The 57,671-nt window shown below is 41.5% G+C and carries 51 protein-coding genes and 1 tRNA gene (1 of these 52 running past the window's edge); 17 read left to right on the top strand and 35 right to left on the bottom strand.

Annotated features, from left to right (window positions below; all coding sequences use genetic code 11):
* Nucleotides 1–72: 72 nt before the first annotated feature.
* Together HMAT_RS07530 and HMAT_RS07525 are read right to left on the bottom strand one after the other, a co-directional pair.
* Nucleotides 73–145: transfer RNA gene (locus HMAT_RS07530), tRNA-Lys, on the bottom strand.
* A gap of 132 nt (nucleotides 146–277) precedes the next feature.
* Nucleotides 278–2,197: an ABC-F family ATP-binding cassette domain-containing protein gene (locus HMAT_RS07525; protein WP_104382131.1), complete on the bottom strand. Its 1,920-nt coding sequence runs from the start codon at nucleotides 2,195–2,197 to the stop codon at nucleotides 278–280.
* Between the two features lie 60 nt (nucleotides 2,198–2,257).
* Here HMAT_RS07525 and HMAT_RS07520 point away from each other — a divergent pair, with 60 nt between their 5' ends.
* Both HMAT_RS07520 and HMAT_RS07515 read left to right on the top strand, forming a co-directional pair.
* A complete protein-coding gene (locus tag HMAT_RS07520; protein WP_104382130.1) occupies nucleotides 2,258–3,292 on the top strand; it encodes a quinone-dependent dihydroorotate dehydrogenase in 1,035 nt (344 codons plus the stop codon).
* Between the two features lie 9 nt (nucleotides 3,293–3,301).
* The gene (locus HMAT_RS07515; RefSeq protein ID WP_199768568.1) at nucleotides 3,302–4,081 is read left to right on the top strand and encodes a TIGR02757 family protein; all 780 of its coding nucleotides are present in this window, start codon (nucleotides 3,302–3,304) and stop codon (nucleotides 4,079–4,081) included.
* A 382-nt stretch (nucleotides 4,082–4,463) separates the two neighbouring features.
* On the opposite strand, the gene gap is transcribed toward HMAT_RS07515, so the two are convergent.
* The 6 genes from gap to HMAT_RS07485 form a co-directional block, all read right to left on the bottom strand.
* Entirely contained in the window at nucleotides 4,464–5,471 is a 1,008-nt protein-coding gene (gene gap, locus HMAT_RS07510) for a type I glyceraldehyde-3-phosphate dehydrogenase (RefSeq protein ID WP_104382128.1), read from the bottom strand.
* 6 nt (nucleotides 5,472–5,477) lie between these two features.
* The gene (locus HMAT_RS07505; RefSeq protein WP_104382127.1) at nucleotides 5,478–6,098 is read right to left on the bottom strand and encodes a redoxin domain-containing protein; all 621 of its coding nucleotides are present in this window, start codon (nucleotides 6,096–6,098) and stop codon (nucleotides 5,478–5,480) included.
* A 235-nt stretch (nucleotides 6,099–6,333) separates the two neighbouring features.
* Nucleotides 6,334–7,428 (bottom strand): AI-2E family transporter, encoded by a 1,095-nt coding sequence (locus tag HMAT_RS07500; protein ID WP_104382126.1) that lies wholly within the window; start codon nucleotides 7,426–7,428, stop codon nucleotides 6,334–6,336.
* A gap of 265 nt (nucleotides 7,429–7,693) precedes the next feature.
* On the bottom strand, nucleotides 7,694–7,894 hold the full coding sequence (locus tag HMAT_RS07495; RefSeq protein ID WP_104382125.1) for a hypothetical protein: 201 nt from the start codon (nucleotides 7,892–7,894) through the stop codon (nucleotides 7,694–7,696).
* Nucleotides 7,895–7,976: 82 nt separating this feature from the next.
* Nucleotides 7,977–11,015: an AAA family ATPase gene (locus tag HMAT_RS07490; RefSeq protein ID WP_104382124.1), complete on the bottom strand. Its 3,039-nt coding sequence runs from the start codon at nucleotides 11,013–11,015 to the stop codon at nucleotides 7,977–7,979.
* Nucleotides 11,016–11,020: 5 nt separating this feature from the next.
* Nucleotides 11,021–12,226 carry an exonuclease subunit SbcD gene (locus tag HMAT_RS07485; protein WP_104382123.1) on the bottom strand — a complete coding sequence of 402 codons (1,206 nt, stop codon included), beginning with the start codon at nucleotides 12,224–12,226 and terminating at the stop codon, nucleotides 11,021–11,023.
* Nucleotides 12,227–12,449: 223 nt separating this feature from the next.
* Here HMAT_RS07485 and HMAT_RS07480 point away from each other — a divergent pair, with 223 nt between their 5' ends.
* Nucleotides 12,450–13,148, top strand: coding sequence for a prolyl oligopeptidase family serine peptidase (locus HMAT_RS07480; protein ID WP_104382122.1), 699 nt, complete (start codon nucleotides 12,450–12,452; stop codon nucleotides 13,146–13,148).
* 90 nt (nucleotides 13,149–13,238) lie between these two features.
* On the opposite strand, the gene HMAT_RS07475 is transcribed toward HMAT_RS07480, so the two are convergent.
* Both HMAT_RS07475 and HMAT_RS07470 read right to left on the bottom strand, forming a co-directional pair.
* A complete protein-coding gene (locus HMAT_RS07475) occupies nucleotides 13,239–14,000 on the bottom strand; it encodes a murein L,D-transpeptidase catalytic domain family protein (protein ID WP_104382121.1) in 762 nt (253 codons plus the stop codon).
* Between the two features lie 81 nt (nucleotides 14,001–14,081).
* On the bottom strand, nucleotides 14,082–15,101 hold the full coding sequence (locus HMAT_RS07470) for a L,D-transpeptidase (RefSeq protein ID WP_104382120.1): 1,020 nt from the start codon (nucleotides 15,099–15,101) through the stop codon (nucleotides 14,082–14,084).
* Nucleotides 15,102–15,204: 103 nt separating this feature from the next.
* Here HMAT_RS07470 and HMAT_RS07465 point away from each other — a divergent pair, with 103 nt between their 5' ends.
* On the top strand, nucleotides 15,205–15,612 hold the full coding sequence (locus HMAT_RS07465; protein WP_104382119.1) for an NUDIX domain-containing protein: 408 nt from the start codon (nucleotides 15,205–15,207) through the stop codon (nucleotides 15,610–15,612).
* Nucleotides 15,613–15,690: 78 nt separating this feature from the next.
* A complete protein-coding gene (locus tag HMAT_RS07460) occupies nucleotides 15,691–17,073 on the top strand; it encodes an OmpA family protein (RefSeq protein ID WP_104382118.1) in 1,383 nt (460 codons plus the stop codon).
* A 156-nt stretch (nucleotides 17,074–17,229) separates the two neighbouring features.
* Here HMAT_RS07460 and HMAT_RS07455 read toward each other — a convergent pair whose 3' ends face one another.
* On the bottom strand, nucleotides 17,230–18,282 hold the full coding sequence (locus HMAT_RS07455; RefSeq protein WP_104382117.1) for an outer membrane beta-barrel protein: 1,053 nt from the start codon (nucleotides 18,280–18,282) through the stop codon (nucleotides 17,230–17,232).
* Nucleotides 18,283–18,540: 258 nt separating this feature from the next.
* On the opposite strand from HMAT_RS07455, the gene HMAT_RS07450 reads away from it, so the two are divergent.
* Nucleotides 18,541–19,845, top strand: coding sequence for an ammonium transporter (locus tag HMAT_RS07450; RefSeq protein WP_104382116.1), 1,305 nt, complete (start codon nucleotides 18,541–18,543; stop codon nucleotides 19,843–19,845).
* Nucleotides 19,846–19,962: 117 nt separating this feature from the next.
* The gene (locus tag HMAT_RS07445; protein ID WP_104382115.1) at nucleotides 19,963–20,268 is read left to right on the top strand and encodes a hypothetical protein; all 306 of its coding nucleotides are present in this window, start codon (nucleotides 19,963–19,965) and stop codon (nucleotides 20,266–20,268) included.
* Here the strand turns inward: HMAT_RS07445 and HMAT_RS07440 are convergent.
* Nucleotides 20,265–20,801, bottom strand: a complete 537-nt coding sequence (locus HMAT_RS07440) for a lipocalin family protein (protein WP_233789137.1) — start codon at nucleotides 20,799–20,801, stop codon at nucleotides 20,265–20,267. The genes HMAT_RS07445 and HMAT_RS07440 overlap by 4 nt on opposite strands.
* A gap of 100 nt (nucleotides 20,802–20,901) precedes the next feature.
* On the opposite strand from HMAT_RS07440, the gene HMAT_RS07435 reads away from it, so the two are divergent.
* The 3 genes from HMAT_RS07435 to HMAT_RS07425 all read left to right on the top strand — a co-directional run bounded on the left by HMAT_RS07435 (nucleotide 20,902) and on the right by HMAT_RS07425 (nucleotide 24,104).
* Nucleotides 20,902–21,363: a DUF4268 domain-containing protein gene (locus HMAT_RS07435; RefSeq protein ID WP_104382114.1), complete on the top strand. Its 462-nt coding sequence runs from the start codon at nucleotides 20,902–20,904 to the stop codon at nucleotides 21,361–21,363.
* A 22-nt stretch (nucleotides 21,364–21,385) separates the two neighbouring features.
* Nucleotides 21,386–22,180, top strand: a complete 795-nt coding sequence (locus HMAT_RS07430) for a S1/P1 nuclease (protein ID WP_199768567.1) — start codon at nucleotides 21,386–21,388, stop codon at nucleotides 22,178–22,180.
* A 133-nt stretch (nucleotides 22,181–22,313) separates the two neighbouring features.
* The gene (locus HMAT_RS07425; RefSeq protein WP_104382113.1) at nucleotides 22,314–24,104 is read left to right on the top strand and encodes an ABC transporter ATP-binding protein; all 1,791 of its coding nucleotides are present in this window, start codon (nucleotides 22,314–22,316) and stop codon (nucleotides 24,102–24,104) included.
* A 17-nt stretch (nucleotides 24,105–24,121) separates the two neighbouring features.
* Here HMAT_RS07425 and HMAT_RS07420 read toward each other — a convergent pair whose 3' ends face one another.
* Complete coding sequence (locus HMAT_RS07420; protein ID WP_104382112.1) at nucleotides 24,122–25,060, bottom strand: multidrug resistance efflux transporter family protein; 939 nt, start codon at nucleotides 25,058–25,060, stop codon at nucleotides 24,122–24,124.
* 161 nt (nucleotides 25,061–25,221) lie between these two features.
* On the opposite strand from HMAT_RS07420, the gene fabV reads away from it, so the two are divergent.
* The gene (gene fabV, locus HMAT_RS07415) at nucleotides 25,222–26,424 is read left to right on the top strand and encodes an enoyl-ACP reductase FabV (protein ID WP_104382111.1); all 1,203 of its coding nucleotides are present in this window, start codon (nucleotides 25,222–25,224) and stop codon (nucleotides 26,422–26,424) included.
* A 70-nt stretch (nucleotides 26,425–26,494) separates the two neighbouring features.
* Here fabV and HMAT_RS07410 read toward each other — a convergent pair whose 3' ends face one another.
* Nucleotides 26,495–27,679 (bottom strand): MFS transporter, encoded by a 1,185-nt coding sequence (locus tag HMAT_RS07410; protein ID WP_104382110.1) that lies wholly within the window; start codon nucleotides 27,677–27,679, stop codon nucleotides 26,495–26,497.
* Nucleotides 27,680–27,732: 53 nt separating this feature from the next.
* Entirely contained in the window at nucleotides 27,733–27,984 is a 252-nt protein-coding gene (locus HMAT_RS07405; RefSeq protein ID WP_104382109.1) for a hypothetical protein, read from the bottom strand.
* A 199-nt stretch (nucleotides 27,985–28,183) separates the two neighbouring features.
* On the opposite strand from HMAT_RS07405, the gene HMAT_RS07400 reads away from it, so the two are divergent.
* Entirely contained in the window at nucleotides 28,184–28,594 is a 411-nt protein-coding gene (locus HMAT_RS07400) for an OsmC family protein (protein WP_104382108.1), read from the top strand.
* Nucleotides 28,595–28,803: 209 nt separating this feature from the next.
* Nucleotides 28,804–29,238, top strand: coding sequence for an FKBP-type peptidyl-prolyl cis-trans isomerase (locus HMAT_RS07395; protein ID WP_104382107.1), 435 nt, complete (start codon nucleotides 28,804–28,806; stop codon nucleotides 29,236–29,238).
* Between the two features lie 129 nt (nucleotides 29,239–29,367).
* Here the strand turns inward: HMAT_RS07395 and HMAT_RS07390 are convergent, their stop codons facing one another.
* From HMAT_RS07390 to HMAT_RS07375, 4 genes are all read right to left on the bottom strand, one after another.
* Nucleotides 29,368–30,540, bottom strand: coding sequence for a tetratricopeptide repeat protein (locus HMAT_RS07390; protein ID WP_104382106.1), 1,173 nt, complete (start codon nucleotides 30,538–30,540; stop codon nucleotides 29,368–29,370).
* 2 nt (nucleotides 30,541–30,542) lie between these two features.
* Nucleotides 30,543–31,643 carry a lipopolysaccharide assembly protein LapB gene (locus tag HMAT_RS07385; protein ID WP_104382105.1) on the bottom strand — a complete coding sequence of 367 codons (1,101 nt, stop codon included), beginning with the start codon at nucleotides 31,641–31,643 and terminating at the stop codon, nucleotides 30,543–30,545.
* Nucleotides 31,644–31,648: 5 nt separating this feature from the next.
* Nucleotides 31,649–34,219 (bottom strand): DNA gyrase subunit A, encoded by a 2,571-nt coding sequence (gene gyrA / locus HMAT_RS07380; protein WP_104382104.1) that lies wholly within the window; start codon nucleotides 34,217–34,219, stop codon nucleotides 31,649–31,651.
* A gap of 163 nt (nucleotides 34,220–34,382) precedes the next feature.
* Nucleotides 34,383–36,482: a cation-translocating P-type ATPase gene (locus HMAT_RS07375; protein WP_104382103.1), complete on the bottom strand. Its 2,100-nt coding sequence runs from the start codon at nucleotides 36,480–36,482 to the stop codon at nucleotides 34,383–34,385.
* 178 nt (nucleotides 36,483–36,660) lie between these two features.
* Between HMAT_RS07375 and HMAT_RS07370 the strand changes: the two genes are divergently transcribed.
* Nucleotides 36,661–37,509 carry a mechanosensitive ion channel family protein gene (locus HMAT_RS07370; RefSeq protein WP_104382102.1) on the top strand — a complete coding sequence of 283 codons (849 nt, stop codon included), beginning with the start codon at nucleotides 36,661–36,663 and terminating at the stop codon, nucleotides 37,507–37,509.
* On the opposite strand, the gene coaA is transcribed toward HMAT_RS07370, so the two are convergent.
* From coaA to lysS, 6 genes are all read right to left on the bottom strand, one after another.
* Nucleotides 37,506–38,465 (bottom strand): type I pantothenate kinase, encoded by a 960-nt coding sequence (coaA, locus tag HMAT_RS07365; RefSeq protein WP_104382101.1) that lies wholly within the window; start codon nucleotides 38,463–38,465, stop codon nucleotides 37,506–37,508. The two genes, HMAT_RS07370 and coaA, sit on opposite strands and share 4 nt — an antisense overlap.
* Before the next feature lie 192 nt (nucleotides 38,466–38,657).
* Nucleotides 38,658–39,062, bottom strand: coding sequence for an OsmC family protein (locus HMAT_RS07360; protein WP_233789136.1), 405 nt, complete (start codon nucleotides 39,060–39,062; stop codon nucleotides 38,658–38,660).
* A gap of 21 nt (nucleotides 39,063–39,083) precedes the next feature.
* Nucleotides 39,084–39,464 carry a methylglyoxal synthase gene (locus HMAT_RS07355; RefSeq protein ID WP_104382100.1) on the bottom strand — a complete coding sequence of 127 codons (381 nt, stop codon included), beginning with the start codon at nucleotides 39,462–39,464 and terminating at the stop codon, nucleotides 39,084–39,086.
* A 167-nt stretch (nucleotides 39,465–39,631) separates the two neighbouring features.
* Entirely contained in the window at nucleotides 39,632–40,864 is a 1,233-nt protein-coding gene (locus HMAT_RS07350) for a nucleoside recognition domain-containing protein (RefSeq protein WP_104382099.1), read from the bottom strand.
* 31 nt (nucleotides 40,865–40,895) lie between these two features.
* On the bottom strand, nucleotides 40,896–41,951 hold the full coding sequence (locus tag HMAT_RS07345) for a patatin-like phospholipase family protein (protein WP_104382098.1): 1,056 nt from the start codon (nucleotides 41,949–41,951) through the stop codon (nucleotides 40,896–40,898).
* Nucleotides 41,952–42,216: 265 nt separating this feature from the next.
* A complete protein-coding gene (gene lysS / locus HMAT_RS07340; RefSeq protein ID WP_104382097.1) occupies nucleotides 42,217–43,935 on the bottom strand; it encodes a lysine--tRNA ligase in 1,719 nt (572 codons plus the stop codon).
* Nucleotides 43,936–44,159: 224 nt separating this feature from the next.
* Between lysS and HMAT_RS07335 the strand changes: the two genes are divergently transcribed.
* Nucleotides 44,160–44,765 carry an RNA polymerase sigma factor gene (locus HMAT_RS07335; RefSeq protein ID WP_104382096.1) on the top strand — a complete coding sequence of 202 codons (606 nt, stop codon included), beginning with the start codon at nucleotides 44,160–44,162 and terminating at the stop codon, nucleotides 44,763–44,765.
* A 14-nt stretch (nucleotides 44,766–44,779) separates the two neighbouring features.
* On the top strand, nucleotides 44,780–46,165 hold the full coding sequence (locus HMAT_RS07330) for a hypothetical protein (RefSeq protein WP_104382095.1): 1,386 nt from the start codon (nucleotides 44,780–44,782) through the stop codon (nucleotides 46,163–46,165).
* A 142-nt stretch (nucleotides 46,166–46,307) separates the two neighbouring features.
* On the opposite strand, the gene HMAT_RS07325 is transcribed toward HMAT_RS07330, so the two are convergent.
* The 9 genes from HMAT_RS07325 to HMAT_RS07285 form a co-directional block, all read right to left on the bottom strand.
* On the bottom strand, nucleotides 46,308–46,919 hold the full coding sequence (locus HMAT_RS07325; protein ID WP_104382094.1) for an HAD family phosphatase: 612 nt from the start codon (nucleotides 46,917–46,919) through the stop codon (nucleotides 46,308–46,310).
* 141 nt (nucleotides 46,920–47,060) lie between these two features.
* A complete protein-coding gene (locus tag HMAT_RS07320; protein ID WP_104382093.1) occupies nucleotides 47,061–50,231 on the bottom strand; it encodes an efflux RND transporter permease subunit in 3,171 nt (1,056 codons plus the stop codon).
* Between the two features lie 38 nt (nucleotides 50,232–50,269).
* Nucleotides 50,270–51,427, bottom strand: a complete 1,158-nt coding sequence (locus HMAT_RS07315) for an efflux RND transporter periplasmic adaptor subunit (protein ID WP_104383339.1) — start codon at nucleotides 51,425–51,427, stop codon at nucleotides 50,270–50,272.
* Between the two features lie 28 nt (nucleotides 51,428–51,455).
* On the bottom strand, nucleotides 51,456–52,781 hold the full coding sequence (locus tag HMAT_RS07310) for a TolC family protein (protein ID WP_104382092.1): 1,326 nt from the start codon (nucleotides 52,779–52,781) through the stop codon (nucleotides 51,456–51,458).
* Between the two features lie 8 nt (nucleotides 52,782–52,789).
* Complete coding sequence (locus HMAT_RS07305; RefSeq protein ID WP_158655657.1) at nucleotides 52,790–53,377, bottom strand: TetR/AcrR family transcriptional regulator; 588 nt, start codon at nucleotides 53,375–53,377, stop codon at nucleotides 52,790–52,792.
* A gap of 227 nt (nucleotides 53,378–53,604) precedes the next feature.
* Nucleotides 53,605–54,024, bottom strand: a complete 420-nt coding sequence (locus HMAT_RS07300) for a cytochrome c (RefSeq protein ID WP_104382090.1) — start codon at nucleotides 54,022–54,024, stop codon at nucleotides 53,605–53,607.
* Nucleotide 54,025: 1 nt separating this feature from the next.
* Nucleotides 54,026–54,673, bottom strand: coding sequence for an SCO family protein (locus tag HMAT_RS07295; RefSeq protein WP_104382089.1), 648 nt, complete (start codon nucleotides 54,671–54,673; stop codon nucleotides 54,026–54,028).
* Nucleotides 54,674–54,749: 76 nt separating this feature from the next.
* Entirely contained in the window at nucleotides 54,750–55,166 is a 417-nt protein-coding gene (locus HMAT_RS07290; protein ID WP_104382088.1) for a transposase, read from the bottom strand.
* Between the two features lie 42 nt (nucleotides 55,167–55,208).
* A complete protein-coding gene (locus HMAT_RS07285; protein ID WP_104382087.1) occupies nucleotides 55,209–55,706 on the bottom strand; it encodes a PaaI family thioesterase in 498 nt (165 codons plus the stop codon).
* A gap of 92 nt (nucleotides 55,707–55,798) precedes the next feature.
* Between HMAT_RS07285 and HMAT_RS07280 the strand changes: the two genes are divergently transcribed.
* A complete protein-coding gene (locus HMAT_RS07280; protein WP_104382086.1) occupies nucleotides 55,799–57,034 on the top strand; it encodes an MFS transporter in 1,236 nt (411 codons plus the stop codon).
* A 251-nt stretch (nucleotides 57,035–57,285) separates the two neighbouring features.
* Here the strand turns inward: HMAT_RS07280 and purN are convergent, their stop codons facing one another.
* A protein-coding gene (gene purN / locus HMAT_RS07270; RefSeq protein WP_104382084.1) for a phosphoribosylglycinamide formyltransferase crosses the window boundary here: on the bottom strand, nucleotides 57,286–57,671 show its 3' portion. The gene runs 187 nt beyond the window's last position; only the last 386 of its 573 coding nucleotides appear in the window; the start codon falls outside the window, past its right edge; its stop codon occupies nucleotides 57,286–57,288.

Below are 57,671 nucleotides of genomic sequence, written 5' to 3'. Positions count from 1 at the left end.
CGGCCGACCCTTCGTCCGAATCCTAATTCCGTTAAACAAAAAAAGCTAATCTTGCGATTAGCTTTTCCTCTGTGATCCCGCTGGGATTCGAACCCAGGACCCATACATTAAAAGTGTATTGCTCTACCAGCTGAGCTACGGAATCGTACTTCTTTTTTTGAACTATCGTTCCTTGTTTGAAGTGATGCAAAAGTAGGGCTTTAATCCTATTTCTGCAAATTTTTTTGGCTTAAAATCGCACTCCTGTGCTTAAAAAGCTGATTTTAAGCCAAAAAAATTAATCATTTTCCAATTCCATAATTTCCTCGGCCAATTGTTCCCATTGTTCTTGATAATGGATTAACTCGGCCTTTGCCGAATTGTAAGCGCGCGTAGTTTCCTGTAACTTAGTCGCATCCGAATAAACAACTTCATCCGCCAGTTTCAGTTCAAGGTCCTTGACCAATCTTTCCTGTTCTCCGATCTTTTTCTCCAATGCAGAAAGCTCCTTGTTCTTTTTGCTCAGCAGTCGGGTACGGTCTTCAGATGGCGCTTGTTTCTCCTTTTTTACCTTTGGCTCTTCCTTGACTTTTTTCTCCGGTTTGAACTCTGTTTTTACAACACGCTTTGAAGCCCATTCCTCATACTCCTGATAAGTACCCGGATATTCTTTGATCTCTTTATCTTCGATATACCAAATTTTATTGGCCACATGATCCAAGAAATAGCGGTCGTGGGAAACCACAATAAAGGTGCCTTCGAATTGCTGCAGGGCCTGAATCAAAATATTGACCGATTGCATGTCCAAGTGGTTGGTGGGCTCATCGAGTGCCAAGAAGTTGGCATCAGCAGTTAATGCCTTAGCAAGAGCTACGCGGGATTTTTCTCCTCCGGATAATACCTTAATTTTTTTGAAGGCATCGTCGCCTGTAAATAGGAAACAGCCCAATATCGAACGCAATTCAGTCTCCGTGTGCTTTGGAGCAAAAGCCTGCAGTTCGGCCAAGATCGAGTTTTCGAGGTGAAGTGCTTCCAGCTGATGTTGTGCAAAGAACGTCTGCGACACATTGTGCCCATGCTCTGATTTTCCCTCAAATTGATTATCTGCGCCAGCTACAATACGGAGAAGGGTAGACTTACCTTTTCCGTTCGCACCGATCAACGCGATCTTATCTCCTTTTTCAATGATGGCAGAGGTGTTTTTTAATATTTCTAGGTTCGGATAAGATTTAGAAATATTGTCTAAAGTCACCACATGACGTCCGGAAGGTTTTGAAAACTTGAAGCTAAAGTTGACCGTTGGATTATCATCATCCACATCTTCAATTCGCTCCATTCTATCCAGGGCCTTAATCCGCGACTGCGCCATTTTAGCTTTGGAAGCTTTGGCACGGAAACGTTCGATAAGTCGCTCTTCCTGTTTGATCTTCGCTTGCTGATTTTTGAACTGGTTGGCCTGTAATTCGTTTCTTAATTCCTTTTCTTCCAGGTAAAAACTGTAGTTGCCCGCATAAAGTGTTAATTTCCCTTTTCGTGATTCAACTGTCTTTTTGATGATGCGGTCGAGAAAGTATCTATCGTGTGATACGATGACAATAGCGCCGTCAAATGCCTGTAGATAGTTCTCTAGCCATTTGATAGAAGGTAAGTCCATGTGGTTGGTCGGCTCATCCAATAATAGGATATCAGGAGTCTGCAATAAGATTTTGGCAAGCATCACACGCATACGCCAACCTCCTGAGAATGTCGCTAGCGGTCTTTTTTGTTCTTCTTCTGAAAAACCTAGACCGGCCAGGATTTCGTGGGCTTTGAATTCCAGATTGTAACCGTCCAGCGCTTCAAATTCCAACTGTCTGTCACTGAGTTTATTTAGAATATCGTCCGAATAATCTGTTTCTAATTTAGCAAGTAAGTCCTCTATCTCGGCATGTAATTGATTTTGGCGTTCAAACGCTTCCATGGCTACATATAATATGCTCTTATCGGAATGATAGGATAGCAAGTCTTGGTTGAGGTAACCGATCTTAAGATCCTTTGCCATGGAAATCGTTCCCGAAGTTGGGGCGTACTGTCCGACGATCAACCGCAACAAGGTAGATTTTCCGGCTCCATTGGCGCCAATTAGACCTACTTTATCACCCGGTTTGATGTGCCAGTTTGCCTCATCATACAATGCACGGGATCCTATTTCAAATGTTAAGTTATTTATTGATATCATTTCAAATGCAAAAGTACAAAAGTAATGAATATTTCTTCTTGTTTGAGTAACTTTGCGATTATGTATAAATTAGTCAAACCTATATTCTTTACCATGAATCCGGAGATGGCTCACCACAAAGTGACCAGCGGATTGAATGTCTTCTCAAAAATCTGGGGCGCCAAGCAACTATTGAATGCTATTTTTACCGTAGAAGATCCTCGCCTGGAACGTGAGGTATTTGGATTGAAATTTAAAAATCCGGTAGGACTGGCTGCAGGCTTCGATAAAAATGCCGAGTATATATCCGATATGACTAATTTAGGGTTCGGTTTTATCGAAATTGGAACCGTTACACCAAGACCACAGCCCGGAAATGATAAACCCCGGATGTTCCGTCTTGTACCAGATGAAGCGTTGATTAACCGTATGGGATTCAATAACCAGGGCGCGGATGTGGCTGCAAATCGCCTGAAGAATCTAAAAGACCGAAAAGGGCTTCTGATTGGCGGTAATATCGGGAAAAACAAGCTTACACCGAACGAAGAAGCGGTGAACGATTATATTTATTGCTTCAATGCGCTCTTTGACTATGTGGATTATTTTGTTGTCAATGTCAGCTCGCCCAATACACCGGGGCTAAGGGATCTGCAAGAAAAAGAACCGTTAAAAAATATATTAAATACGCTGCAAGACCTGAATAACGCAAAACCGGCTCCAAAGCCTATCTTGCTTAAGATCGCTCCTGATCTTACCGATAGCCAGCTGGATGATATTGTGGAAATCGTCATGGAGACCCAGATCGCTGGGGTTATTGCAACAAATACCACTATTTCGCGCGAAGGTTTAAAGAGCCAACAAGAATTGACCCAGGAAGCGGGTGGGGTGAGTGGACGTCCATTGACCAAGCGTTCTACCGAGGTAATCCGATACCTAAGCGAAAAATCCAACAAAGCATTTCCGATTATAGGTGTTGGTGGCATTCATTCTGCAAAAGATGCTATTGAAAAACTGGATGCAGGCGCTAGCCTTGTTCAGGTCTACACCGGATTTATCTATGAGGGGCCAGGCTTGATCACGAATATTTGCAAGGGCATACTACAGACAGGAAGATAGATCAGGATAATGGCTGTAGATTTTAATTTAAAAGACTTTTTGGATAAAAAGGTTGATGAATATAATCAACCTAATTTTATCCCCAACGATCCAATCTCCATTCCGCATCAGTTTGCGAGTAAGAATGATATTGAAATTATGGGCTTCCTGGCCGCTATTATGGCTTGGGGACAACGTAAAACGATTATTAATAAATGCAATGAATTGATCGAAAGAATGGACGGTGCTCCTTATGATTTTGTGATGAATCATCAGGACCAAGATCTTAAAAGCCTGCTCGGTTTTAAGCACCGTACGTTCAATGATACAGATATACTCTATTTTGTCGCTTTTTTTAAGCATCATTACAATCACTTTAACTCTTTGGAGGATGCTTTTTTGGTAGGGCAGGAAACCCGAGCAGAGGTCAATTTAGAACAGGCCCTCAATGCGTTTAAAACATATTTTTTTTCCCTGCCCGACTATCCACAGCGTACGCGTAAGCATATCAGCAGCCCGGCACAAAAATCCACTGTCAAGCGCATCAATATGTTTTTGCGCTGGATGGTCCGAACAGATAACAACGGCGTTGATTTTGGTATTTGGAATAGGCTGTCACCAAAAGATCTCATCTGTCCATGTGATGTCCATGTTGAACGTGTCGCACAAAAATTTGGACTGATTACCTTGGAAAAAGTCAATTGGAAGACAGCACAGGAGCTAACGGACAACCTTCGACTACTGGATCCAAATGATCCGGTAAAGTATGATTTTGCACTTTTTGGCTTAGGGGTAGAAAGGGAGCTCTAAAGTCCCTTCAAGTCACTTCAAGTCCGCTCAAGTCCCTTCAACTGTCTTGCTTAAGTAGCGATATTACATACATATAGCACCAAAATAACGACACCATCCCAGCAACAAGGCATACCAACAAGAGGTACAGGAGGCAATGGATATCATCCTTAAAGATATTGTTTACTCGAAATGACTACCAATGGGGTAGTCGCTATTGACCAATATTGAACAAGGCGAAAAGTACTTTTCCCGTGCTTTATCTATGCTATATTTATCTTTTTGATATGCAATATACATGGATGGAAAGATGTAAATAAAAGTCCTTGCCAGTATACCTGACAAGGACAATATTAATTCTTAAATTCTGTCAACCTAATTTAGGGCAACTCAGGCAGCAGAATTAAACGAGCTGATCGATCTTGATTAAGAGGTCAACCAGACGATTGGAATAACCAAATTCGTTGTCGTACCAACCCACAACTTTTACCAATCCCCCCACAATTGAGGTTAACTGTGCGTCGAAAACACACGAATAGGGATTGTTTATGATATCGACAGATACGATAGGATCCTCTGTATAAAATAATACATGCTTTAATTCATTTTCTGCTGCAGTTTTGAATGCTTTGTTGATTTCTTCAACCGTTGTTTCTTTTTCTAATGTACACGTGAAATCGGTTAAAGATCCGTTCAATACAGGAACACGTATGCCCGCACCGCCCAATTTATTTTGTAAATGCGGAAAAACGTTAGTGATTGCCTTGGCAGCACCTGTCGTTGTGGGTATGATCGCCGAAGAGGCCGCGCGCGCACGCCTTAAATCTTTATGGGGTGCATCGTGCAGGTTTTGATCTCCCGTCATGGAATGCACTGTGGTGATATATCCGTCTTTTATTCTCCAGTTGTCATCCAGTATTTTGACTAAAGGGGCGACGTTGTTCGTTGTACAGGAGGCATTTGATAGAATAGAGTCGGAGAGATCCACCGCATTGTCGTTGATCCCCAATACAACTGTTGCAATATCTTTGTCTGCCGGCGGAGCAGAGATAATCACTTTCTTCGCGCCGGCAGTTAAATGACGTGTCGCCTTCTCTCGGCTTGTAAAGTGTCCTGTAGATTCGACGACGACATCAATATGTAAGGATTCCCACGGCAGCAGCACCGGATCCCGTTCATTGGTCACCAAAATTTGATGGCCGTTTACAATAAGATAATTTTCATCGTGTGTGACTGTTCCCGAGAACGGCCCGTGGACAGAATCATACTTGAATAAATGGGCCAAAGTCTTGGTGTCTGCCAAATCATTGATGGCAACGACCTGCAGCTGATCAAAAGTATCGCGCAGAAAAATATTGCGCAAGGTATTTCTTCCGATACGTCCAAATCCGTTTATCGCTATATGGAGCATGTTAGCTTATTTATGAAATTGGCTTATCGCCTCATTTATATTTTTCTCACCTTCCCAATGTGCTTTAAGTTTTCCGTCAGCACCATAGACATAATTTGCTGGAAACTGTGAAGGAACATGTATGCTTTGGATAAAAGTTTGATCTTTGTCAATGAGTACTTCCACATTGGAAGATTTAGACAATTTAGGGGCAAAGCTATCAAAGAAGCCTAATACCAATGCCGGATCGTTCATGGAAATGTAGAAGATATTGACATCTTTAATGCGATCGATATTTTTTTCAAGTTCAGTTGCTTCGTGCTGACAGTGGCTGCATCCCGGATCAAATAAGATAAAAACGGTATTCTTATCTTTTGCAAGATTCTCATTGCTGACACGTATACCCGATCGAAGTTGATAAAAAGTGAAATTAGGAAGAATTGCAGCCGGTTCGGATGACTGTGTCGGTGCCTTCTGGGCATGGTCATGCCCAGCGTGGTCGTGACCTGCATGATCCTGATTTTCCGCGGCATTTTCGATTGCACTGCTTTCCGTACCACCGGTCTTTTGATTGCCTTTGTTGTTACATGAATAAAGCATGCCTGCTGCTAATACAGTCGTTACTCCTAAAATTATTTTTTTGTTCATAGACTACGTTTGATTTTAAATCAGTTTTAATGATTCCATATGTTCTTTTAGTCTGGCCAATAGGCCAATGCTCGGCAGCTTATTATTAGCTGCATGCAAATCATGCCTAAACAATACCAATAAAGAACCAAAACTAAAAAAAAAATAGGACTATGCAGTGTCTAATCTTAAGTTATGACAGTTTACTGGTTAACATGAATCATAGGCCGCGCTGCTATTTTTCCCGGAATTTATCTTATTGTGTACGGTCATTGATTTCGGGTGGGCTGTTTGGATCTATCAACGAGGTCGATTGAATGATTTCTGGTGTCCCACGGCCAAATTCATTACTATATACGCGTAGTAATACACCCACGCAGGATAGAATAAGGGGCCCGAATATTAACCCCAGCATGCCAAAAAGATTTAATCCCAGAAGCACACCGAAAACGGTTATGAGCGGGTGGACATCACCAAGCCGTTTCAATATTGTAAACCGAAGCACATTATCGATACTTCCAATGATAATGATACCATACAGCGCAAGTCCGATCGCATTACCGGATTGACCATTCGCCAACAGGAACACAGCCGCTGGAAGGTAGACCACCATCGTGCCCAAAATGGGGATAATGGTAGAGACAGCAGTTAGGATGGCTAAAAAAATCGGGCTTTCAAGACCGAAAAACCAATAGCCCAAGCCGGCGACTATCCCTTGGCACATCGCAAGGATCGGAATACCAATGGCATTCGATTTAACCATCATATCGAATTCTTTCCATAATTCTGCCTTACTTCCCGGAGAAAATGGAATAGCATTATATATGGTCTTCTCTAACTGTTTGCTGCTGACCAACATAAAATAGAGCACAAATAGAGCAACCAAAACATTGACACCGACCTCGGCAACAGAATTCAGGATGTTCGGAATAAACTTCGCTGCCCGTTGTAGTGCGCCCATCAAAGCAGTATCTGATAAATCAATGTTGCTGAGGTATGGACTATCTTTAAAATAAGTTTTAATGGAATCAAATTTTTCCATAATCTCATCTTTATTGCTGATCGCATCGGTTACCTGAGGGACCATATAATTGATCAGTAAATAAAGCGGACCTACAAGAAATACAATCGTCAGCAGAATTAGTAAAAGGCTCGCAAGAGATTTATTCCATTTTTTTTCTTCAGTCAATTTAAAGTTGATTTTTCTGAAAAGGATATATAAGGTAACAGCGCCCAAAAAGCCGGGAAGATAATAGAATAAACTTGTAAATATCAAAATACATATCAGCAAAATAATGATGATAAGCATGATCTGGTTAATGGAATTGTTGTTTATCTGTTTGTATTTCATGTGTCTGTATTAAGTACTGCTTTAATTTCTATGTATCGTATGACAATATTTTTTTAGAAATGTTTTGTATTGTTAAATTAAACTTCCTTTTTAGAATTTCAATGTTTTTTTTAATTTCTTTTTCAGACTGATAAATCGGGGAAATAGGGGGCAGGAGACGTGCAAATATAAAGGATTTTATCCGGCCGTCAGACCTTAGCTGTAAAAATAAGACAGTATACTACAAAGATACCTCTCGCTTTTAAACAATAGTTTTTTGGTAAAACTAATTCTGGTTCTGCGGCATTAAAATTTCCTTTAGGATCGTCATAATATCGTACTGTTTGACAAAGAGCATAGCATGTGTTGTCCGCTGTACAGGAGTTGGATTGGTATTTACTACAGCTAAAGGAACGGTTGATTTAGCTGATTTATGAAAAAAAGGATGTGACCCTTTCCCTTTTCTGTTGTTTGAAAATAAGCCCATAATCTTTCGTTTTTGGTTATGACACCAGTCTTTTGGTTACTGATACCTTAACTAATTTACAAAATTACTTTGAAATTTGCAATTAGTTAATGAAAATCTGACTGCCTCGTTCTTCATCTTTTTCTATCGAAAGTGATATTGGAATCCGTTCTTTCAGCTCTTCAACATGGGAGATGATACCTACAATCCGATTTTCTTTTTGAAGATCAAGCAAAGTCTCAAAGACGATATTGACGGCGGCACTGTCCTGGGTGCCGAAGCCTTCGTCGATGAAAAAGAAGTTTTTTGTGGCTTTGGTGTTGGACTGAACACTTTCAGCCAAGGCAAGGGCGAGGCTCAAAGATACCTGGAAAGCCTGTCCCCCGGAGAGTGTCTTGACACTCCGACTTTTCCCTTCATTCAGATAGTCTATGATTTCAAACTCATTGTTTTCATTGATCTGCAAACTCAGCTGGTTTCGGGTCATTCGGTGAAAGCGAATGTTGGCATGATCACAGAGCTGACGCAAATAGATGGATGATACGTATTGTACAAATCCTGCACCCTTAAAGAGATTAAAGAGCTGTTTTAGATCATCATTGCGCAAGTTTAACTTTGCTTGTTGTTGAAGTAAAACTTCCTTTTTCTCATAAGCAGTTTCCAATTGATGCAGCTCTTGCTCGTATTTGGCAACATTCTCCGTCAGCACTTTTAGCTGATGGGAGCTTTCTCTCAAAGCGTTCTCCTGCGCGATGAAAGTTTCCTCGTCGTAAACTTTGCCTGAAAGCTTTTTGTCCAACTGTGCGATTTGGGCCCTGAGGGTTTCAAACTGGATCTGAAACTGTTCCAGTTCCGTCCGGATCTGTTGCACGGGCAGGTTCTCTGCCAAAGTCTCTTTGACCTGATCTATCGTGTCAAAGGAAGAAATCTGCAGCAGTTGCCCGAGCTTGGTCTCGGTTTGAGCGGCTTCAGCCTCTATTTTACCAATTCTTTCAAAAATGGATTGTACTAAGCTTTTTTGTGCTGCAAGTTGGCTGTTTAATCCATTTAACTGTTCTGTTAGTGTATTGAAATGTTGTTCTATCCGCAAATTTTCTGCTTTTAGGGTACTGTACTCATTTTCGATGGCCGTCTGTTCCAAAGATTGGTAATCTGACCATTTCAAATGTTTTAAATGGCCTATATTCTGGTTGATTTGGGTTTGTTTTCGCACTTCATCAACTTCTAGCTCATTTAACCTTTTGTTTGCCCTTTCAAGCTTTTTCTCGATATCGACCAAGACCAGCTGCTGGTTGGTGAGCGTTTGTTCCGTTGCTACGATCCGGGTTTCAATGTTGGTAAGTTGTTGTTTTTTCTGTGCATAAATTGATATATCTGTACTGCTGTAATCTGTCCAGGTAAATTGAAGCAGGTGGCTTGATTTAAGAGATTCGTTTACCTGACTCTTCACATGAAGGTCATTGTGCTGGGCTTCTAGCGACTGTAGCCGGAGCAGGAGTTTTTCGAAATCGAATTTTTGATCAGTCTTGAATTTTATACCTGCGGTAATTTCTGTGATCGCCTTTTGGTTATCGGCGAGTTCCTGGCTAAAGTCCATACCTTCTGCGATAGCCGGATGTTCCAGTGCTCCACATAAAGGGCAGGGGGAACCCGAACTTAGATTCTCAGCAAATTGTGTCAGCTTTTGCTGTAACAAAAGATGCGCTTTCTCGTCGTTTAGTTTGGCAAGTCTGCTTTCAAGTGTTACTAATTCACTGTTATACTTGGATTCAAATTCGACGGCATCAAACCCCCGGCTCTGCAAGTTGTTTTTCAGGTCAGCTATGGCGGCCTCCAGTTCAAAAAGTTGTTGATGGAGTTCAGCTTCTCGCTGAAGGATAGCCTGTTGTTGGGTATACCACTGGCCCAGCTCCATCAGCTCATTGGCCGATGGTCGGGATTGTTTTAGATCAAGGAGCAGGGTTTCAGTATCTCGGATGCTGATTTTGCATTGCGTCTGCTGCTCCTTGGCGTCTAGGACAAAGTTTCGCCCTTTCTCCGCACTTTCTTTTAAAACTTTTATTTCTGCTGAAAAATTGATCAGCTGTAGAATGAGCTCCAGATCCAGTTCAATTATTCGCCGTTCAGCTAAGCGGTCGTATTGGGGTCTAATCTGCTGGAGTTGCAGAGACAACTGTTGGGTAAGCTGTTGGATTTCATTGGCTTTTGTCTCTTCGTGCTGCAACCTGCTCTGTTCGTGAACATTTTCCTGCTTTAATTTCTCCTGTGCCTGGAGGATATGGTAGAAATTTGTCCATGCCTCTTCAAAGCGTATCATGCGCTGGCGTAAATGTTCTTTTTCTGCCTGCTGGTTTGTCAGCTGTTGAAATTGCACCTTCATTTGATGCAATTCCAAAAAATCTTCTTTCACATTTTTGAGCGCCTGAAATTTCTCCAGAAGGACTGTGTTGCTATCTTGCACCCGGATGAAAGATTTACGTTCTTCAAGCAACTTGTCCTGTATTGCCAGGATGCGGTCGCTGTTGATCTCTTCGAAACCTAACAATTGACCGTTGAGCTGATCCAGCTCGGATTGATTTTTTTTATATAACGTGGCGACTTTGTCTTGCAGGTCAAAGCGATGGAGCTGAAAGATTTCTTTCATCATTTCGGTGCGTTCTTTTGCACCCAGTTCAATAAATTCTTTGAATTGTCCTTGGGGGATAATGATCGTTCTTTTGAAATTCTCGTAACTTAATCCTATGATAGGCTGAGCGTTACTACTTTCCAGTGGAATCCATTCTTCATGAATGTTTTCGTATAATACCACCGTCGGCGACTTGACGTCCTCGAAATTTTTGGAGTTTCGTTTAAATTCCCGGGTGACCTTGAATGTGCGATTTTCGAAATTAATGAAATCTAATTCGATATACGAACGGTTTGATTTCAGGTTCATCATATTGTAAGCACGTTTATCGCGTGCATTTAATCGTTCCGTTTCACCATACAAGGCATAGGTAATTGCTTCCAAAATGGAAGATTTGCCGGAGCCGACAGCACCAAAGATCCCAAAAAGTCCAGCTTCTGTCAATGCCGTGAAATCTATTGTCTGACGTTCCTGGTAAGAATATATACCTTCTACAATTAACTTTAAAGGGATCATGGGCTTTAAGAATTTAGTATTTCGCGAAAGAGGTTAAGAATATCTTCGTTAGGTGCCTGATTGGCATTTTTGGATTTGAAATAATCGGTAAAGAGTGTAGTGATATTTTGCGTCAGATTAATTTCTTTTGTATTCAGCGTATTTTGTTGATCATGTTGAACAACAGGGATTAAATAGACGATTCCTGAATGCGTCTGATAGATCAGTTTACGGTCTTCAGCTTTCAGGAATGTTTGCGATTTTAGCGTCAACTCCACGAGTGTTTCGGGATTTTCGGTCAGCCAAGTAATACATTGGTCAATATCCGTAAACGATTTTCGGAACAGCGGTTTTCCTTGACGGAGTGCAATTTGTTCGTAGGTGGCGACTTTGCCCGGTACAGCATTGACGATGTTCACATACTTTGTCTGTCCTGCTTCGGCAAAACTATAGCAAAGCGGTGAAGAGGCGTATACAACAGGCTTTTGTGCAGAGCCGATATTTTTGAACCCATGGATATGCCCCAATGCTGTATACTGAATCTGATCGGGGATAGATTCGGAATAAATCAAGTCAGCATTGCCAATTTTAATGGGTTTTTCTCCATCAGGTTCTTCAATCAATGGGGTACCAATTTTATTCATATAGAGGTGTGCTGTCAGGATATTGACACCTTTGTTGTCACAATAAGTTTCAGCCAGCTTCAGCCAGTTTTCTGCGAGCGCTCTATTTAATTGAACTTCTTTCTCTTCGCCGAGGTATTGTTTGAGCCGGATCTCGTTGGCATAAGCTGTGTGAAGTATTCGGATAGGATAGTCATGACCGTCAATGCGAAGTTCGATAAAACCCCTGTCCGTGTGTATGACAGAGAAACCTTCTGTTGTAAATGGTGTAACAAGTGCATTGGGATGACCGATAAGGATAATGCCTGATGCGCGGGCTAAGGGATCTGGCGCGTCGATCAGATTCGGTGAATCGTGGTTCCCGGCAATAGCGACTACAGGGCGCATACCATTTTTTGCCAGTCGTTTGATGGTTTTATAAAAGAGTTCGATGGCTTCTACACCGGGATTGAAACTGTCGAAGAGGTCGCCTGCAATAAGTACCAGATCCACCTCCTGTTGGTCAGCTATTTGAATAATCTCCTCCATGACCAGGTGTTGTTCATCCATGCGGGAAAAGCTGTCCAACCGCTTTCCTAAATGCCAATCGGCAGTATGTAGTATTTTCATGCTGAGCCCTTAATTTTTACCAGATAGTACAAACTAAGATAAATTTAGACGGATATGCAATTATAATTGCATATCCGTCTAAATTTATGTTGGTGTCTGTTTAAACGGTGTCGCTGGATGCTGATGAAATGTTAAAAGTTGTTAAATGCGATCCAAAAAAATCATTTAATTGTATTTTTAGTCTTCCAAAATTAAGCTAAGTAATCGTTGATAAATTAAATTTATGCATAAAATTTACCTCTGTTTATGTATTTTCTTTCTGTTTTTTACGAAGTTAAATGCACAAGAAATACAAGCAATCAAAGGGGAAACTGCTTATCCTTTTTTATTGAAAGATGCCGATCGGGATACTGCGGAATCTGAAAAGCAGCCTGTTTTTGTGTTTTTGCATGGCCGGAGCTTATCAGGGACAAATTTAGATCGTGTCAAACGCTATGGGGTATTATATGCAATCAATAAGGGGCAGGATGTGCCCGGAATTATTGTCGCTCCCCAATCCCGTGGCGGCTGGGATCCGGATAAAGTGATCGAAATTGTAGATTACGTTATCGCGCATTACCATGCTGATCCTGATCGTATTTATGTATGTGGAATGAGTATGGGGGGCTATGGTACCATGGATGTTGCCGGAAAATATCCGGATCGTATTGCGGCTGCTGTGGCGATTTGTGGCGGCGGATCGAGCCAATATGCTTCCAACCTGAGCCAGGTGCCTATCTGGTTGCATCATGGAACAGCTGATCGTGCTGTACCAATTTCAGAGTCCAGAAAAATTATGAAAGCTATAAAAAAGGCTGATCCCGATGCTGACGTGAGCTTAAATGTGATCAAAGGGGGGACGCACGGTAGTGTTGAACGTTTATTTCACGATGATGCGATTTATGACTGGATGTTAAAATTTAAGAAAAAGCATAAATCGTAAAGTTGACTAATGGACCTCAGCTTTGCGCTGTTTGGATCTTTAAAATTTAATATAAAAGAAAAAGGCTGATAACATCAGCCTTTTGTTATTTTAACCCTCATCTGTGTTTTCAAGCCGTTGCTTCCGGTTGAATTGCGCCATTAATACATTTGGTTGATGGATCAAGTGCGTTTTCGCGAGATATTCGGGATTATCTGCATAGATAAAAAGCAGGGTGCCATCCTTAATGGTATTGATAATCGGACCTGCATATTCACGCGGTACGGCAGGACAGCCATAGCTTTTACCCAGTCTTCCCAGGCTGGATATTGCTCCGGTGCTGCAATAATCCGCACCATGCATGACCACGTACCGAGCTTTGGCATTGTCATTTATTCCTTCCTCAAGACCATTTAGCACCAGCGAGTAGCCATTTTCTCCGTTATAGGTGTTTTCGGTAACAAAAAATCCCAGCGAGCTTTTTAAAGATTCCTGCTGATTTGAAAAATTTGTGGCATAGTTTTCGCCACTATTTTTACCGTGAGACACCAAGGTGTTAAAAAGCACCTTTTTGTTTTCCAGATCAAGTACAACAAGTCTTTTTTCCGTGGATGCCAAGGAAAAGTCAATGACTGTCATAATAGCTTTGTTGTGAATGGATAGCTCTTTTCTGCCTTCCATTGCTTGTCGAAATGCCTCGTATTTTAATACTGGGCTTAAATTCATTTCATCATATAAAGAATCAACTTCCGTACGTTGACGTTCTACATTTATATGATGGGTATTGGTCTGTTGCTCTGTTGTTTTTAACTCTTCTTTTGACGACAGTGCTGTATTTAGCGCCATCAAAAGAAACATAAACGTATTTCCCATTCTCCTCCTTTTCTTTGTAGATGTTTACAAAAATAATAATTAAAGTTAATACATATTTGATTTACAGAATGTTAAATATTGTTAATCAATAACGGTGACTAGTGAGGAGAGGTCTTTTGACCGTTTATAGACAAATTGAGCGTGTGATGACGCATTTCTGACACACATGTGTGACTTGGGTGTGGTGCCTAAACTTTCGCTGTATTCGATGATGCTTCCGTTTGGATTATTGACCGGTACCCCATGGATATAGGCTCCGGCGGTGAATCGGGTTGCGTAGGGGGCAAAGCCCGCATAGGTGCGCGTGCCGTCTTCAAAATAAAACATTTTTGATTTGTGCTCCTGTACCACAAAGAGCCCTGTCGGTGTTTCCTGTGCATGTGGGGGCTTGTGGCGGCCGCTTGTGACCGGGTTCATGCTGCGGACGAGCCATTCTTTGCCAACTTTTTCCAGCGTGCAGATGTTTTGGTTTTTAACATCAACAACGTTAATAATATTAAATTGCACACTGTCGCTTATCAGCCGTAGATAGCGCTTGGGGACAGTATATTCCCCTTCAAATGACACTCCGGCGATAGGTACCCGGGCCAGGGTATCTGCTCCTTTGACGCGGACCAGCCATCCATCACGTCCGTAACGAACAGGCTTATCCGTAGTTGGGTCGTATAATGGCGCGGCCTGATAGCGTTCTACATTGAAGCTGTCCGACACACGTTTGTAAGAATCCCGCTTGAAATCTTTAATTGTAGGAGATTCACCCTTTTCATTTTGATAATTCTGAAGTACGGCATAGCGTGAAGGAGTCTGTTGAAAATTTTCAACGAAAGCCAGCTGTTCCTTTATTTTGTCCCACTGAAAACCGCGTGTGGTATCTTTATAAGGATAAGTGTCCTCCAACGTGTACTTTTTGTAGAGCAGATCTTTTTTGATAATAATATCTTGCGCAGTGACGGGTTTCGGCTTTTCCTCCTGTTTTTTGTTCGGGGCGACTTCCTGTTCCTTAATTGGCTGTTCTTTTTTTGCTGTGCTTTTCTTTTCCTGCTGGCAACTCAATGCCAGAAATAATAGGCTAAATACGAGACATGTTAATCCTTTATTCATATATGGACTATATAAATTATTGTTTTAATCCTTAAATATAAGAATAAAACACATTTTTTAAATGATTGACAAAAAGTTAGTTTTGTAGCTTCAAGTAAAAAGTATGCATAAGATTGTAATTTGTTCAGCAATGATGATCGATCCGGATGGCGATCTGTTGATGGTTAGAAAAAAAGGATCTTACTATTTTCAATTGCCCGGTGGAAAGATTGCTGTAGGTGAAGATGATGTGACAGCATTGTTCCGGGAGCTCCAGGAGGAGCTAGAGTTTGATGCAAGTGGTATGCCATTACAGTTTATTGGCCAGCATCTTACGCAAGCAGTGAATGAGGTAGCTACACAGGTAGAGGGGCATATCTATCTGATAAAACTCGACGCCAAATTTATTTTTCTGCCGAGGGCGGAACTGGAAGAAGTGCAATGGATCAAAAAAGATAACTGGCAAAATTATCAGCTGGCCCATCTTGCTGCAGAGTTTGTTGTGCCTAAGTGGCTATCAGGGGATTTTTAAAGGAGCGTGGTTTGATGTGAACAAATTAAGGCTTTGTTTGTTAATGTTTTATCAATTAACAATTAATAAACGAAGGTTATGGAAAATCAGCTTTTAAAATCAGCAAAAGACTTTTTTGACGAGCAGGTGCTTGCCCGGGTCGGACAAAGTTTAAACCAGGATAATGAACAGGTAAAGCAGGGCTTAAATGCTGTCGTCCCGGCTTTGTTTTTAGGTTTGAGTCAACAGTCAGAAAATGGCGGCGTGATCGGGAAGATTTTGGAACAGGCGAAACTGCATTTTCCAAGTTTTGATCCGGGTCAAATACTGGGTGGGCAGCCGGATGGCGGGGAGGTCGAAGGGCAGCAGCCGGATGAAGGGGATGCTGGACATGGCAATATCCTGTCTTCAATATTTGGCGGCGGCTTGGATACCGTATTAACTACTGTTGCTGGTTATTTGGGCTTTAATGCTGATTCGGTAAAGAAATTGATGGGTTTTTCTCTGCCTGCCATTTTTTCCAGTTTAACGAATAAAGGGCAAAACTGGGATGCGGAAGGAGTGGGCCAGAAATTAAAAGAGAATAAAACTGCATTTGCGGCTGCTATCCCTGCAGGATTGAGTTTAGGTGCTTTCGGGAAATTATTTGATAGCGGACATTTTTCCGCACCCGAGGAAGCTTTGCCCGAAACTCCGATAGAAGAGGCAGTGAAGGACATCCCTAATCATACAGATACACCGATTATTAATCCTGCGACTGAACTAGAAGCACATAAAGAGCCGTTGGCATTACCCCGGGCAGATGCCTCCAGGTCTGCAGCTGCTTCGACAGGCTCTTCGGGTGGCGGCTGGTGGAAAATCTTAATTGCACTGATTGTAATTGCGCTGCTTTGGTTTTTGTTCGGCAAGGGCTGTAGCAGTGGTAAAAAAGAAGGTGCTTCGGATACGAGTGTCAATCGTGGGATGGTTGATTCCGGAAATGCGATGGGTAGCGGAGCTGCCAGCCATATCGATCGTGAGCATTTAGATGTGATGTTGCCAAATGGAGGAAAACTTGGTGCATTTAAGAGCGGAATAGAAGATAAATTGGTTCAATTTTTAAAATCCGACTATAAGTCTCTCGGTGAGGATTCTCTGAAAAATACTTGGTTTGATTTTGATAATCTTAATTTTGAAAGCGGTACGGCAAAAGTTTTACCTGAAAGTCAGGTGCAGCTCAGTAATCTGGCGGAAATACTCAAGGCTTTTCCGGCAGCCAACGTGAAAATTGGCGGTTATACCGATAAAACCGGAAATGAAGATTTCAATAAAAAACTATCATTGGATCGGGCAAATGCCGTGAAAGACTATCTAGATAAGGCGGGACTCTCCAAGCAGGTCGTCGGAGCGGAAGGCTATGGATCTCAATTTGCGAAATATGCAGCTGATGCGCCAGAGACCGACCGGATTCTAGATCGGCATGTCTCCATCAGTGTCAGGTGATGTGATTCTGCGTTAAAAAAGTAAAATAAAAAAGCGGATTCGGATCCGCTTTTTTATTTTACATCGTTTGTGTTTTATCGGAAGGTATCAATTTTAAGATAATTTGAAATTATTTTATGGGTATTTTAACAGCGTATATCGTGTTGAATCGCTGATCTAGAAACTATATACACAGGCTAATAAAAACTGACCTGCTGATTTTGTCGGCGAAAGGTCATTCTTAACGAACTTTTCAGTATTGCTTTTGTCAATTCTTATTTCAGGAATGAATTTGAAGCCATGGTAATTGTATTCAGCAGTCAATGTGGTGGCTAACATATTGGAACTTGGAATACCATTGGCTTCTTCTTTGTGTGTTTGGAAGAACTCTTCCCGTAATCCAATTCCGAAATGTTCTGTCAGGTGAACTCTTGGGTAGAGTGCTACTCCGGTGTATCCACCTTCCGCTCTTCTCTTATAATGTGTGGCGTTTACGCCAAGATAGAATTTAGGTGTGAAGTCGTAATTTCCCACAAAATCCACAAGCGTGCCCGAGCTGTAGTTTTCTTTGCCTCCAACAGAAGATCCGGTTAGGAAATTTAAGTAAAAGCTGCCCTTCTCGTTGGGTCTATAGGCTAGTTGTGAGCCGACATGTGAGACACCGTTTAAATCCTGATATACGTTCCAGTCATTAAATATCCCGACCATTAACGCAAATTTGTCGGAAAAACTATAAGTCGCTTTCAGACCCGCGTCCTGAAAAGGGCCGGCACCGAATAAATAAGAGGTGGAGTAATGAAAATTATAAGTGGGAGAGATGACTTCAAATCCAACGAATGTGCCCATAAATCCGGCAGTAAGATTCAGTTTGTCGGTAAGATCATAGCCCACATATAAATTTTGAATGTGAAAGCTGTTCTTATCATCACCTGGCTGGCCGTCCCCATTAACAATAGAACGATATTGTCCGCGTGGGCCAAAAGAAAGTTCCCCAACAAAGGACGCTTTCTTAAAATGCTTCTTTAGTGCCAGGTCAACCATTCCGATGGAGACTGAATTATTATCCTCAGTAAAATAAGTATTGATATTTGGTTTGTTTTGGAAGTCATATTTCCAGTAGGTGTCTACTGATCCTGATATTTCAACAGGTTTTTCTTTATTTTCTTCTTGTGATTTTGATTTTTGTATGAAAATTATAGATAAAATGATAATTGTTAGAATTTTTTTCATGTTGATAAGGTTTTAAGTTTGATTTGTTTGAATTTTTGGTTGATTTTTCTTTGTTTTTTTATAGGTTTTTGTGGTTTTGTCTTTGTTTTATGTGAAATTATGTAAAAAATATCATAAAAAATAATATTTGATAGTAATTTTTCAATAAAAAGACTTTATATTTGTCAAAACAATAAGTAAAAAAGGGTTTTTGTTTTGTTTTTGTATTTTATTTAAAAATTTATTGACGTATTAATAAACACTAATCAGTTTAAACAAATGAAAAAAATTATTCCACTCTTTGTTCTGGTACTTTTGGGCGTATTAGGACTTGTATTTCCTTCGATAGATTTATCTGCATTGAACAAAGCAGAGTTTGACACGGGGGATACTGCCTGGTTGTTGACTTCTTCTGCATTGGTGTTGATTATGACACCGGGCCTGGCATTTTTTTACGGGGGAATGGTCAGTAAAAAGAATGTGATCTCAACGATGATGCAGAGTTTTATCTGTATGTGTCTGATGACCATCCTATGGGTTATTGTTGGGTTCAGCTTAGCCTTTGGCGATGATATCGGCGGAATTATAGGTGATCCACGGACATTCTTTATGATGAAAGGTACGCTAGGGAATGTCGCTTGGGGTGCATTACCAACCATACCACTGGTTTTATTTGCTATGTTTCAGCTGAAGTTTGCGATCATCACACCTGCACTAATCACCGGTGCGTTTGCTGAACGTATCCGATTTAACTCTTATATGTTATTTATTATTCTGTTTGGTGTATTTATTTATATGCCTTTGGCACATGCTACCTGGCATCCGGAGGGAATTTTGGCAAAATTCGGTGTGCTTGATTTCGCCGGTGGTACCGTTGTGCACATGTCTGCGGGTTGGGCAGCATTGGCTGCAGCCATTTATTTAAAAGGCCGTAAATCACAGACACATAATCCAGCGCGTATCAGCTATGTGATCTTAGGGACTGCCTTGCTGTGGTTCGGTTGGTTTGGATTCAACGCGGGTTCGGCCGGCGGTGCAAATACTCTTGCAGCCTATGCCTTTGCAACGACAACGACTGCTTCGGCAATGGCGGCGATGGCATGGATCTTTGTGGATATCATCCGTGGCAAAAAACCATCGGCAATGGGGGCTTGTATCGGTGCGGTTGTGGGACTAGTTGCAATAACACCAGCGGCTGGATTTGTCAGCATTCCACATGCAATGATCATTGGGCTAGTTGCTGCATTGATTAGTAATCTGGTTGTATATTTGAGAAGCAAAACTAGCATTGACGATACGTTGGATGTATTTCCCTGTCATGGTGTTGGAGGTATGGTAGGAATGATATTAACGGGTGTGTTTGCACATCATAATGTCAACCCACTGGTGGTCGATAATGGCTTGTTCTTTGGTGAAACGAAATTGTTTTTCGTGCACACAGTGGCCTTGTTTGCGGTCTCGTTCTTTGCTTTCGTAGGCTCTTTGGTATTATTAAAAGTAACGGATCTGATATCTCCTTTACGTGTGGAGGAAACAGACGAGGAACTTGGGTTGGACGTTTCTCAACACGCTGAGGCACTTTAATCCCTTACATAAAAGGACAATTATCCCAAACAATGCTCTTCTATAAAGCATTGTTTGGGATTTTTTTTGCACCTTTGCCCAAAAGATCGAATAAGCTGCAATAGTTTACTTTAGGTGATGAAAGATACAATAAAAGATACCTTGCGTTCTGATTTTGAGAAAATGATGCGTTATGCATTGCAAAAAAACGGTGATTTTGGCTTTAATAGCTTCGGTGATTACGCCGTCTCCGTCCTCAATTTTTATGTTGGAAGCTCCATCCTGGCTTTGGCTGAAAAGCGTGAGGCCGCGCTATTTCTTGCGAATCTGTATAATGCAGGAATCAAAAATGCCATTGATCAACAGGATCTTCAGGAGATCGCCGATGTTTTGGCGCAGGACCCGACCCTCAATTACCAGATGATCGCTCCAATTTTTGGTTAATGTTTTGTCCAGACAAGATTGCCAGTTTCGTAACCACATTGTAATGCATAGGTAAGAAACTCATTCCTGATTTTGTCCGGAATCTCGGTATCTCTCCCTAGGATCCACATGTAATCAAGATTGTCCCCAAACACAAGCGCGTAACTGTAGTCCGGCGTTATTTTTACAATATTATATCCATTGTAAAAGGGGCCAAAGAAGGATACTTTCAAAGCACCTTCGTGGGGGCCATTGACAAATTTGGCTCTTCCGATGGATTGTTTCCAGCGTTCTTTCTCCTCGGAGTAACCTTGGTTGTTCACCCGAATGGTGCCGTTCTTATTTTTGCTATACTCGGCCGAAACCTGACTGAGTCCTCTTTCCCAGCGGAAATCTAAGCGCGCGATTTCAAACCATTTTCCAAGGTATTTATCTAAATCAAAAGGGTCCACTACATCAGGACGGGAGATCACAGGCTTTAACGCATTGTATGCCACCGTTCCCAAAGCTACAGCTGTCAGTAGTAAGAGCGATTTTTTCTTGTCTATATTCATCTTTTGAATTTGTTTGTTGATAAAACAACAATTTTAATACCAATATGGTTTAGCCATACCGAGCTATTTTCTTAATTTTGTTGACTTAAAAATTGTATTTGTGTATTCTAGAGAAGAGGTAAAGCAATTAAAACAGCTGTTCTGGACGAAGTTTGGGCAATTCATGGCGCTGCACATGTCTGCAGACGATGAAAAAGTCAATTGGATTAACTATAAGACCGGTGTCAAGCATTTGTATTTTAAGATGGACGCTGACAAAAAGCTTGCGAAAATTGCGATCGTCTGGTCACATCCAGATGCGGGAATACGGGCTTTAATGGCCGAACAATTCCTACAATACAAAGCCCTGCTTCATGCTACGCTTGGTGAGGAATGGGCCTGGGACATGGATGCCTATGACGAATATGGCAAGCCGGTCTGTCAGATCTATAAGACTTTAGCGGACCATAGTATTTTTAAGGAAGCGGAATGGGGGGAGCTTATCGCTTTCTTTAAACCCCGGATGATCGCGTTGGATGAATTTTGGTCTTCGGCAAAATACGCGTTCGATATGTTTAAATAATAATAATAAAATAAATACAACAATGAAAAAAATGATTAAGGGTTTGTTGGCTGTAGCTTTATGCTTTCAACTTTCATCGGTATTTGCCTGGGGGACCATTGGGCATCGCGTTGTCGCGGAAATCGCAGAGCGCCATTTGAACAAGAAAGCAAAGAAGAATATTGGAAAAATCATTGGACAGCAAAAGTTGGCATATTGGGCGAATTGGGGAGACTTTATCAAGTCGGATCCTAATCCTGAATTTAAGAAATTGGGAAATTCACATTTTATAAATCTAAATTCAAATCTACCATGGGCAGCGTTTCAGCAAGGACTTGAAAGTTCGGCTGATGAGAATTTATACAAAACAGCTATCCGTATCGAGCAATCTTTTGCAGATAAAAACATTTCGCTGGATCAACAGAAACAGAATCTCTATTTCTTGATCCATATCCTGGGCGATGCTCATCAGCCCATGCATGTCAGTCGTGCCGAAGATCAGGGTGGAAATAAGATTGAGGTAAGCTGGTTTGGAAAAAAATCCAATATTCACCGTGTCTGGGATAGTGATTTGGTAGACAATGAAAAATATAGCTATACCGAATACGCGACAGTATTGGATATCAACGGAAAAAAGGAAAATGAACAATTGGCCGCAGGGGAGTTGTCTAATTGGCTATACGAATCAAATCAGCTTGCTGAGAAAATTTATGCCGATGTAGCGAATAATGCGAATTTGTCGTATTCGTATGTCTATCAAAATAAAGATACGATGGAACAATGTTTATTAAAGGGTGGCTTACGCTTAGCTAAAGTGCTGAACCGTATTTTTGGATAGCCCAAAATAGATAGAAGATAACGTCCAAGTCGTACCATAAAGCATGGTACGACTTTTTTGTGACAGGATTTCTGCTTATTTTTAAACAAAGCATGGCGCTTATTTGTTATTTGCTCATTGTAAATCTTTCTTCATGACCATTCCACAGCTCTTTAAAAAAATCATTCCCTTTGCCTGCCCTTACCGCAAATTGATCGTCTATACCTTGCTTTTGACTGTAGTGGGATCATTCGCTGCACAGATCAACGCCTTCATCCTGCGGTATACGGTAGATATGATCAATGCGCTAATGGTTGCCAAAGAGCCCTTGTCCAAGGGGATGTATATCGTCGGCATTATCAGTGCGGTACTGTTGCTCAAAGAAATTGTTTATGCACTCGTACAGTTTGGACAAAAGTTTTACGGCGAGAAACTTCGGATTTATATTGCGCGTGATTTCTCGCAGGCTATTGTTGGCCGGATCCTGACCTATAAGCTTGCTTTTTATACCTCCACGGATAATGAAAGCGGAAAGCTGGCCACACGTATCGACGCTGGGATCAGCTCACTGACTCGTTTAGTACAGAATTTCTTTATTGATATTCTGCCCTTGTTTGCCAATGCCATCATTGCACTGGCCTGTATGTTCTACGCTAATGTATACGTTGGACTGGTGGGGCTGGCGGTTATCCCATTGTATCTTTATATCAGTCAGACCCAGGCCTCTAAATTAACGGGTTTCAGGCGGCAGATGCGCAAATACCGTGAATCGAAAAATAACCGGATCATTGGTCTGATTGACTCCATTCTCGTAATTAAATCTTTTGTCCGGGAGCCCGAAGAAGCGAAACGGCATGAAAAGATCCAGTACGAAATGACCGAAAACCAAATGGAAACTCGCAAGACAAGCTTCTTTTACGATAGCATTAAAAATTTTGTGGAACAGATCGCTGTTGTAATTATTATCGTCCTGACCGCCTATCTGGTGTTATCCGGTCAGATTACGATTGGAGCGATTATGTTTCATATTATGCTATTTAACAATGTTTCGGCGCCGATTCGCCAATTGCACCGCATTTACGATGAGGTCAATGATGCCTTAATCTATTCGGAATCTTTTTTTGAGATTCTGGAATCTGATGATCAGATTGAATCGAAAGGAACTTATCGACCGGCGCAAATTCGAGGACATCTGGAATTGCGGCATGTTTTTTTTGCGTATCCCAACGGGACACAGGCGTTAAAAGATGTCAGTTTTGCGATTAAACCCAATGAAATTACTGCCTTGGTCGGACTAAGCGGCGCCGGTAAAAGTACGATTATCAATTTGTTGGATAAATTTTATGAGCCGATACGGGGCCAGATTTTACTGGATGGTGTTGATCTGGCGGATTACGATACCGCATACCTTAGGCAGCATATCGGCATGGTGCTGCAGCGCAATCATATATTTAAAGGAACGATATTTGAAAATATTGAATATGGCAAGATGGGAAGTTCGCCTGAAGAGGTCGTAGAAGCCGCAAAGAAAGCTTATATCCATCAGCAGATCATGGAATTGCCAAAAGGATATGAAACGGATGCACAATCGCTTTCAGGCGGGCAGCAACAGCGTATTGCCATCGCACGATTGTTTTTAAAAAATCCGCCAATCATCTTTCTGGATGAGCCTACGGCAAATCTGGATGCAATCGCTACAGAGCAGATTAAAAATAGCCTGGATGCGATCAAGAAAGATCGTACGGTGATTATAGTGTCGCACAGTATTTCCCAGATAATAGATTCCAACGCGATTGTTGTCATGGAGAAAGGTCACGTTGTCGAGCAGGGGCAGCATGAAGACCTCTATATGGCAAAAGGTACCTATTATGAGATTTTTTCGGCGATGGCCAATAGCCTTAATTTAAGCAAGATCAGTAAGACCTTACAAGCAGATGAAAAATAATATGCTGTTTTGGCATTTTAATTTGACCGACTATGCAAGATCATTCCAATGACGACCAGACCAATCCCAATGCAGGAATAGCTATTTGGAAGCGCGGCATGTAATAAGATGATTTCACCCAATAGCGTAAAGATGACTTCCATGGCTTGTGTTGCTTCTATTGCCGCGAGTGCCCTGGGATCGGTGCGCACGATATCCGTTGCGCTAAAGAATAGGAGCGTGGCGATTACCCCTGAAAAGATAGCAACCATTAGGGTTTGTAAAAGCTGACTTTCCGTTGGAAGCCCACTGTTCATATAGCCAAAGATGCTGAGCAGGATCCAAAAGGGCATGCTACATAGGGTCATGCCCAGCGTGCGTTGGAAAGCATCCAATTTATTGCCCGCGATTTGCATCATTTTACGGTTGCCTAAGGGATAGGCAATTGCTCCGACCAATACCGGGATCGTGCCCAATAACATGGATTTAATGGAAGTGGCCCTTGCTTCGGAGATTTGCATCAGCACAATTCCGAAAAAAATAATAGTCGAAAAGAGAAGTGAAGCTTTGGATATTCCTTTTCGATGTCCCTTTTTCTCCAGTAGGGGGCCTATAAACATCCCGGCGATAATGGTGAATTCAAAGGTGCTGGCAACCAGCCAGGAGGGGCCGAAGCTCGCACCAAATGTTAGTGTGGCATAAAATACACCAAAACCTATGGTGCTCCACAGCAGCCATTGCAGCAGATTGGATTTGATCGCATGGAGGAGCGGGCCTAAGTTGCCCCGTACCGATACGATAACCAACAGCACTGGAAGCATCCATAGGAAGCGTAAGGCTGCTGTCCATTGCCAGCTTCCTCCCGAAACAGCCATGATACGGTTTAGGACAAAGGTACTTGCGAAAAATAATGCGGCTAATATTCCTAAAAAAAGTGCCGTATTTTTATTGTTTTTTATTGTAAATTGGGAGGACATAAATAAAATGAATGCGGTGTCTATTTCGTATGGTGAAAGTACGCAAATGGCCGTTTAATTGGAAATGAAACAAAAAGTAATTGATTTTTATGGCGATATTCTCATTTAAAATTCCTTATTTTGCCTAATCAATAAAACAAGTAGTAAGAAAATTAATCAAGATGATTATACAACCAAGAACTAGAGGTTTTATTTGTTTAACCTCGCATCCACAAGGGGCTGCGCAAAACATTAAAAATCAAATTGAATACGTGAAATCAAAGGGTGAGATCGCGAATGGTCCAAAGAAAGTCCTCGTCATAGGTGCTTCCACAGGATTTGGTATTGCGTCTCGGATTTCTGCAGCATTTGGTTCTGGAGCTGCTACAATCGGTGTATTTTTTGAAAAACCTGCGGCAGAAGGTAAACCGGGAACCGCTGGTTGGTACAATTCTGCAGCTTTTGAAAAAGAAGCCCATGAAGCTGGACTATACGCCAAAAGTATCAATGGTGACGCATTCTCAGATGATATAAAAAAACAGACCATTGAATTGATCAAAGAGGATCTGGGACAGGTAGATTTGGTGGTTTACAGTTTAGCATCTCCACGTCGCACGCATCCGAAAACAGGTGTTGCACATGCTTCTGTTTTAAAACCTATTCAGGAACCTTTTACCAATAAAACGGTAGACTTTCATACAGGTGTTGTTTCGGATATTACGATCCAGCCCGTGGAAAATAATGAAGATATCGCGAATACAGTCGCAGTAATGGGTGGGGAAGACTGGAAATTTTGGATCGAAGATCTGAAAGCTGCCGGCGTTTTGGCTGATGGCGCAAAAACAGTTGCTTATTCTTATATTGGACCTGAACTGACTTATCCGATCTACCGTAACGGAACAATTGGTCGTGCGAAAGATGATTTGGAAGGTACTGTACCGGCTATCAATGCGATCTTAAGTGACCTGCACGGTGTGGCTTACGTTTCCGTTAACAAAGCATTGGTGACACAGTCCAGTTCTGCGATCCCGGTAGTACCTTTGTACATTTCGCTATTGTATAAGGTGATGAAAGAAAAAGGAATCCACGAAGGTACGATCGAACAGATGCAACGTCTGTTTGCAGAGCGTCTTTATACTTTTGATGGCAATGTATTGCTTGATGATAAAGGCCGAATCCGTGTTGACGACCTAGAGATGCGTGCAGATGTTCAGTCGGAAGTTGCTGCATTATGGGAGAAGGCAACTACGGAGAATTTGGAGGAGATTTCCGATATCGAAGGTTACCGTAATGAGTTTTTCAATTTATTTGGTTTTAACTTTGATGGTATAGATTACAACGCTGATACAGATGAGGTCGTTGCTGTACCAAGCATCGAAAGCTAATTGAAGATATATACATCTTATAAAAAAAGCTAACCATTCATTCGGTTAGCTTTTTTGTTGGTGCCTTCCATCAGGCAAGTTTCGCCCTTTGATTATATAATAAATTTCCTACAACTGCAAAACCAATGGATACCATGATGGCACTGAAAGGGTAGATTCCCGTCATACCGACATTGTTGGCAACGAAACCGATCAGCGGGCCCGTAATGCCTAGGGAAATATCTATAAATAGTCCGTAAGCAGCTAATGCTGAACCCTGTTGGTTCTGGTGAACCCTTTTGATTGCCTCCACACCAAGTGCCGGGAAAACAAGGGAAAATCCCAGTCCCGTCAGTGCTGCCCCTACAAGTGTCCAAAGGGGATGGAGAGCCAGGGCAATAACCATGAGCCCCAATGTTTCCACAAAAAGACTGACTAATGCCACTTTTAAACCGCCATATTGATCAATTACTTTGTTGAATACGAGTCTTGTCAGAATAAAAAAAACGCCAAAAACTGTCAAACAAGCGGCGCCGTTCTGCCAGCTGAAATGTTCATAGTAAAGCGTCATAAAGGTGGAAATACTGCCAAAGCCAAGCCCTCCCAAGGCCAGACAAGTTCCAAATGGAGCCACAGTAAGAAGCACCCGGCTGAAACTCACAGCGACTGTTTTTTTGCTGATTACCTGATAAGGTGTTTTTGACCTGCTATACAGATAACCCAGGATCCCGATTACACAGGTGAGTATTCCCAGGGATTGATAATTTATATGGTCGACCATAAGTACACCCAATGGTGCTCCGAGGGCAAGTGCACCATAGCTCGCAATCCCATTAAACGAAATAGCTTTGGCCGCATGTTCATCCCCAAGTTCCAATAAAGCCCAGTTGATCGGACTGGCTCCGACCAGCCCCTCGCCAATACCGGTGAATAACCGGGTGACCAGCAATAAACCTAAACTAATCAGCGGTTGTGACCGGAATAAAAAGACCAGCAAAAGTAAGATTCCCGAAAGTGCGAAAAAGAGCATGCTGCGCAGCACGGAGATTTTAGGGCCTTTGGTGTCCACGATTTTGCCGGCATAGCCCCGAAGTAAAAAGGTCGCAATATATTGTACACTAATCACTAATCCGGCGATAATTGTATTAAACCCTAAAATTTGATGAATAAAGATGGGTAAGGTCGCAAGTGATAAGCCAATCGTGAAATAACCAAGGAAAGTTAAAGATACATAGCCTAAAATCTTTTTGTTGACCTCCCGAAGAGAAACTGTCATTTTCAAAAACTTTAGGCAAAAGTACTTGTTTATCCTTGCTTTTGAAAATAAAATTAGTACACGACTGTCTCTTTAATCTCACAATTTTTATCGAGCCATTCCTGATCGAATTGTTTCGGTGAGATCTTTTTACCTTGATAGATATAATAGATTTTTTCGGATTCTCCTTTTACAGGTGGACCCGGGATTTTGTTGACAATTTTTTCTTCGGGACAGTCCTGGATAAGTGTTTGCTGGCTGCCCTGACGGGTTTTGCAAGAAGTAAATGCTGCTGCTAAGATGAGGAGATACGCTAATTTATTCATGAGTTTAGTTTTATTATATTGAATAACGAGACTTTCTTCGGATGTGCGACAGAATTTTGCCGAATAAAATACAACTTTTTACACTGTCGTTTGTTGTATATAGAGTTCGTTGTCGTATGAACTAAGCAGGATTTTGGTGAAGTTTTGAAAAATCTGGATACATTATCAATAATAATTACATAACAGCAAACGTATAATCATGAGAAGAAAGGCAACAGCCCTATGGAATGGGAATCTAAAAGAAGGTAAGGGAAATCTGACTACGGATAGTACGGTGTTGGACCATACGCAATATTCATTTTCAACACGCTTTGAAGATGGTGTGGGGACCAATCCCGAAGAATTACTGGCGGCGGCTCATGCCGGATGTTTTACCATGCAGCTGAGCGCATTTTTAACAGAAGCAGGTTTTGTACCCGATGAACTCAAGACCGTATCGACAATAGTATTTGAAAATGGCGCGATTGTCCGTTCCGAACTTGAACTGACAGCGAAAGTGCCATCCATTGATGAATCGGAATTTCAGACGCTCGCTCAGAAAGCAAAAGAGAATTGTCCCGTAAGCAAAGCATTTAGCTTCGAAAAAACGTTACAGGCTACTTTGATATAAAAACGCCGGAATAAAAAATGGTATAAAGACCATAGCAATGCAGTGATTTTTTAAGATTTCCTAAAACATCACTGCATTTTTTCGTTAAAAAAATAAAAAGCCGTTACTTTGGTTTCTGATCAGTCTGGTGTATGCCCCAGTCTGGTAAATCAGGTGGGAATGGCATAAACCCAGCTGATCACGGTGAGGGAAAGTAAAACGATATTATTTTGGTACAAAAAAAGAAAAGTAAGCTCAATGCTACGGCCTTATTGGAAAAGAATAGGGCAGAAGGTCTCTTATTTCTAACGGAGCAGGCGACGAAAGATGGTGTGATCGTCTGCGAGTCAGGTTTACAGTATAAGATATTGACAGAAGGTGCGGGTAAGATCCCAACGAAGACTTCCAAGGTCATCTGCCATTACAAGGGCGAACTGTTGGACGGAACAGTATTTGATAGCTCCTATAAACGTAAACGCCCAGAAACGTTTTATATTAACGAACTTATAAGGGGCTGGCAGGAAGCGATGTGCCTGATGCCGGTAGGCTCAATATGGCAAGTCTATCTTCCACCGCATTTAGCTTACGGAAAAGAAGAGTTATTGCCGCGAAAAGGAGGGGAATGTACCTTGATATTTCAGATCGAACTGATTGCAATTTTGTAATGCGTTGACCGGAGAAAACACTTTATTGAGGAGTCGACTGATTCCTGTGGAAAAATAATTCCTGTATAACAAAAATCCCCGGTGTCTTATCGGGGATTTTTGTTAGTTATTTTGAAAAAATTAAATCAATTATTCCAATTCTTTGATTTTGGCGTTGATTTCACTTGTTTTAGCTTCATCCTGCATAAAAACATAATAGTTTTTGAGATTAGTCAACGCATCGACATTCTTTGGTTGCAAAGAAACCGCTTTCTCCAAATAAGGTAATACAGGTTTCAATTCAGCTTTAATCTTATCTACTTCGGTGTTATATTGCGCCTGCGTTAATTTTCTGTTGTTGTTCACGGCATTTAGTTTTTCACGTGTTTTGTTCATCAACGTGATTGCTAAATTTGTATTGGCTTCAAAGAAGTTAGGATCAATTTCCAATGCTTTTTTATAAGCAGCAATTGCCGATTCGTCATTTTTTGCGGAAGACTGTGCGATTCCTAAATAATAGTTCAAACTTTTGTTTGAAGGATCTTTCGCCAATTGCGCAGTGATGGCATCAATAGTCTCTTTTTCGTGACCTGTAATCAGGTTTAATTCGATATTTTGCGTCATTGCTGCATTGTCATCGGGATAAGCTTCCGCAGCTTTCTTTGCGTACTCCAAGGCAGAAGTTGTGTCTTGCAGCGATAAATACAATTTAGGTAGATCGACCATAATTGTTTTATGGGAAGAAAAGTCTTTTCTAGGGATCAGTTCTTTGTAACGCTCGATTGCATTTTTATAATCCTTGTTGGACAATGCTGCTACACCGCTGTAGTAAGTCACCAATGTATCTCCGGGAAGGTAAGTCAATGCTTTGGTGAATGAATTATAAGAATCAGCATATTTCTGTGCCTGATACTCTTCTGCACCGATATTGAAGTTATATTGTCCAAGAATTTGCTCAGCCACAGTGATGTTCGCTTTGTTAGCACCATCAGTATCCAGTTGTTTTGCTTTAGCAATACCATCTTCTGCTAATTTTGCCAGTTCGGTGGATTTATCTATAGTTGATAGGTTTGCGTTAACTAGAGCATAAACTGTCCAAGCCTCTGCATTATCTTTTGTTTTTTCGTTGATAACAGCAGCGTCGATGGCTTCTTTTGCTGATTTAAGATTAGGCAGGCCTAATTGTGCAGTACCGGCTTCTTTTAATTCCTGAAATTTTGCAAGACCAGTTTTTGCCTTTTTTACGTTACCCGTTTGGGCGAAAGAAACTGATGTAGAAACAGTACCTATTGCCGCTAATAATAATAGAGATTTTAAATTCATATCTATTTAACTGTTAATTGATTCAATAATAAGTTTACCCTATCTAATTGTGAGGCATCATCAATAAGTGTATAATATTTTGCCAGTGCTTTCAAGGCATTCACATCATAGGGTTTGATCTCGTTTGCTTTTAATAGATATTCGACCGTCAAATCCTGAATATCTTGATTCGTCGGATCTTTTAATAGCGTTTCAAGATTAATTAAGCCTAATGCCAAATTAGATTCATAGTTGTTTGGATCTAATCGCAATACATTATTATAATACTCTTTTGCTTTTTTTAGATCATTTGCATTTTCGTAAGAATAACCGGCAATGTAATTTAATTCAACATTTTCGGGCTCCAGACGAATGGCATCAGCAATCACATTCAATATAGCATCATACGAACCGTTGGCTGAATACACGTCGATCAATCTAAAAAGTATCTGCTTATTCTCCGGGAATACAGCATGTCCTTTTTCTAAAACGTCTAAGACATCTTGTTTAGTACCTCCCAGACCATAAATTTGTGCTAACTCCAGAAAGTAGCCCGGCTTGGGGTTTTCACCTTTAATGAGTTCATCATAATATTTGATGGAATTCATATAATCTTTGTTTTTTCCGGCAAGTACCGCGAGATTATATTTTAGGTCACTATTTTTAAAGCCGAGCGAGTCTATACGAAGGTAAGCCTTATATGCTTTATCAAATTTTCCGTCCTTTAAAGCAACACCACCTTGATAGGAGATGGCGCCAGCAAGATTTTGACGGATATAGTCCATCTCAGCGGGAAAATTTCGACGTGCTTTTTTCGCATCCAGCAATTTTAATGATTTGATGGATATGTCGATAGGGTCTAGTTTATACTGCTGTTTTCGAGTTGAATCCGCAACTGCCAGTGAGCTATATACCAATGCTCTCAGAAGGTTGTTGTTGACAGATGCCGAATCTTTTTTGGATTGGAATGCAGCATCCGCAAACTTCCGGGCGTTTTCAAGATTTTTAAAATCGCCAGTTTTGGTGTATAAAGCAAAACTGTTGCTGCCCTCTTTCAAATTTGATTGGGCAGCAACAGTTAAACTACTTGCAGATATGAACAATGATATCAGTAAGTTTTTCATTCAGTTTATTCTTCGTTTGAATCTATATTTTCTTCAGAAGTTAATCCTCCATTAGCTGCTTCTGTTGAATTTTCGATATCGCCAGACTCTTCATCAGATTCTTCTTCGCGATCTACTTTTGTGATCGAAGCGATCTCGTCGTTGTCTTTCAGATTAATGAGTCTTACACCTTGTGTTGCACGGCCCATTACACGCAATTCTTCTACAGCTATCCGGATAACAATACCTGATTTATTGATGATCATAAGATCTTCTGCATCTGTAACCCCTTTAATCGCTACTAACTCACCTGTTTTATCGGTTACATTGATTGTTTTGACACCCTTACCACCACGATTTGTGACACGGTAATCTTCGATATCGGTACGTTTTCCGTAGCCTTTTTCCGAAACCACCAACACAGTTGTTTCTGAATCATTGACACTAATCATGCCAATCACCTCATCACTTTCAGAGGATAGGGTAATACCACGAACCCCCGTTGCTGTACGGCCCATTGGACGGACGGTAGATTCATTAAAGCGGATTGCTCTTCCTGAACGCAGTGCCATCACAATTTCGCTGGTTCCTGTAGTCAAACAAGCTTCGATCAATTGATCACCTTCATTGATGTTGATCGCATTGATACCATTGGCTCTCGGGCGGGAATATGCTTCCAAAGACGTCTTCTTGATGGTACCTTTTTTAGTACACATGATAATGAAGTTGTTTTCCAGGTATTCCTGATCTTTCAGGTTCTTGACTAGGATAAAGGCCTTGATTTTCTCTTCCTTCGGTACATTGATGATGTTTTGAAGTGCACGGCCACGTGAAGTACGGCTTCCTTCAGGGATCTCAAATGCGCGCAACCAGAAACAGCGGCCTGCTTCGGTAAATAGGAGCATGTAGTTGTGCGCCGAAGCTGTAATGATATGTTCTGTGAAATCCTCTTCACGCGTGTTTGTTCCGATTGATCCACGGCCACCACGACCTTGACGTTTATATTCGGATAACGGTGTACGTTTTACATAGCTGTTATGGGAGATTGTGATCACGATTTCTTCGTCATCAATAAAGTCTTCCATACGCATGTCTTCGGCAGAGTGAACAATCTGCGATCTACGTTCGTCACCATATTTTTCTTTGATCTCAATCAACTCATCTTTGATGATCTTCATGCGGAGCTCTTCGTCTGCCAATATAGATTTCAAATAGTCGATTGTTTTCATCAATTCAGCATATTCTTCTTTGATCTTATCACGTTCCAGTCCTGTCAGGCGACGCAAAGTCATATCCAGAATAGCACGGGCCTGAAGATCGGATAGACCGAATTGTTCCATCAATCCAACACGCGCATCTTCAGGTGTATCGGAGTTACGGATTAATTTAATGACTTCATCCAAATGATCCAGCGCGATCAAGTATCCTTCTAAGATATGCGCACGTTTTTCAGCCTCTGCCAATTCGTAACGTGTACGTCTGACGATAACATCGTGTCTATGCTCAACAAACTCACGAATCATATCTTTTAGATTCATCAGTACAGGTCTTCCTTTAACTAAGGCGATGTTGTTAACTGAAAAAGAGGTTTGTAGTGCTGTATATTTGAATAGATTGTTTAAAACAACATTGGCGTTGGCATCACGTTTAATGTCATAAACGACACGCATACCAGTACGATCAGACTCATCACGGATCGCCGAAATACCTTCCAATTTCTTTTCATTGACCAAATCAGCAGTACGTTCGATCATATTGGCCTTATTTACCTGATAAGGGATTTCGGTCACAATAATCTGTTCTTTTCCGGATTTGGTCGTTTCGATTTCGGCTTTAGCACGCATGACGATACGGCCACGACCTGTATTGCAAGCATCCTGAACACCGGCATACCCGTAGATCAATGCTCCCGTAGGGAAGTCAGGGCCTTTGATATGCTGCATCAATTCAGGTACTTCAATATCACGATTGTCGATGAAGGCAATGGTACCATCAATTACCTCCGATAGGTTGTGCGGGGCCATGTTGGTTGCCATACCTACGGCGATACCTGAGGCTCCATTGACCAGGAGGTTAGGGATACGCGTTGGCAATACGGTAGGCTCCTGTAAGGAGTCGTCAAAGTTATTTTGGAAATCAACGGTATCTTTGTTGATATCGGATAGCATTTCTTCGGCGATCTTCTTTAATCTCGCCTCTGTATAACGCATTGCCGCAGGAGGGTCACCGTCAATGGAACCGTAGTTACCTTGACCATCCACCAACGGGTAACGCAAACTCCAATCTTGAGCCATACGAACCATGGTGTCGTAAACGGAGGAATCACCATGTGGGTGATATTTACCTAATACGTCACCAACGATACGGGCAGACTTTTTATAAGGTTTACCACTGGTAACCCCTAAGTCCAACATACCATAAAGAACACGTCTGTGCACAGGCTTCATGCCATCACGCGCATCAGGAAGGGCCCGGGATACAATGACAGACATGGAGTAGTCAATGTAAGCAGACTTCATCTGATCCTCGATATTGATTGGGATAATCCGGTCGTTTGCCGGAACAAGATTGTTGTCGTTTTCTGTTTCTTCAGCCATATGAATTTGGTTTCAATAAAACTAGTAAGCAAGCCTTTTTAATTGGCTTGCTACGCATGCGAAGTTACAAAAATTTAACCTCAAAAGCGAATGAATTGAACCCTAATATACACAAAAAAGACAATCTTTTATGGATTGTCTTGGTACTTATGCCGTATCGTTTTTATTTCAATTTTTTAAAGCGCAAGCGGATCGAATTACCGATGACAATGAGATCGGAGAAGGCCATACTCAAAGCCGCGAGCATGGGACCTAAGAATCCTGCTGCTGCCAATGGGATCGCGATAATATTATAGGCAAATGCCCAAAAAAGATTCTGCTTGATGGTCAATAAGGTGTGATGGCCTATCTGCATCAGCTTTTCGATAGATTTCAGATCACTGTTCAATAGAATGACTTTTGCGGACTGAATGGCAATATGTGTTGCGTCGCCAAGTGAAATACCTACATCAGCCGCCGTAAGGGCGGGGGCATCGTTGATGCCGTCGCCTACCATCGCCGTAGCGGCCGTCTTTTTGAGCTCCGAAAGGATCGCCAATTTTTCACTGGGCGATTTTTCCCAGTAGACGTCCGCGATACCAAGTTTTTGGGCCGCACGTTCACATTTACTCTGCCTATCACCGCTCAATAGGATAGGCCGGATCCCTTTATCTTTTAGGTACTGTATAAGTTCTTTTGCATAGGGCTTGATCTGATCTTCCAAAACGATACCTGCAATAACAACTTCATTAATGGTCAGCGTCAGGTCGTACCTGTTGGAATAATCTTTTTTGCCGATTTTTGCATTGCAGATGGAATAGCTGTTGCCGTTAGTGTCCGTGGCAAATATTCCCTGTCCTTTTATTTCGTTGACTTCTTTGAAGATAATACGGTATGACCTGATCTCCTTGAGCTGCTTGCGGATGGATTGGGCAATCGGGTGGCTTGAATAACTTTCCAGCTGTGCAATGATTGACTCCACCTGTGATTGCTCTATCCCAAAGGTCTGAATGGCCTTGATATTAAAGTCGCCAGTGGTCAGTGTTCCGGTCTTATCAAAGACGATCTGTTTAATTTCTGACAGTTCCTCGATTGTACTGCCGCCCTTGATGAGGATGCCCTGTTTGGCAGCCCGTCCCAGACCGACCATCACTGCTGTAGGTGTAGCTAGGCCCATCGCGCAGGGACAGGAGACCACAAGTGTCGCTATGGCATTCATCAGTGCCTGCTGTAGCGGCAATTGGGCAATAAAGTAAGCGATAAAAAAAGTGAAAAATGCGATCGTGACGATAATAGGTACAAAATAGGCCGCTACTTTATCGCCAAATTTTTGAATGGGCGGTTTTTTACCCTGGGCGTCTTTAATTAATTGAATGATCTGATATAAAATGCTTTTCGACCCCACTTTGGTGGCCGTAATCCGGATATTGCCGGCGGTCAGCAATGTCCCGCCGATCACGGCATCATATTTTGTTTTTTCGATCGGGAGACTCTCGCCCGTCAGCATGGATTCGTCGATCCAGGCATGTCCATCCAGGATGTCACCGTCCACAGGAATCAGGCTTCCCGTGTTCACTTTCACGATATCTCCGGATTTGATCTCTTTAGCCCTAATTTCAATTTCTTTGTCGTCTTCAATTTTAATCGCTTTAATATCCTGATATTTAACCAGATCTTTGATGGCGGATGTGGTTTTGGTAACAGCGCGTTTTTCAAGCACATTACCCATAAAGACCAAGGTTATGATGGTTGCACAGGTTTCGTAAAACTGATAATCGTGCCCCAGATGATAATAAGTGCCAATAGCGCTGTAGACAAATGCCGCAGTGGATCCTACAAAAATAAGCACATCCATGTTGGGCATTTTATTCCATAGTGAGCGCAGGGCACTATGGCCAAAGTAGAGACAGCCAACAAGATAGACCGGTGTACAAAAAGCCAGCTGTATATAGGGGTCATGAAGCAGGGGGAAATCCATAAACATATGGCTCCATAGCGGAATGGTAAAGAGCAAACAGATCAAAAATTTGAATTCAACTGACTTCCAAAAGCTTACTTTGCCGTCTTTTTCCTCAATGACTTTATAGCCCAACGACTCGATACCTTTGACAAGCTGGGGAACCTGATCCCGGGGGATGTCCGAAAACTTTACCTCATCTGAAGCGAAATCAACGTAGATCTCCTTAGCACCCTTGTCTTCTAAGTATTTATGGATCGAAATAGCACAATTTGTACAGTGCATTCCGGTTACGTTGAGTTCAGTTTGCAGGTTGGATTCCTTCATTTAATAGCATGTAATGTCTTTAGGCAAAGATAGGTATTTCCTGATAATGCTTTTTACGTAAAGTAAAATTGTTTAGTTCTCTGATTCGTTTAGTTGTACTATACAGGAAAAAAAATCTTCGGTCACCGCAAAGAAAACGATAAATTTGTTTTTATTTGCAAATCATCAACGTTTAAAAATGACGAAAGCTATTTCTATTTCCTTTATCGTGCGGATTATGTTGCTTATTGCGCTCACGGCTTCGTTTGTGCAGTTTGAAGCTTTTTATAAGCAACGGGAGGCCATTCGGAACATGGCCTACGGACTAAATACTTTTCTGACGGCCAGTGTACTGATTTCGATCGGCCATTTTATCCTCGTTAAGCTTTACAATAGCAGAAATGAGCATCAGGTTGTCCGCGGTAACTTTGTGCTCGGAATTACGCGTGTGGCAACCGTTGGAAATGTGTTTTTTATCATTGTTAGTTTGATGATTGCCGTAGGTATCAACCCGAAAGATTTTATAACCAGTATGACTATCGTGGCGATGGCGATCGCAGTGATCTTCAGGGAGTATATTACCAATATGATATCGGGTCTGATTATTATGTTTTCGGACCAGTTTTCTGTTGGCGATCGCATTAAAATAGGGGAATACCAAGGTAAAATTGTGGACATTACGCTGGCCAATCTTGTTGTCCGGGATGAGGATGATGATGCGGTCATGATCCCGAACAACTTGGTGTTTACCGCGACCCTAGTCAATAAAACCTCGCAAAAATCTAATAAAATTGTCGTGAAATTTGAATTGCCGGTGGATCGTGCCGTGGCTGTAGAAGTGCTGGAAGAATACTTTAAACCCTTATTTCAGCAGAATTCCAATTTGGATCATGGTCAGGGATTTACGGTGAAAATAGCGGATTTAGCCAAAGATTATGTCAAATATAAAGTAGAGGTCAGTACGATATCCTCAAGCAACCGGATTCACCAGCAGGTACAGAGCAAGATCCTGAATGAGGTTCTTCAATTCAAGGGAATGGTCAGTTAGATCTTTCTGACTTTCACATTCTTGACAAAATGATGGCTGCCTTTTTCCAGGATAAGATCGGCGCGGTAGCGGGTGGGTAAGATGTTCTTGATCAGGTTGGGCTTGTTGATCTCATTCCAGATATTGACGGCCATGGCATTACTTTCTTCGGGTGACATATCTGCATATTTATGGAAAAACGAGGCCGGATTCTGAAAGGCGGTCGCCCGTAGGGATTCAAACCTATTGGTATACCACTCGATGAGGTTTTTCTCACTGGCATGTACGTAGATCGAATAATCGAAAAAGTCGGAAACGAAAACACTATGTCCTTTACGGGGGCGTTGTGAGTTGACCTGTAACACGTTGATTCCTTCGACGATTAAGATATCAGGTTGTTCAATGATCTGTTGCTGCTCATCGGGTAATACATCATAAACCAGATGGCTGTATACTGGGACCGTGATTTTAGGTGCTCCGGATTTGACCGCGGAAAGGAAATGGATCAGTCGTTTGGCGTCATAGCTTTCCGGAAATCCTTTGCGGTTCAGTATTCCTTTTTCGATCAGTTGTTGATTGGGATAGAGAAAACCATCCGTGGTCACCAGATCCACTTTTGGTTTGGAAGGTAGCATACTCAGTACCCGTTGCAATACCCTTGCTGTTGTACTTTTCCCTACAGCGACGGAACCTGCAATACCGATGATGTAAGGTAATTTACTTTCTTCTTTCCCGAAAAAACGATTTGTGCGCTGATGTAGGCTTTGGAAACGGTCAATGTGAATTTCCAGCAGATGACTCAACGGAAAATAAACTTCTTCGATCTCTTGATTTGTCAATGGCTCATTGAGCGCATGTAAGTTGTCAAGATCTTCGTGACTGAAGTTGTGCAATACCTTTCCATTTAGATTTTTCCAGTCTTCCCGTTTAATTGATCTAAAAGGAGAGTCTATTGCTATTTGTGGATCCAATTGCATCGATTTGCTGTTTTTATTGAACGTATTGTATTTGATTTCTGCTTATTCTTTTATTTCTGAGCCCTTTCTGCTCCATTCGGCAGACAATAGGAACCTTCATTATCCTTTTTCCGCTTGGGGAAGGACTGTTATACGAAGATTTTTTTTGTGCGGACAAATATAAATAGTGTTGTCGGTTATCCCAAGAAACAATTACAAATGATTTGAAGTTATTACAATAGGATTAGTTAAGATTTTATGCACCGGGCATTTTTCGGCAATCTTAAATAATCTCTTCTTTTGTTCGTCATCTAGATCCCCCTTAAAGCTCATATGACATTGTATATAGGTCGTCTGCTGACGTTCACTGGTCTGCACTTCATGCGAAAGGCGGATAATAACTTCTTCCAAAGGCCAGTTTTTTCGGTCAGCATACATTTTTACCGTGATCGCTTTGCAGGTACCTAAGGAAGAGAGCAGCAGCGGTGTAGGATTTATTCCCTGATCCTGTCCACCCAAGTCTTCGGGCTCATCGGCAATAATCTGGTGTTTACCATAGTTTACAGTCGTAGTATAAGGTGTTTCACCTAGGGTGACAATAACTTCATTTTCCATCATCTTGAATAAAATAGCTTAGTTTTAGTCGACAATATCTTCCAATAACCCTTCAATAATTAAGCTTCCGGTGGCAGGATTCGTGGCCAGCGGAACATTGTAAAGGTCGCACACACGCATCAGCATTTGAATATCAGGCTCGTGGGCGTGCTTGCCAAGTGGATCACGAAAGAAGATAATGCCATCTACTTTACCCTCAGCAGCCAATGCAGCGATCTGTGCATCGCCCCCCATTGGGCCGCTTAATTTCAACTCGACTGGAAGTCCGGTTTGCCGCACATAGGAACCCGTCGTTCCCGTTGCGATAATATTTGCATGCTCCAATAGATCCTGGTGGTCCTTGACAAAAGCAACCATCTCTGGTTTCTTGCCATCATGAGCGATCAGCGCGATTGTTTTTTTCATCCGTATCTAATTATTTGTTCATTTGTATTTGCATCAAGCGGCTAAAAAGCCCTCTTCAATAGATTATATGTCTATAGGCCGTTCTAATTTTACAATAAAGCACAGTTAGTTTTGTGCTTTTCATATGTTTGTCTATATCTTCTAAACTTAGGCAATGCTTAAAGATGCTATTTAAAGAAAATATAGGATATAATAATAGCCGCAATTACACCCGCCAGTTCAGCCAGTAAGGCACAAGGTAAGGCATGTCTCGTCCGTTTTATACCCACGGCACCAAAGTAGACTGCCAGTACGTAAAAAGTTGTTTCAGTGGAGCCCTGAATGACGCAGGCGACACGTGCTGCAAAGTCCATCGGACCTTTGGCATTCATCAGGTCAACCATTAATCCACGGGCACCCGACCCACTAAGGGGTTTCATAAATGCAACCGGGAGCGCATCGACAAAAGAGGTATCCAAACCACATAGGGCAATGCCCTTGGATATTCCGGCAACCATATAATCCATCGTTCCTGAAGCTCTAAAAACAGCGATGCCGACCAACATGGCCACCAGATAAGGAATAATTTTGACGGAAACTTCAAATCCTTCTTTAGCACCTTCAATAAAAGAATCGTAGACATTAACTTTGCGAAAAAGCGCCAAACCTATAAAAGAAGTGAAGAGGCTAAACAGGATCACATTACCAAATACTTTGCTAAAAATCTCTATTTCAGCTTGCTGTAGTCCTGAAAAATAATATAATAATCCACCGATAAATAACCCCATGGCACCTAAATAGCCTAAAACAACACGGTTGAAGAGGTTTATTTTTTGATAAATAGCAACAAGGATCAAGGCTACTAGGGTGGAAAAGAAGGTTGCGATCAAAATCGGAAGAAAGACGTCAGAAGGATCTGGTGCACCTGCTTCTTTTCGATAAGCCATAATGGAAATCGGCAATAGCGTGAGGCTGGATGCATTGAGCACAATGAACATAATCTGGGCATTCGTTGCCGTTTCCTTATTGGGATTCAGTTCTTGGAGTTCCTTCATTGCCTTAAGTCCCAAAGGCGTTGCTGCATTATCCAGACCAAGCGCATTGGCAGAAAAATTCATCAGGATAGATCCGAGAGCGGGATGGTTCTTGGGGATTTCGGGAAATAATTTATGGAAAAAAGGGCCTACGATTTTTGCGAAGATATTGATCATGCCGCCTTTTTCACCAATTTTCATGATTCCAAGGGCAAAACTCATCATCCCGATCAACCCTAAGGAGATTTCAGCTCCGGTTTTAGCGCTGTCAAAGATGGAGTTGACAATTTGTTGGAAGATTTCGGTATCTCCGAAAAAGATAAGTTTTACAAGGGCTACGGCAAATGTGATTAAAAAAAATGCAACCCAAACGTAGTTTAATGCCATAATAGATTTAAATATGCGTAAAAGTAACCTTTTAGAATTTATCCATCAACTGGCTCCAAGGATTTTTCTTTTTATTCTGATTCTTTTCTTTGATAAGGTGTTCGATGATGTAATCCAGTGTATCCTCATGTTCACTGATCAGCTTATCTGATAAGGAAATGAGTTTCTGGATATTGTTTGGGGAGGCTGCGTCTAAGGAAGCGTTGATACTGGATAGGTTTGACGGCTCCAGACGAACGTAATTTTGTTGTTTTCCGTTACTTCTAAACAATTGCTTGATAAAAAACTCCGTACTTTCGGAAGAGGCGCTGGTCATGATGTCCACAAGGGCCGGACCGATCTGAATGGCAAGCTTTTTTTTGAAGTGTTCGTAATTGTAGGCTGTCTTTGATACCCCGGTACCCAAGGAAACCATAAACATATCGTTGATCTGTGTACTGTTGAAGGCTTTTAACACCTCAAGTAAACCGCAGATAGAAGGATTCTGTGCAAACACTCCTCCATCTATGAGCGGATATCTGGTATTGGATATTGAATATATTTCGGCAACAGGAAAGAACGTGGGGGCTGCCGAAGTAGCTTTGCAGACATCTTTGAGGTAAAAGTCGCGCGCTTCGCCATGGGTGATTGCCTTCTGTTGTCTAAAAAAATGATTTTTACGGAGCTCGATGTTATAGGCCGTGATAATACAGGGTTTGATCAGGTGGCTTAATCGTGCATTTTGAAAATATTTGTCCAGCACATTCGACAAGGCGGCCGAGGAATACAATTCACTCACCAGACCGAATCCACCCAGAAAACGCCGCCATTTGGAGGTGTGAAAGATTTCTGTACCGTGGTTGACGAATAGATTTAAAGCATCGCGTGCTGAAAACTTAGGGTGCGTAGGATTTCCTTCTTCGGGGAACAATAAGATGCTTGTGAGAATTCCGCCACTGCTTGTGCCGGCAATAAAGTCAAAATAAGAAGCGATCCGCGCATTGGGATCCATTGTTTTTTTTTGTAATTTTTCCTCCAAAGCCACTAGTATCATAGCCGGGATAATCCCCCGAATACCACCGCCATCAAGGGCAAGTATGCTCTTCATACGCTAAAGCTATTTTAATTCAAGATACGTAAATATAGAAAATGTTTACAATTTAGATTGCCCTTTTGAGCCAAAGGCTTTTGTAATAAAAATATAGCCGATCAGGTGCATGTTTGCGTTAGATGATAAATTGGGGTGGCCTACAGTTTCTCAATGGGGGATTTTCGGTTTTATTGATCGGGATAGTTAGGTATTATCCTTTGGGTATGGGGTATACTCAAATAACATCGGCGGATGTTAGTCCGCCGATGTTAGATTCATTGTATTAGTTAAACCAAGCCAGCACTTCTTCTTTGCTCGGCATAGTTATGTCTAGTTTTAGTTTTTTACGCATGCCGCCAAGATCATTGAAAACCTTATTTGGGTTGGCTTCTTTTAAGGCTTCGATCGTGGTAAAACCCATTTTTTGTAATGCGGGTACCCATGCTGCAGGAATGCCTTGCTCTTCATAGTCCTTCACGTCCGCAACTTTTGCTACCTTTTCAGGACGCATTTGTGGGAAGAACAATACTTCTTGGATAGAAGCATTATTTGTCAGGAACATAATTAGGCGATCCATACCTATTCCTAAACCGGAAGTAGGCGGCATACCATATTCCAAAGAGCGCAAGAAATCCTGATCAATAAACATGGCTTCATCATCACCTTTCTCTGAAAGTTTCAATTGATCTTCAAAGCGTTCGCGTTGATCAATTGGGTCATTCAATTCGGAGTAAGCATTGGCAATCTCTTTACCACAGACCATTAACTCGAAACGTTCTGTTAAATCTGGATTATCGCGATGTTTTTTGGTCAATGGTGACATCTCTTTTGGATAATCGGTGATAAATGTTGGCTGAATGTAATTACCTTCACATTTCGCACCGAAGATCTCGTCGATCAACTTGCCTTTACCCATTGTTTCGTTAACGTCGATACCCATTCCTTTTGCAGCTACACGGATTTCTTCTTCGGTTTTGCCGGTGATATCAAATCCTGTAAATTCTTTGATGGAATCGGTCATCGAGATACGCTTATATGGCGCTCTGAAATCAATTTTATGTTCGCCAAATGTAGCTTCGGTGGTCCCGTTTACAGCAAGTGCACAGTGTTCCAAAAGGCGTTCTGTGAAATCCATCATCCAGTTGTAGTCCTTGTAAGCTACATAGATTTCCATGGCGGTAAATTCGGGGTTATGCGTACGGTCCATTCCTTCGTTACGGAAGTTTTTGGAAAATTCGTACACACCATCAAAACCACCTACGATCAGTCTTTTTAAATAAAGTTCGTTTGCAATACGAAGATATAAAGGGATATCTAATGCATTGTGATGCGTGATAAATGGACGGGCTGCGGCACCTCCGGGGATAGATTGTAAAACGGGTGTTTCTACTTCCATATAACCAGCGTCGTTAAAGAATTGACGCATGGCATTGAAAAGTTTGGTACGTTTGACAAATATATCTTTATTGGCAGGGTTTACAATTAAGTCAACGTAACGCATTCTGTAGCGCTGCTCGGGATCTGTAAAGGCATCGAATGTTTTGCCTTCAGCAGATTTAACCACTGGAAGAGGACGTAAGGATTTGGATAATACGGTAAGTTCCTCCACGTGTACTGCAATTGCTTCAGTTTGTGTCGTGAAAACATATCCTTTGACACCTACAATATCGCCAATATCCAAAAGTTTTTTGAAAACAACATTGTAGAGATCTTTATTTTCATCAGGACATACGTCATCACGCTTGATATAAGCCTGAATACGTCCGGTAGAATCTTGAATTTCAAAAAATGAAGCGCTTCCCATCACGCGACGGCTCATGATACGTCCGGCGATGGTAATGTTCTTATAATTCAATTTATCTCTATCGTAGTTTTCTAAAATATCGGCAGCGTGTGCGTTGACGACAAATTCATTTGCTGGAAAAGGCTCGATTCCCATATCCAACAAGGATTGCATCGCCTGTCTTCTAAGTTGTTCCTGTTCGGATAATACAGTACTCATTCGGTCTGAATAATATTTAAAATGTGAAAATCATGCAAAAATAGCCATTTTTTTCAATTCTTTTTATTGATTTTTTTGAAAGCACTGTAGCGAAATACAAACGGCGACCGTTAAAAGAAGAAAAATAGTTAAATAGTGATATTAAGCGGGGACATTCGACTATTTGATTTTAAGTTTTATAATTTTATTTTCGTTATTTGAAGCTTAATATTTAAATAGTTTAAGTGGGAATTATTCAGTCATATTTTTATAACAAGAAGCTATCATCTTTACATGATGCCCTGGAACGTTGCTTGCGAAATCGCGAGGACGGCAAGGCTTTCGTCTATAAAAAATATTATGGCTACCTCATGGCAATCATCATCCGTTATGTCAAACAGGATGTCGATGCCGAGGAACTTGTGAATGAGAGCTTTGTCCGGATTTTTCGAAAATTGGAGTCCTTCAATAGGGATATCGATGCGGAGAACCTCGAAAAATCGTTTCGGGCATGGATAGGTCGAATCGCTGCAAATATCTCAATTGACTTTCTACGGAGTAAAAAACAGTTGTATTCTGTTGAGGATATGGCTGAAGGAGATATGCATACACCATCGGTGCAATTGGATAGTCGTCTGGAAGTAAACGAGATTTTGAGCTTGTTGGATCAGCTCCCCGAAATTCAGAAAACTATTTTTAATCTCTATGAAATAGAAGGGTATTCGCATGATGAAATTGCCCAAATGCTAAATATACCGGATAGTACGTCACGTACTTACTTGACAAGGGCAAAGCAAAAACTGAGAAAATTATACTTGGACTATACAGGTGTAGTACAAGAAATAAGATAAATAGTGTTGTTACAATGGAAGGCAATAAGAAAAAAGAATTGATAGAAGAAATCATTGGGCAATTAAAAGACCATGAATTACCTTATCGGGAAGGTTCATGGGAAAAATTTGCATCAAGGTATGAGGTAGCAACACCACCTTCTTCCGCATGGAAATATTGGAGTGCGGCAGCCGCAGTACTTTTATGTTTTGGTGCTGGCTATTGGGGGGTGAAAAATAATTCTGCAGTCCTTCCATCATCACCGGTTGTCACCAAGCATCAGAAAGATAGCGAGGTGCTCGCGGATAACAAAGATTTAAAAGAATCCATTCAGCGTTCGTTGTCCGATGGGACCGGGACGCAGGGATTGAGTGAACAGGAATTGATGCGTGATAGGCCGTTTACCTATTCGAAAGTGGGAAGTATTTCTGCTGATGATCGTCAAAAACAAAGGTTTGTCTTATTTGATGGAAAAGCAGTGAGCGGAAATAATATTCGTGTATCAAATAATTTCTCCGCTTTGGGTGGGGCGCAGCGTATGCAATTGCGAAATAGTACCCTATCCGCACAGATCAATCTGGATGAGCCTACAGTTGCTGCTTCCTCAGCTGTCCTGGGTGCAACGAAAGCTGGTGCGCCATCCAGTTCAACTGTAGCATCAACAAATTCAAATACAATCCCAACCTATACACAGACACAGCGTGAAGCTGCACGCCTTTCTGCGCTATATGCGGAGCAGCAGGGAAATCGGAAGAGCGCTGTCGTGCTGAAAAACGGGAATGATCTCGACAGTAAATGGGAACTGGGGGCATTTGTCTCACCGGCTTCTACTTCAGAGAGCATCACCCTTGGGGGCGGAGTTGCCCTGGCTTATAATGTTTCGAGTAAGATCAGTATCCGATCCGGTGCTTCTATTCAGCATTATGGAGCAATGTCAGGGAATACGCCCATCACACCCGCGATGGCTTCAAATTCGTTTGTTGCTGATGCCCCAAATTATCTTTCACAGCCCAGTAGTCTGAATAATCCTTTGGTAATGCGCACGGCGGATGCTAAAGATGCTAAAAGTAACGAACGTGTTTCCGGTAAAATCTTAACCGTAGATATTCCAGTTGATGTCCGTTATGCGATCAGTAAAAATTTCTATACCTCGGTAGGGGTTTCTTATGTTGGTGTATTGGATCAGGAACGGGCTACAATTTATGAAACCAACAATAAAGAATATAAACAAACCTCCACAGATAAGAATGTGGATGATAAAGGTGTGAATGGGTTTGTGAATTTCTCAGTCGGACGAAAACAGAAAGTCGGCAAACTTTCAATCTCTGTGGAACCTTATTATAAACTTCCTGTTGGAGGTTTGCGCTCGTCTGATCTGAATTATAGCAATGGTGGTGTAAAAATTATTACAAGCTTCTAGTAAAAAGGCGACTGACAAAAATAAAAGTGAATCCTCCCGGAGTTGATCAGTCAGCAAAAAAAGAGGAGATCACGAAAAAAGGAAAAGCCCTTGAAAATAGAAATAATTCAAGGGCTTTTTTATGGTCGATCATTAAATCTGTTTATAGTTCATCTACGCGGACCCAGCCCATTCCAGCGGCTTTAGCACCTTCAACTCCGGGAATTCCATCTTCGTAGACTAAGCATTTTTCAGGAGCAATATTCAATTGCGAAGCTGCGAGCAGAAAAGGTTGTGGGGAGGGTTTACCTTCTGGGGTATCTCCGGCACATACCAATGTTTCCAGGTCATTCCATACACCGATTGTATTCAACGTCATGGACAAGGTTGTCCTTGTTCCGCCCGAGACGGCAGCAATATGTTTTTTACCTTTTTGGTACTTCAAATGTTCAACAACGTAATCGACAGGTTTTGTTTTAAAAACATATTCATCTCTAAATATCGTAGATTTAAGTGTTGAGAATTCCTGGTGGTCAAAGTCTACGCCATAGCGTTTGCTAATTTCCGCAGCAACGGCTACGGTAGGCCAGCCAGCTGTTTCATCAATTAAGTTGACATCCAGCTCAACGCCATATTGTTTGGCAGCGGCCTTATAGGCTTGTTTATGGGCATCCATGTTATCAGCCAGTGTGCCATCGACGTCGAATAGTAGAGCGTCATAGGATTCGGCAAGAAGGTTTAGCAGTTCGAATTTACGTTGTGATTCAGGTGACATATACTTTTAATAGTGTGCGGTAAAATTAAAAATTATAATTGGAAGCACAAAAAGCAAGCGGCCTTTCTTTCGTCAGAAAGAAAGGTCGCTTGCTTTTTGTATCATGTATACTGGTCGCGCATACTGCAAACTGTTGTTTGCTTAGTGTGCACTTAAATTCTTCGCTTTTTCTTCATCGAAATTAGCTTCCAGTTCAGCTAGTTTTTTCTTGCCGTAAGCCATCCTTGTGATTACTACGAACAGCACGGGAACGATAAAGATTGCCAAAAGTGTTGCTGCAGTCATACCTCCGAATACCGTCCAGCCGATTGTTTGGCGGGAGATGGCACCAGCTCCGTGTGACAACATCAATGGAATAATACCCAAGATAAAGGCAAAAGAAGTCATGATGATCGGACGTAGACGCAATTTTACAGCGTCCAATGTCGCCTCATAGAGATTCATTCCGATGTCTACCCGTTCTTTGGCAAATTCCACGATCAGGATCGCATTCTTGGCCGCTAGACCGATAATGGTTACCAAACCGATCTGTGCATAGATATTATTATCTAAAGACGGTATCAAGGTCAAGGTCAAGATCGCTCCAAATACTCCTAAAGGAACTGATAGGAGGATAGAGAATGGTACTGACCAACTTTCATACAAGGCTGCCAATAGCAAGAATACAAACAGAATACACAAGGCGAAGATCTGAATGGTTTTAGATCCTGACTGCATCTCCTGTAATGAAAGTCCTGAGAACTGGTAATCAAAACCTTCCGGTAAGGTCTGCGCTGCAACTTCCTGTAGGGCTTTCAATGCATCCCCGGACGAGTAACCTGGAGCCGAACTACCGTTGATCTCGATACTTCTAAAGATATTATAGTGGTTGATGATCGAAGGCATCGTTATTAATTCATATTTAACGAGCGTACCCATTGGTACCGGATTCCCCATCGTATTGTTGACATAAAGTTTGTTGATGTCTTCAATGTTCATACGGTAGGGGATATCGGCTTGTGTAACGACACGGTAGCTACGGCCATACTTCGTAAAGTCATTAACATAGCTACTACCCAAATATGACGATATTGTCGAATAGATACTTGATATGGGAACTCCCATACGTTTTGCTTGCTCACGATTGACTTCCAATTTGTAGTTTGGCGAATTGGTGTTAAACATCGTATAAGCCATTCCAATTTCTGGACGTTGGTTGGCAGCCATGAGGAATTTACCCACGGTAGCTTCGAAGTCCTTGATATTTACCGTTTGTAAATCTTGTACCTGCAAGGAGAAACCTCCGGATGTACCTAAGCCCGGAATAGCTGGTGGTGTTACCGCTAACACTCTTGCTTTGGTATAACCCATGTATTTGCCCATGATCATACCGGCGATATCGCTGGCCGTGCGTGTCCGTGTTTCCCAAGGTTTGAGCGAAACGAAAACTGTCGCACCATTGGATTTGAAGGCACGGTTCAAAATATTGATACCAGAGATCGCGGTAACATATTTGATTTCAGGAAAGGTCTTATGTAGATCCGCTTCAATCTCTTTAAGCACCTCGTTTGTACGTGCAGCAGAAGAACCTTCTGGCAGCGTAATACCTGCAAAAAATGCACCACCGTCCTCGGAAGGGATAAATCCTGTTGGTTTTGTCGTAAACATATAACCAGTACCAATAAAGATACATAAAAGGATAATCAACACAAGCGGCGCCTTTTTGATGGATTGTTTTACACCCCGTGAGTACTTGATCGTTACTTTTTCAAACCAAACGTTGAATTTGTAGAAGAACTTGTTCAATCCTTTTGCACCTTCGTGTACAGCTGTTGGTTTCAATAAAATTGAGCATAGTGCTGGAGTTAGGGAAAGAGCAATAAATGCGGATAACATAACCGATACGGCGATGGTAATCGCAAATTGTTGGTACAGTTTACCCACCATCCCCGGAATAAATCCTACCGGAACGAATACCGCTGCCAAGATCAAGGCAATCGCGATAACCGGCGCAGTAATATCGCCCATTGCACGGCGGGTCGCTTCTTTTGCATCCAGTTTATAGTGGTCAATATAATGTTGTACCGCTTCTACCACAACGATGGCGTCATCCACCACAATACCGATGGCCAATACAAAGGCAAGCATCGTCAAATTGTTGACCGAGAAACCAAACATCAGGAAGAAGATGAAGGTACCAATAATCGATACTGGAATCGCTAGAACAGGAATTAATGTCGCTCTCCAGCTTTGTAAGAAGAAGAATACGACGATAGTTACCAGTATTAATGCTTCAACTAAGGTATGAATTACCGAAGAAATGGAAGCGTTTACAACAGAAACGGTCTCGTAACTGATAGTATAATCGACGTCAGTTGGAAAGGATTGCTTTAATTTTTCCAGGGCAGCAACAATACCTTCTGCAGATTCTACGGCGTTTCCACCCGGCGTTTGATTGATCATCATCGCAGATGAGGTCATGCCATTTACAGTAGATGATGTTCCATAACTAAATTGACCCAGTTCTACACGAGCGACATCCTTTAAAAGTACAATGGATCCATCTTTATTGGTTTTTACAACAATGTTTTCAAAGTCTTCCGGATTTGACAAGTCACTATCTGTAATGATTGGATATTCGAATACCGTTGAAGACTCTTGTGGACGTCCACCGACACTACCTCCCGGTATACGGGTGTTCTGTTCGGCAATCGCTGCGGAAACATCTGCAGGTGTCATGCTTAGATTAGCTAACTTATTGGCATCTAGCCATACACGCATGGAGAAAGGTTGGCCGAAGGCCGTTACATCACCGACACCTTTGACACGTAATAACGCATCTTTGACGTACAAGTTGTTGTAATTGGCCAAGAAATTTTCATCCCTTGTTCCTTTGGGTGATGTTAAAGCTACCAACATCAAGATATCGTTATTGGCTTTACGGGTAGTGATCCCCAAGCGTCTAACAGCTTCTGGAAGGGCAGGTTCTGCAATCCCGACACGGTTTTGGACGTCCAGGGTTGCAATATCGATGTCGGTACCTACTTCAAATGTAACAGTAATTGTTGCTTGACCATTTGAAGTACTATTTGACGACATATAAATCATGCCAGGTGTACCATTGATCTGACTCTCAATCAGCGTTGTCACGGTCTGTTCAACCGTCTGTGCATCTGCACCCGTGTAGTTTGCTGTAACTGTTACGGTTGGAGGTGCAATAGAAGGGTACTGGCTAATTGGCAAAGTAGAAACTGCAATAATTCCGATAATTGAAATCAATATCGAAATAACGATTGCGGTAACTGGCCTCTTAATAAATACTTCTGAAATCATTCTCTATCTTTTAGATTCTCTTTAAAAAATTAATGCTGCTATTTTCCTTGTGGAGCGCCTTTTGCAGCTTGTTGGGCAGCAGTGGCAGCATCGACAACTTTAACACCATTTTGGACGTTCATGGTACCATCAACAATGATTTTCTCACCGTCTTTGACACCTTCTTTAATCACGATTTTATCCCCGGCTTTAATACCTAATTTTACCTGACGGATTTCAGCTTTACTGCTATCGTTGACGGCATACAGGTTAAATACACCCAATTGCTCAAAAACAGCTTTGTAAGGAACCACGACTTCTTCAGCTGCCGATGTGGTTGACACATTCATCGTGATATTCATACCAGCCCTTAACGCATTGGAATTGTTGGGGAAAGTAGCCCTTACTTTAATTGTTCCTGTCGCTGGATCAACAGCACGGTCAATGGTCGTAATACTTCCTTTACCTTCATAGGTACTTCCGTCCGGCAAGAGGAGAGAAAGGTCCGAAGAAGCATGGCTGCTCTGCATTTGGGCAAATTTGCTGATATCTTTTTCGTTCACCTGAAACTCAATAGCGATCGGGCTTGTCGATGATAGCGTATTGAGTAGTGTAGTGCCGGGATTGACCAAAGCACCTAAGCGTACCTGCGATATGCCGATGGTTCCGGAGAACGGCGCACGGATCGTAGAGCGGGAAAGGTTGGTATTGGCTGTCACCAATGCTGCACGTGCAGATTCTACTTGTGCTTGTGAAGAAGCAACATTTGATACGGCATTATCATAAACCTGTTTAGCGATCGCATCTTTGTCCGCCAAAGTTTGGTAACGCGCTAAATCTCTTTTTTGACGATCAAGGTCTGTTTGTGCGATTTGTAGACTTGCTTTGGCCTGTTGTACCGCTGCATTATAACGTGTTCCGTCAATCTCATATAAGGCTTGACCTTTAGAGACCACAGCACCATCTGAAACATATATTTTAGTAATATACCCGCTTACTTCCGCAAATAGGTCTGCTTCGTTCAACGGTTTGACTGTTGCTGGGTAACTTATGGTTCCCGTAACAGTCTCATGTGATGCTGCGCCAAAGGTAACAGGAACAACCTTCTCGGCCTGAGCCTGTGCTGCACCTTGCTTTTTTGCATCTTTATTTCCACAAGAGGTCCATACTAAAGCCGTCCCAAGGAAGAAAGCGAATAATAATTGTCTTTTATTCATGATTTGTATTAGTTTCCGTTTTAGTTGATTAATTAGTTTGGATCGCCCCAACCGCTTTTTGAACATCCAATTTGCTTGACAATAGCGCATAAAGGGCACTCAGATAATTGAATTGCGTTATTTTGAGATCATTTTCAGCGGTCATTAAATCCAGGTATTTTGTGATGCCCTCATCGTATTGCAGTTTGATCGTTTCATAAACCTCTTTGGACAATTCTACATTCTCTTTTGCTGTTTTCCAGTCGTTGAGATTTGCATTGTAGGTGGCTTTTGATAAGGCATACTCCGTATTGATGCTGTTTTCCAGATTCTTGATATCCCAGTCAATGCGTTCTTCCTGCAACCTGGATTTATTGACTTGTTTTTTTCGTTTAAAACCGTCAAAAATAGAAAACGAAAGGTTCAGTCCGGCTACAGATCCCGGGAAATTGTCGTTATAGAGCTTACTGAATTTATCATTCCGATAATTGAATGCATAGTTATAAAAGGCGCTTACATTTGGTAAATAGGTCCATTTATAATATTGTGTGTTCAATTGTTGGATCTTTTTTGATGTTTCCAATTGTTGGAACTCGATCCGATTGGAAACACTTACCCCAGCTGTAGTATCCAATAAAATTTCGGATTCCATGTTGCTGTTATTGAATGATAACGTCAGATTTTGATTTTTATCTAACGCTAGTAGCTGTTTCAGATATTCATACTTATATTTCCGCAATTCGACATTGCGTTTTTCGTCTGCGTTGGAATTAGCCAAAGCGATCTGCGCTCTTTTGTAATCTGTTTTGTCCACCACCCCGACATCATACTGCGATTTTGCATCTTTCAGCTGTTTTTGGAGCCTAGCAATGTTTTCGCGGACAATTTTAATCATCTCTTCTGTTGTCAGGATATCATAATAAGCTTTACTGACCTCAACAACCGCATTTATTTTTTTGCTTTCTGTGTTTTGTTTGTTGCCCAGTCGAACCAATGATGCAGCCTTTCTTGCCTGTATCAATTCGGGATTCAGAAGTTGTTGGTCTGCTTGTAGGGTCAATGCACTGGCATGGTTCTGACCCATTTTGATATTATTTCCACCGATATTGACCACAGGGACAATCACATTATAGTTATAGCTTCCTTTCAAACCCAATTGGGGGTACCAGCCTGAAAGGGAGATATCGATATCCTTTTCACCGATGGTCTCATCCAATTGTGCTTGTTTTACAGAAATTTGATTGCGTAGTGCATAATCTATCAGCTGCTGAAGCGTCGCGTTTGGCGGCAAGTTTTCAGATTGCTGTTGTGCAAATCCTGTATTACTCAAGAGCGACAGAGTCGCTAAGGAATAAACGATTTTATTAAACTTCATATATCTAATTAATTATTTTTATTTCTATTAACGGCACCGTCCCAAATGATCTCCATCAGTTCCCCCATATTCTGTTCAGAGAACTGTAGGTCTTTGAATTTGATGCTATGTACCGTAGACAAAGCTACTCCGATATAACTAGCCACTAAAAGGTGGACGTTTACCTGTTTTAAAATTTTTCTGTCAATGCCTTCCTGCAAAAAGTCGAGTACTTTATTTTGACCACCGACAGGCTCCTGTATCTCCGCTTTATTCTTTTCATGATAGGGTGAAGAAAAAAACTGATCAAAAAAACTGAATACCGTTTCGTTTTCTAAGTAAAACTTGACAAAGTTGCGCCACACATGAAAAAAAGAAGCTTTATAATCAAAGTCTTCTTTTATGCCGTCAAATATATAATCGTTCAATAGCGACCGGCAATGTTTGAACAGTGCAAAGATCAGATCATCTTTTGAGGGAAAATAGTGGTAGATAGTTCCTATCGCTACATCAGACTCCTGTGCAATTTTACTCATTGGCGTCCCGTGGAAGCCGTTTGTGTGTATCAGTTTAAGTGTGGCAGCAAAGACAGCTGCAATTTTTTCATTAGAATTCATCAATCGAACGTTCATTCGGTTGCAAAATTAGTGATTAATTTGGAAGCAAACTGTCAAATTATTGTTATAAATCAATAAATGCTAAAACAATTTGGACCAATAATACAATAAGGAAAAAAGATTTAAATTGTTTTGGCTTTGGGTAATTATTTTTTTTGTCAGTAGTATGAAGGAATGTTGCTGCCGATAAGCCAATAAAAAAAGGAACTTTATGAAAGTTCCTTTTTTTATTGGCAATTTTTCAGTTGCTTTTCTACATCCGCTAAGGGAAAGATATCCTTGCCTTTATTGATCTTCGTGTTGATATAGGTCAGTACGTAGGCGATATCAATAGCCGAAAGATTTGAGGCCGGCATGGTAGAATTGAATTTCTTTCCTGCGACTTCTAATTCTCCGGCAGCTCCGTACTTGATTATGCAGGCAAGCTTTTGCCGATTGTTTTCCAGAAATTTGACATCGGTCAGTGGAGGGTATAGATTTCCTAATCCTTCGCCCTTTTCGCCATGGCAATTCTGACAATGTGTGAGATACACTTTTTGACCATTGACACTGTACTGTGCTGTTCTGATGTCAACTTCGTTCTGACAGCCGATGAGCGCCAACAGGAGCGCGCCAATGATAAAACAGGTCGTAAAAAGCGCGCGCATATTAGTTTTTAGCTTCGTTCAACAACTTTGGCAGGTCATCCATCAGCTTTTTTACCTGCTCGTCATTTGTCCCGTCGTAAGCACCACGGATACGTTTGTCTTTGTCAATTAAGACCAGGTAGCCTTGGTGGTCGTAGCCCCCAGGCGCATTTTTATCTTCTGCTGTATACACAAGGTATTGGTTGGCGATGCCATATATGTCAGCTTTTGTGCCTGAAACAAATTGCCAGTGGTCATTGCTTACGCCCAGCTTATTTGCGTAATCTTTCAGTACATAGGGTTGATCATATTTAAAATCTATGCTATGAGACAAAAAGCGGACGGCATCATTGTCTTTATACTGAGCGTAGATTTTCAATAGATTACGGTTCATTGTAGGGCAGATGCTTGGACAATGGGTGAAAAAGAAGTTGGCAATATATACCTTGCCCTCAAAATTCTTGTCTGAGATCATGACACTGTCCTGATTTAAAAATTTAAATGCTGGTATAGTGTGATAAACAGTATCTACAACTTGCTTTCCGTCAACGGTTTTCTCTACTGCTTCGCGTTCGCCGTAAATGGGCAAACTCGACTGACTGGTGTTTTTACAAGAAAATAAACTAAGCAATAGGCCTGTAGCACAATAAAGTTTAACTATAGATTTCATCTGTTTTTATTCTTTCATTAACAATTTGCCCGTTCGGGCATTTCCATTCCGCTAAAAAATTTCGCTCGCGGTTGTCCTAGAAATTTTTTAATTTCTCTTGACTTTCTTTGGAAACTTCATCAAATATTTTCTTCATATCCGCCACCTTCTGCAGTTCAATTTCAAAATATTTGACATCAGTGCTATCTGGATTATATCCTTTCATCCAGTCCATCATATGGTCTGTCGCACTTTCCAGATTCGCTTTTAATATGCTGAGATCTTTCCTTGTCGCTGTAGTGTCCAAATCTGCCTTAGCTGCTTTAAGCGTCTTTAAGCTGTTTAAGATTGAGTCAATTTTAACTGCATCGCGGTCAAAATGAGCGATTTGAGGCATGATTTCATCATGGATTTTAATTGTTGAATCCTGTAAAGCCTTTACATTATTTGTGCCGGTGGTTCCACATGCCGCTATTGCCAAGGATGCGATAGCCATGAAAGCGATTTTGTTCATGTTTCTATTTTTTTTTGGTAATTGGACAAAGATATCAATTTCTTATTGCCCGGGCTTTTGATTTCTACCCGGGAATGTAAAATTCAAGTCACGAATGTAGGTTTCACAATGCACTACAGCGCATAGCTCATCATTTTTATCTTTGATTTCCAGACTCAGGTTTTTTACGATTTTACCTTTTTTTAGTATAGTCTGCGTACATTCCGCCAGCAGTTCATCTGAAAGCTGCACTGAATAGCCTACGCTGGTCTTGCCCGGTTTTTTAAAATCAATCTTTGATGATTTGAGCCAGGCAATGGTTTTTTTAAAGCCAGTTTTTTGAAGGTACTGATCAATCAGGATCGGAAATATAGGATCCGCCGCAGCGAAGATGGTTCCACCAAATAAGGTTTTATTGGTATTGATATTGAATGGGGTCTTGTAAATTTTTACCTCGGCTCCTTTGAAGCCGGGGCTGATCTTTTTTACCCAGATTCCCTGAAATAAAAAAGGTGGGTAAAAGCGCAAAAGCCATGTTAATGCACGCGGACTGTATCTCATATTACAAAAATAAAACAATGTAACGGATTATTTTCTGAAATCTTGGTTTTCTTCGTTCACTATGGTATTTTTACGGCATCAAAAGACCTAAAATGTCAACATTAAAAGATAAACAGGCTGAAAGCAAGAAAGTATGGTTATTGGTGACAATAGCTTCGTTGGGATATTTTGTCGATATCTACGATCTCATTATTTTCTCCATTGTTCGCATTCAATCCTTTACAGATATTGGAGTGCCAGTAGCTGAGATGCGGGTAAAAGGTGAATTTGTACTTAATATGCAAATGGGCGGTTTGCTCTTGGGCGGAATTATCTGGGGGATTATCGGTGATAAATTTGGGCGTTTAAAGGTCTTGTTTGGCTCTATTCTCCTGTATTCATTAGCGAATATTGCAAATGGTTTTGTACACGATGTCATGCAATATGGCATTATCCGGTTTATCGCGGGTATTGGATTGGCCGGTGAACTGGGGGCGGGGATTACCTTGGTTTCGGAAAGTATGCATAAGTCGAAACGCGGTTATGGAACAATGCTGGTGGCCAGTGTCGGGGTGTTGGGCGCCATTCTTGCTTACTTTGTTTCCGAGGAATTCAATTGGCGCACCGCTTATTTTGTTGGTGGTGGAATGGGGTTATTATTATTGTTACTACGTGTCGGTTCCTTTGAATCGGGCTTATTTCAAGAGCAGGATAAAAAGGATGTCCCTAAAGGCGATTTTAGGATGCTTTTTACCAATAAGAGTCGATTGAAACGCTATATCAATTGTCTTTGCATCGGTCTGCCAATCTGGTTTGTGGTCGGCGTATTGGTGACGCAGGCTCCGGAAATCGGAAAGGCATTGGGCGCATCTGGAACTTTAAGTGCGGGCAAAGGGGTGATGTTTGCTTATATAGGGATTTCCTTAGGGGATGTTTTGGCAGGCGTATTTGCGCAGGTTTTAAAATCACGAAAAAAGGTTGTTTTTATCTGCCAATTGATTATTGTTGCCAGTTCACTATGGTATCTGCTAAGTACAGGGATTACGTCCGATAGGTTTTTGATTCTAGCATTTATTATGGGGCTTGGCGTAGGCTATTGGGCAACTTTTGTGACGATCTCGGCTGAGCAATTCGGTACAAATCTGCGGGCGACGGTAGCTACGACAGCTCCTAATTTTGTCAGAGGAGCCTTGATTCCATCGACCATGTTATATGGACTTTTAGTAAATTCTTTTGGTATTGTGCCAGCGGCAATTACGATGGTATTGCTACTTTCCGGTATCGCTATCTATTCCCTGACACAGCTCGAGGAAAGCTTTGACAAAGACCTGGACTATCTCGAGAAGTAAGAGGCTGTAATGGGAAGCCTATTTTTTTCGGCCAGGACACTTTTTGCAGCGTTTTCCTTCTTTGTATTTCTTGCAACATTTTTTGAAACAGACACAGGAAAAATCAGAAAAAGGATTCATTGCGGCACTTCTAAATTGAAATGGGCTTGCTTTGCCCTCGCCCTCACACTGTTCCACCAAGGATTCAATAACTTCGTTCATAGCACAAAGTTACTATTTGTTTAAAATAATTCTAAATAAAACTGCTGTTTTTACATTTTTTTGATTAGATTCTCAATCACTTTTGGGAAATGTTGATGTTCCAATTGTTGGCCTTTAAACTTAATGATATCCAGGGTATCATTGGAATCTACTTTAAACTTTGCTTGATAAATAATCTCACCTTCATCAAAGTGCTCATTGGCAAAGTGAATTGTGATGCCATGCTCTTCTTCTTTGTTTGCTAAAACAGCTTTATGAACATGGTCTCCGTACATGCCCTTACCGCCATATTTAGGCAAGAGAGCAGGGTGGATGTTGATGATCTGATTCGGATAGGCCCTTAACAGATTATTGGGTACTAGCCATAGGAAGCCGGCCAAAACAATCAGATCTATATTTAAATTTTTAAGAATGTTAACGATATTGTCTGTGTTGT

Source organism: Sphingobacterium sp. HMA12 (assembly GCF_002933815.1).
Taxonomy (GTDB): Bacteria; Bacteroidota; Bacteroidia; order Sphingobacteriales; family Sphingobacteriaceae; genus Sphingobacterium.
Note: the sequence above shows the minus strand (reverse complement) of the source record. Positions and strands in the feature narration are given on the sequence as shown.

What these genes read in the sequence shown, in the direction of transcription:
- HMAT_RS07525 (WP_104382131.1), bottom strand. Translation starts at nt 2,197, where the DNA reads ATGATATCAATAAATAACTTAACATTTGAAATAGGATCCCGTGCATTG.
- HMAT_RS07520 (WP_104382130.1), top strand. Translation starts at nt 2,258, where the DNA reads ATGTATAAATTAGTCAAACCTATATTCTTTACCATGAATCCGGAGATG.
- HMAT_RS07515 (WP_199768568.1), top strand. Translation starts at nt 3,302, where the DNA reads ATGGCTGTAGATTTTAATTTAAAAGACTTTTTGGATAAAAAGGTTGAT.
- gap (WP_104382128.1), bottom strand. Translation starts at nt 5,471, where the DNA reads ATGCTCCATATAGCGATAAACGGATTTGGACGTATCGGAAGAAATACC.
- HMAT_RS07505 (WP_104382127.1), bottom strand. Translation starts at nt 6,098, where the DNA reads ATGAACAAAAAAATAATTTTAGGAGTAACGACTGTATTAGCAGCAGGC.
- HMAT_RS07500 (WP_104382126.1), bottom strand. Translation starts at nt 7,428, where the DNA reads ATGAAATACAAACAGATAAACAACAATTCCATTAACCAGATCATGCTT.
- HMAT_RS07495 (WP_104382125.1), bottom strand. Translation starts at nt 7,894, where the DNA reads ATGGGCTTATTTTCAAACAACAGAAAAGGGAAAGGGTCACATCCTTTT.
- HMAT_RS07490 (WP_104382124.1), bottom strand. Translation starts at nt 11,015, where the DNA reads ATGATCCCTTTAAAGTTAATTGTAGAAGGTATATATTCTTACCAGGAA.
- HMAT_RS07485 (WP_104382123.1), bottom strand. Translation starts at nt 12,226, where the DNA reads ATGAAAATACTACATACTGCCGATTGGCATTTAGGAAAGCGGTTGGAC.
- HMAT_RS07480 (WP_104382122.1), top strand. Translation starts at nt 12,450, where the DNA reads ATGCATAAAATTTACCTCTGTTTATGTATTTTCTTTCTGTTTTTTACG.
- HMAT_RS07475 (WP_104382121.1), bottom strand. Translation starts at nt 14,000, where the DNA reads ATGGGAAATACGTTTATGTTTCTTTTGATGGCGCTAAATACAGCACTG.
- HMAT_RS07470 (WP_104382120.1), bottom strand. Translation starts at nt 15,101, where the DNA reads ATGAATAAAGGATTAACATGTCTCGTATTTAGCCTATTATTTCTGGCA.
- HMAT_RS07465 (WP_104382119.1), top strand. Translation starts at nt 15,205, where the DNA reads ATGCATAAGATTGTAATTTGTTCAGCAATGATGATCGATCCGGATGGC.
- HMAT_RS07460 (WP_104382118.1), top strand. Translation starts at nt 15,691, where the DNA reads ATGGAAAATCAGCTTTTAAAATCAGCAAAAGACTTTTTTGACGAGCAG.
- HMAT_RS07455 (WP_104382117.1), bottom strand. Translation starts at nt 18,282, where the DNA reads ATGAAAAAAATTCTAACAATTATCATTTTATCTATAATTTTCATACAA.
- HMAT_RS07450 (WP_104382116.1), top strand. Translation starts at nt 18,541, where the DNA reads ATGAAAAAAATTATTCCACTCTTTGTTCTGGTACTTTTGGGCGTATTA.
- HMAT_RS07445 (WP_104382115.1), top strand. Translation starts at nt 19,963, where the DNA reads ATGAAAGATACAATAAAAGATACCTTGCGTTCTGATTTTGAGAAAATG.
- HMAT_RS07440 (WP_233789137.1), bottom strand. Translation starts at nt 20,801, where the DNA reads ATGAATATAGACAAGAAAAAATCGCTCTTACTACTGACAGCTGTAGCT.
- HMAT_RS07430 (WP_199768567.1), top strand. Translation starts at nt 21,386, where the DNA reads ATGAAAAAAATGATTAAGGGTTTGTTGGCTGTAGCTTTATGCTTTCAA.
- HMAT_RS07425 (WP_104382113.1), top strand. Translation starts at nt 22,314, where the DNA reads ATGACCATTCCACAGCTCTTTAAAAAAATCATTCCCTTTGCCTGCCCT.
- HMAT_RS07420 (WP_104382112.1), bottom strand. Translation starts at nt 25,060, where the DNA reads ATGTCCTCCCAATTTACAATAAAAAACAATAAAAATACGGCACTTTTT.
- fabV (WP_104382111.1), top strand. Translation starts at nt 25,222, where the DNA reads ATGATTATACAACCAAGAACTAGAGGTTTTATTTGTTTAACCTCGCAT.
- HMAT_RS07410 (WP_104382110.1), bottom strand. Translation starts at nt 27,679, where the DNA reads ATGACAGTTTCTCTTCGGGAGGTCAACAAAAAGATTTTAGGCTATGTA.
- HMAT_RS07405 (WP_104382109.1), bottom strand. Translation starts at nt 27,984, where the DNA reads ATGAATAAATTAGCGTATCTCCTCATCTTAGCAGCAGCATTTACTTCT.
- HMAT_RS07400 (WP_104382108.1), top strand. Translation starts at nt 28,184, where the DNA reads ATGAGAAGAAAGGCAACAGCCCTATGGAATGGGAATCTAAAAGAAGGT.
- HMAT_RS07390 (WP_104382106.1), bottom strand. Translation starts at nt 30,540, where the DNA reads ATGAATTTAAAATCTCTATTATTATTAGCGGCAATAGGTACTGTTTCT.
- HMAT_RS07385 (WP_104382105.1), bottom strand. Translation starts at nt 31,643, where the DNA reads ATGAAAAACTTACTGATATCATTGTTCATATCTGCAAGTAGTTTAACT.
- gyrA (WP_104382104.1), bottom strand. Translation starts at nt 34,219, where the DNA reads ATGGCTGAAGAAACAGAAAACGACAACAATCTTGTTCCGGCAAACGAC.
- HMAT_RS07375 (WP_104382103.1), bottom strand. Translation starts at nt 36,482, where the DNA reads ATGAAGGAATCCAACCTGCAAACTGAACTCAACGTAACCGGAATGCAC.
- HMAT_RS07370 (WP_104382102.1), top strand. Translation starts at nt 36,661, where the DNA reads ATGACGAAAGCTATTTCTATTTCCTTTATCGTGCGGATTATGTTGCTT.
- coaA (WP_104382101.1), bottom strand. Translation starts at nt 38,465, where the DNA reads ATGCAATTGGATCCACAAATAGCAATAGACTCTCCTTTTAGATCAATT.
- HMAT_RS07360 (WP_233789136.1), bottom strand. Translation starts at nt 39,062, where the DNA reads ATGATGGAAAATGAAGTTATTGTCACCCTAGGTGAAACACCTTATACT.
- HMAT_RS07355 (WP_104382100.1), bottom strand. Translation starts at nt 39,464, where the DNA reads ATGAAAAAAACAATCGCGCTGATCGCTCATGATGGCAAGAAACCAGAG.
- HMAT_RS07350 (WP_104382099.1), bottom strand. Translation starts at nt 40,864, where the DNA reads ATGGCATTAAACTACGTTTGGGTTGCATTTTTTTTAATCACATTTGCC.
- HMAT_RS07345 (WP_104382098.1), bottom strand. Translation starts at nt 41,951, where the DNA reads ATGAAGAGCATACTTGCCCTTGATGGCGGTGGTATTCGGGGGATTATC.
- lysS (WP_104382097.1), bottom strand. Translation starts at nt 43,935, where the DNA reads ATGAGTACTGTATTATCCGAACAGGAACAACTTAGAAGACAGGCGATG.
- HMAT_RS07330 (WP_104382095.1), top strand. Translation starts at nt 44,780, where the DNA reads ATGGAAGGCAATAAGAAAAAAGAATTGATAGAAGAAATCATTGGGCAA.
- HMAT_RS07325 (WP_104382094.1), bottom strand. Translation starts at nt 46,919, where the DNA reads ATGTCACCTGAATCACAACGTAAATTCGAACTGCTAAACCTTCTTGCC.
- HMAT_RS07320 (WP_104382093.1), bottom strand. Translation starts at nt 50,231, where the DNA reads ATGATTTCAGAAGTATTTATTAAGAGGCCAGTTACCGCAATCGTTATT.
- HMAT_RS07315 (WP_104383339.1), bottom strand. Translation starts at nt 51,427, where the DNA reads ATGAATAAAAGACAATTATTATTCGCTTTCTTCCTTGGGACGGCTTTA.
- HMAT_RS07310 (WP_104382092.1), bottom strand. Translation starts at nt 52,781, where the DNA reads ATGAAGTTTAATAAAATCGTTTATTCCTTAGCGACTCTGTCGCTCTTG.
- HMAT_RS07305 (WP_158655657.1), bottom strand. Translation starts at nt 53,377, where the DNA reads ATGAATTCTAATGAAAAAATTGCAGCTGTCTTTGCTGCCACACTTAAA.
- HMAT_RS07300 (WP_104382090.1), bottom strand. Translation starts at nt 54,024, where the DNA reads ATGCGCGCGCTTTTTACGACCTGTTTTATCATTGGCGCGCTCCTGTTG.
- HMAT_RS07295 (WP_104382089.1), bottom strand. Translation starts at nt 54,673, where the DNA reads ATGAAATCTATAGTTAAACTTTATTGTGCTACAGGCCTATTGCTTAGT.
- HMAT_RS07290 (WP_104382088.1), bottom strand. Translation starts at nt 55,166, where the DNA reads ATGAACAAAATCGCTTTCATGGCTATCGCATCCTTGGCAATAGCGGCA.
- HMAT_RS07285 (WP_104382087.1), bottom strand. Translation starts at nt 55,706, where the DNA reads ATGAGATACAGTCCGCGTGCATTAACATGGCTTTTGCGCTTTTACCCA.
- HMAT_RS07280 (WP_104382086.1), top strand. Translation starts at nt 55,799, where the DNA reads ATGTCAACATTAAAAGATAAACAGGCTGAAAGCAAGAAAGTATGGTTA.